Genomic DNA, 45,028 nt, shown 5'->3' with positions numbered 1-45,028 from the left:
ATTTAAAATACAAAAATGGTTCGAATCAAAGGTTAGATTCTAATTCCAAAACAGAAATCTCAGAGGGAGCACCCAAACGGAATGGAGGACCCCAATAGCCGGTTCCTCGGCTTACATAAATTTGTGTATCCTTGTATCGATGGAGTCCAGCCACAAATTTTTGTGCAAAGTATATGAGTATGTTCCCAGGGAAAAATTGCCCACCATGAGTATGGCCTGAAATTTGTAAATGAAAGCCAACTTTGTTTGCTTCATATACACTATTTGGTTGGTGAGCCAAAAGGATTTTGTAATCAGAATTTTCCCCACCAGCCATGGCTCGTTTAGGATTTGTTTGGTGGGATTTAATCATAGATCCAGCGGTTAAATCAGTCACACCTGCCATTAATAATTTTGCATTCCCTACTGGGATCGTTTCGTTCTCATTGAGTAAAACTCGAATTCCTAAAGCTTCAATCTCAGGTAACCAAGATAAAACTCCGGAATAATATTCATGATTTCCCGTTACATAAAAGGTTCCGTATTTTGATTGGATATCAGCCAAAGGTTTTAAGTGGTGTTTGAGTGTCACCGCTGGTCCATCGACTAAATCTCCAGTGATGACAACAACATCGGGAGATTGTGCGTTGATTTTTCCAACCACTCTTCGTAGGAATTTTTCCTTGATTGTGGGACCTATATGAACATCTGAAATTTGTACGATTTTAAATTGATGGAGGTCAGGATGTAAATTCTTAACTGGAATTTTGACATGTTTGGTGGTTAGTCGAACATGTGCATTGTAAAACCCAAGAGAACTCAGTGCAGTGGCAACAACAATGGTAGAAAACGCCAAACTAAAGTTTTTTACCTCTGTCACACCATCAATTGGAAACCCAAAATGTAGTAAGGTCGAAAACAAAAGTCTGGAATAATCTGAAACTATCCCAATATCAAGAAGTCGTAGTAGATCCATTAACAAAACCAAAGTGAACAGGATCGAAAAAAATCCAAAATTGGTGAAAGTGACATAGGCAAAAAACGTCTGGGTTTTTTCCCGTTTTGACATACGACTAAAGGCATAAGTTAAGGGGACAAGGAGAACCAGGGCTCCAATTCCGACAAGAATCATGGTGACGATAGGACCATTCAGTGAAAGTCCTGAGATTAATCGAAAGGTAGAATAATAATAGATAAATCCAAGTATGGATGTTAATACTGACAAAAATACAAAGAAAGCTTTCAATGAGAATACCCTACATATTGGACAGTTTTTTGATAGAGAAAGTGACCTTTATTCATACAAGAAGGATAGGATGAAAGAAAAAGATACAATTCGAACTAAGTCAGATGTGATTCTCATCGGAGCGGGAATCATGAGTGCCACTTTGGGAGTTTTATTAAAAGAATTAAACCCCCACCTAACGATCACAGTTTTAGAGAGACTCGATGCTGCGGCAAGAGAAAGTTCCAACGCCTGGAACAATGCAGGAACAGGACACTCTGCTTTTTGTGAATTAAATTATACGGTTGAGAATGAAGATGGATCCATTCAGACAAAAAAAGCCCTTCAAATTGCTGAGTCGTATGAAATTTCTAAGGAATTTTGGGCCTACCTTGCGGGCATCAAACAAATCATCGATCCCGAGGATTTTATCCATTCTGTTCCTCATTTTAGTTTTGTTTGGGGAGATGAAAATGTTCGTTTTTTAGAGAAACGATTTGCCGCTTTAAAACAATATGAACTATTTAATGGACTGATCTACACAGAAGACACAAAAACAATTTCAGAGTGGCTCCCCCTAGTCATGAAGGGTCGTGATCCAAATCAAAAAGTGGCTGCAACTCGAATGGATTTAGGAACTGATGTCAATTTTGGAACCTTAACACGTGCTATGTTTCGTTATTTAGAAACGTTCTCCGATGTTCATGTCCATTATTTTGAAGATGTAAAAGATTTAGAAAGAAGTGAAAATGGTAACTGGCACCTAACTTCTCATAATTTACAAACTCATGAAAAAGAACACCATGAAGCAAAATTTGTTTTTATTGGTGCTGGTGGCGGAAGTTTACCTCTTTTAGAAAAATCTGATATACCTGAGGCATCAGGATTTGGAGGATTTCCTGTCAGTGGCCAATGGTTACGTTGTAAAAATAAAAAAATCATCAAAGAACATTTTGCAAAGGTTTATGGTAAGGCAAATGTTGGTTCCCCTCCTATGTCTGTTCCTCATTTGGATACACGTATCATTGAGGGGAAAAAAGAATTATTATTTGGACCTTATGCTGGTTTTACGACAAAATTTCTCAAAAAAGGTTCTTATTTGGATTTAGTAAAATCTTTGGAATTTGATAATATTTTCCCAATGTTATCTGCAGGGATGCACAACCTTCCTTTGACAAAGTATCTGATTAGCCAAGCATTACAATCTCACGAAGACCGAATCGAAGCATTAAGGGAATATTTCCCTGAAGTGAATTCGGAAGACTGGGAACTTGTTGTTGCTGGGCAAAGGGTTCAAGTCATCAAAAAAGATGAGGACGAAGGTGGTGTATTAGAATTTGGAACAGAAGTTGTGTCAGCAAAAGATGGATCCCTTGCGGCTTTACTCGGTGCAAGCCCAGGCGCATCAACTTCTGTATCCATCATGTTGGAAGTATTATCAGACTGTTTTCCAAATGAAATGAAATCCAAAGAATGGAGTGATAAGTTAAAAACCATGATTCCAAGTTTTGGTGAATCAATGAAAGATCAGCCAGAACTCTGCTCCTTGAGTCGAAAAAGAACAGAGGAATTATTGGGATTAAGAACCTTGGTTACTTAACTTTTTTCCGAAGTTCGATAACAACTTTTTCCTTCGACTCCACAGTGTACAAGGCCGATCCTTGTGTGGAGTCGATGATCCTACGCGGGCTCACACCTTTTTCTCTCAGTACACGAGAGATAGCTTGTGCTCTTTCGAAACCCAAATCATAATTTTCAAAGTTACCTGGTAAGTCCTCTTTATAAGGAGACGTATAAGTAATGATGAGAATATCATATTCTTTAAATTCATTCTCTAAACTTCTTGCAATCGCATCTAACCTTGCGCGTCCTTCTAAATGGATTCGACTGGATGGTAAATCAAATATCTCACTTGCAAAGAATACAAAACGTTCGAGTTTTGATTCATTTGGAATACTTGCTGTTTTCAATTGGTCATCATTAGGGATGGAATCAATCACTCGTTTTGGAGTTTCTTCTGATGGATATGGATCCTTTTTTGATAATGAAAAATTAATTCCAAATCCAAACTTTCCAGCTGTCTCTTCATAATTACCTTTGTTTCGATAACCAGAATTTGGTGCCTTATAATTGACTATGTATGTATTTGCGTGTTCTACTTCGGCGCTAAGAAAAAATCGATCCGTGATATGATAGCGGATGCCAAGACCTCCAAAAACTCGATTCACAGTACCACCATATAAATTTTCAGATCCATAACCTGCCCCAATCTTTAGATAAGGATCAAACGCACTATTTGGGTTTATATGAAAAAATAAATTTACATCTGCAGTTAACGCATTATAGAAATCTCGTTTTTTTTGTAACATAAATTGAAACAAATCACCTGCGTTTAGTAAAGCTAGTTGGTTAGAAACTGATCCAGCAAACAATGCAGATCCAGTGACAGCTCTCGGATCAACAGTTCTGAAATTAGTGGAAGAAATTACTTGGTTGGTTGCGGAAAGTCCAATCCCAAAATATTTAAAAATTCCATATTCAAATCCGAGTTCACCCCCTTTACTAGAAAGCTTTGTTCTGTCTTCAGTCAATCCTGTGTAATACGTATAACTTAAATAGGCCGCAGTAATGTTGTTTGGTGGAACTGAACTGACTGCAATATAACCAGGGAAATTATAATTAAAAACTCCTTTTTGAATGGTACCTGAATTGTTACCAAACCCTCCAATTCCCATTCCATAAAAGATCAAATTTCCTTTATCAAAACCTTGGCCCCTTAGGAAAGCACCTGGGAATAAGGATAAAATCAAAATTGTCCAAAAAACAAGGTTTAGTTTCCATTTCTGCATGGGTGATCTTGTTCCAATATCGTTTGTTAATGCAAGTTTATTTTTTGCCTAAAAATGTCACAAAGCCACCCCTTCATTCGTCTTGTTAGGGAGGTTTCCGATGAAAACAAAGGTTTTAATTGTAGGTGCAGGTTATGCGGGCATTCTCTGCGCCAATCGTTTGCAAAAACAAAATAAGGATATAGAGGTAGTGCTCATTTCCAATTCTGAGTTCTTCCAGGAAAGGATTCGATTCCATGAATTGGCTTCAGGGAGAAACGATAAAAAAATAGAGGTACGAGAACTCATTAGAAAAAAGATTCAGTTTACCATTGGCCAAGTATCAAAGATTTCACCCAATTCCAATGCAGTGGAAGTAAAAACAGATCAAGGCACAATTGTATACAATTACGATTATTTGGTTGTCTCCATTGGAAGCCAAAATACGAAAACCAAAATGGAAAAAGAGAATTCAATCCAATCTAAAGAGTCCTTGGACTTATTTCTAAAATCAAAACACCCACAAGATATAGTTGATTTATGTATATTGGGTGGTGGTCTAACAGGAATTGAATTTGCTACCGAATGGAAAGAAAAACATCCAAACACAAATGTTACCATTGTGGATCAAAATCATTTTGGAAGATCCTTTTCCAATGTTGGCAAGGAATATATCAAAAATAAGTTTGAATCTTTAGGAATCAGAGTGATCGAATCGAAGGTAATCAATAAGATTGAGAAAAACAAAATTCAGTTCCATGACCAAACCGAAGTAAATTACGACACGCTTATAAACTGTACAGGCTTTCATGTTAATGATCTGCTTACAAAATCTGGCTTTATCACAAATGAATCCAACCAAGTCTTTGTTGATCCATTTTTACGATCCATAAAATACGAGAATGTATATGTTGCTGGAGATGCGGCTAAGCTAGAACCTTCTCATTTGCGAATGGGTTGTGTAACTGCCCTACCAATGGGAGCTTATGTTGCCGACACGATCTCAGATGTATTACACAACCGAAACATTTCTCCATTTCGATTCCATTTTTTTGGACGTTGTGTCTCGCTGGGAAGAAACGATGGCCTCATCCAATGGACAAACTTTGATGATTCTCCAAAAGAAAAAATAATCAACGGAAAATTAGGCGCATTGATCAAAGAAGGCGTAAATCGTTTTACACTGATTGTCTTACGGATGGAGAAGTTTCTACCATTTCGATTTTATTTTTGGCCCAAAGGGAAAGAACAAAGAAACTCAAATGAGTTTAAAGAAACAATGATCCAACAGGGAGAAACATAAATTGGAAAATTTACAATCTTTTTTAGAATGGAAACCATATTTGTTTTCCATTGCCTATCGAATCACTGGTAGTTATGCAGACGCAGAAGACATTTTACAAGAGAGTTACCTTAGGTGGCTCTCAGTGAATCATACGAAGGTAGAAAATCCTAAATCCTACTTAGGAAGTATCGTGGCAAGGCTTGCCTTTGATTTATTAAAAAAAGCATCACGCAAAAGGGAAACCTACATTGGACCCTATTTGCCAGAACCAATTCCTGAATTCACTTCCAGTATTGATGATGAAAAAATAAATTTTGCATTTTTAGTATTACTGGAAACATTAAATCCATTTGAACGTGCAGTTTTTTTATTACGTGAATCGTTTGATTTTGATTTTGAATTAATCTCAAAAATTATTGGAAAAACCCCGGGATACACAAGGAAAATTCTAAGTAGAGCCAAACAGGCATTAAAAGAAAGAAGAAAAAAATTTGATCCAGACCCCAAACACCAAGAGAAACTTCTAATGGAATTCAGTTTGGCTTGCATCAAACAAGATACAAACGCACTTTCCCAATTACTCAAAGAGGATGTGATTGCTTATTCTGATGGTGGTGGGAAAGTCCATGCAGCAAGGATTCCGATTCCTGGAATCATTCGAGTCATAACATTCTTAAAACAAACAACAAAAAAGGCAACTAATTCATCATCGGTTTACTTTGGTTATGCGAATGGGAGTCCCGTCACCATCGGTTATGGGAAAGACGGATTTCCTAATTTTGTACAATTCATCATGATTGAAGAAAACAAAATCAGTGAAATATTAACAATTGCCAATCCGGACAAACTGAAAGGGTTTCAAAACAAGGACCAATTAAGAAAATTAGGATATATACGAAAACCAAACTATTTCCACATGATCTACCTTTGGATCAAAAATAAAATCCTGAATTTTGTTAAATAGACTGAAGGATAGGTTTATATCATATCGTCATATAAGATACAAATGTTCCTTCGATTCGTACTGAAAGTCGCGATACCATTTTTAATCTTAACTTTAGCAGGATGTTTTTCTTACGACAAACCAAACCCACCCACAGCGGAAAAAGGAGTATTGGATCTAAGAAATTGGAATTTTGATCTAAATGGAAATGTTCCCTTAAATGGGGATTGGAAGATTGTGTGGAAACAATTGGTAATTACGCAAAATGATAATTCCAATTTCACAAAAATTCCTGGCAATTGGACAAACATGGGAGTTCCTTACAAAGAAGGATATGCCACCCTCCAATTAAAAATTTTAGTAAATCCAAATGCGAAAACATTTTACTTACAAAACGGAGTCACAAGGAATGCATTCAGAATCTTAGTTGGAGAAGAGAAAATTTATGAATCTGGGAAGTTAGGTCTCGATAGTGAGTCAGAGATTTCGAGTATCAACATACAAACCATAGCACTTCCTTCACGAAATGATAATGAAATCAATTTAAACATCCAAGTGTCTTGTTTTCACTATCATGTTTGCGGAATTGCGACACCATATCTGATCGGAACACACGAAGGAATCACAAAATCATTTTTTGAAGCAACTAGTCGTGATATTTTAGTGATGGCTTCTCTTGGCACACTTGCCTTTTTTCACTTTGTATTATTTCTTTTCTGGAAAGACGAAAAAACCCATCTCTATTTTTCCTTTGTATGTTTTCTTGCATCAGTTAGGTTACTAAGTATTGGAGAGACTAGGCTAATTTACAATTACTTTCCCATGGGTATTTATGAAATCATGGTTAGACTCAATGGATTTTCATTTACATTATTATACCTTTCCTTTGTAAGATATGTAAAAGAAGTTTATCCTGATAAAAAATATTCATTCATCTATTCGTCGAATTATTTTTGTGCAATACTTTTGTTGTTTGGAATTCCTTTCCCAATTCCCATTTATTCACAAATACAATCGCTTCATTTAATTTTATCGTTACTTGGATTATTCTCTCTAATGTATCCAATTGTTCACGGAGTATTGATCAAAAAACCGGGTGCAAAATTTTTTCTATTTTCCCTCGTTTCAACGATGTTACTCTTTTCTTTAGATATCTTAACTGAATTTGCTAAAAAAGGAACAGCTTATCTCGCACAATATGGGTTTTTAGTATTTGGGCTATCACAAGCATTGTTCATAGCAGATCGTATGATCCAAAATTTTAAAAATCGAGAGAAACTCAAACAAGAGAAAGAGTTAGCTCTTGCAGAAGTAAAATTTAAATCCGCTTTTTTATCCACTATGAGCCACGAAATCCGAACACCAATGAATGGAATTTTGGGCATGACTCAAATGTTTGGGCAAACTAACCTAACTGAAGAACAAAAAGAATACTTAAGCTTAATCCAATTTAGTGGAGAGAATCTTTTATTATTAATCAACGATATTTTAGATTTAACAAAATTAGAGTCAGGTAAATTTGAATTAAGATTAGAACCTATCGTTTTAAAAAAATTATTAAATGATATGGTTCAATTATTCAAATCCAAATTGAACACTGAATCAGTGAAGATAGACTTAGTCATCGATGGTGAGATTCCTGATACCATCATCACAGACCAAAGGCGATTCACTCAAATCCTATCTAATCTTTTGGGAAATGCAGTTAAGTTTACCGAGAATGGATCGATCTCAATCATAGTTTCCTCTCTTCCAATGGAAGATAAAAAAAGTCAATTGGTCCTACAAGTGAAGGACACTGGAATTGGAATCCCAAATGAAAAAATAGATGAACTTTTCCAACCTTTTATGCAAATCCATTCACACTTGTCTGGAAAAACCAATGGAACGGGATTAGGTCTTACGATTACAAAAAAAATTGTAGAAGAATTATCAGGTACGATCACTGTACAATCACAATTAGGCAAAGGATCCGTCTTTCAAGTTGAAATCCCGGTCGAATGCACACATGATACTATCAAAACAAACAAAGTAACAACAAACCAAAGTATTCTAAAAGTTGTTGAATGGGAAAAACATTTAGCCGAACAATTCCCTGCAAAAATTTTGGTCGCTGACGATGATTCGATCAATCTCAAAGTATCAAAAATGTTTTTAAAAAAACTAGGCTATACAGCAATAGTTGCAGAAAATGGAAACGATACACTCTTATTAGTGGAAAAAGAAAAACCAGATTTTATATTTTTAGATGTTCAAATGCCAGATTTAGATGGAATCCAAGTTGCCAAACAAATTAGGCAAAATCAAATTTTGACAAAACAACCAATCATCATTGCATTAACTGCAAATGTGATGGAAGAAGAAAAGGAAAAATGCCTTGCAGCAGGAATGAATGATTTTATGACAAAACCTCTGTTAATACAAGAACTTGTATTTATGATCAAAAAATGGTCAAAGGAATAGTGAGTATGGAACATTCTTTGGTGATTGGAGGCACTTCTGATATTGGCGTTTGGGTAGTTGAGTCTTTAGCAAAACGAGGACATTCAATCTCCATCACAGGGAGAGACAAACAGAAATTATCCGAATTACAAAACAAAATCCTTTCAAAATACAATATATCAATTAAAACCCATGAATTAGACATCACAAACATGGAATCTTTTGATTCCTTCTATTCTGGATTAAGTGTAGAGCCAAATCATGTTTATATCCTCGTTGGTTATTATGAAAACCAAACATTTGCCAGAGAAAATTGGAGGGAATTAGAAAAAACCATCCAAATCAATTTTACTGGAGTTGTTGCACTTGTGAGTGCCATTTCGATCAGCATGGAAAAAAGAAAATCGGGAAACATTACAGTCGTTAGTTCTGTTGCAGGGATCAGAGGCAGAAAATTAAACTACATTTATGGTAGTGCAAAGGCTGGTTTAACAACTTATCTTTCTGGTCTGCGTGCACTTGTTTTTCCAAATGGTGTGCACATCGCTACTATATTACTTGGACCAGTCTATACGAAGATGTCAATGGGACACAATTTAATTCCTTGGTTAACGTTAACACCAGAAGAAGCAGGCGAAAAAATAGTCATTGCTGGATTAAACAAAAAAAATGAAGTTTATATTCGTTGGCCTTGGCGTTTCATTATGTTCATCATCCAAGTCATTCCTGAATGGATATTCAAACGTCTTCCAGCATTTTAGAAAGTAAGATTCCCTACTTTCTAAAAGATTAAGGGTAACTTACATAATTCCAAACATTTTGGAATCCATTGAACATAGGGCATGAGTGCATTGCAAGTGATCCCATTCCATTACAAGACGTTGTCACCAAACGTTTGCTATTTCCAAAGGGACTCCCAACATTCACATTTGTCAATGCTCCCACCATTCCTAATGGGCTTAACCAAACATCAGTAACCTGATTCATATTCCCACTGAGGTTGGCAATTGAATCGTTTTCATGGATCAATCCATAATAAGAACCTGCAGGTGCTTGTTGTGAGAGCCCAAACCATGATGGATTGGAAGCAGTTTGCAAACTATAATCGGAAACTCCACTGTAGATGGAAACTCTGCCTACAGTTCGAATTTTTCCTTGGTAAGCAGCATGACCACTGCCTTGGGAATGTCCACCGACATAAACACTCGACCAGAGAATCGAACCACCTGATACATATTGGTCCCAACCTTGCCCTGGATAATTTTGATTTAAGTAAAGTAATAAGGATAAAAGTCTGCCTTCGATTGCATTGGCAGAATCCACTGCCACATAAGGAGAGACAGATTCACCTGTTACGATTTCACGCCTTACTAATTCAAAACAACTGGCATCATTCCTTGCAATACCTTGGTTACAAATCGTATTCACAGCCTCACCATTTGGATAACTAAGCCCAATGACATGGTATCCTCTTGTAGCACCGTGTTGTAATATCGCATTAATTTCACAAGGAGTAGAATCAGTACCAGGATAAAAAACTGATAATCTATTTTTTTGGGAAACACCTGTTTGTGGTGGAAATACTTGGTGAGGAGCATTAAACGTTGTGATTTGAGAATTGGTAAGGGATGGCGCAATTTGATAACGAACAAGAGAACCAACAGCTCCATTGGAAGGAAAGGCATTTTGGCCTGCGCAGGAACGCACATACAAGTTTAAGGAAAGAATTTTTAACAAATCTTCATTTGTATCCGACTCTTTTTTACAAAAGAGAAACGACTGAGAAAAAGAAAATATGACAATGAAACAAAGTAAAATACGCAATCTTTTTTGTAAGGATAGAATTTTCAAGTCGGTTACGCTTCTCTCGATTCAGATCAAAATAAAAACTTTTGCAAGTTTGGCAATCCAATTCTCAAACACACAACACCAATCGAACACATGGATTGGTGTTGTATCATACCTCACTTCAGTTCTTTAAACTTAAGAATCATCGTGTCGACATTGGATCCAATCCCTTCGATTCTTGTTACATTCAAACCTTCCCGGTCAAATAAACTGATCACTGCGGAATGATTGAATTCTCCATTTGCCATTTTTTTATAATTGATGCCAAGAACCACTGACAACATCCGAACGTCTTTTTCCTTTCCCGTGAGAAGTGTCCAATTTTGACCAAGGCCCATCTTCTTTTTATAATCTTTTAACACTTGGGGTTTATCATTTTCTGAATCAAAACTCACAAGGATGACATTTGGTACTTTGCCTGATTCTGATTCGATTTTTTTTGCCACTTGTTCCAAATCAGAAACTAACCGTGGGCAAATGGAAATACAAGAAGCATAAAACATACTGATGAGAAACGGTTTTCCTTTCCAATCAACAAAACTTACCGATTTATTCTCTTCATTTTGCCATTGGCTTTTTAGTTCTAACAAACTCCCTTGTGCTGGTTCATTTGCAGCTAGTATTGGTTCATGTTCATGGTGATGATTTGCATTATGTTCGTCACACTGCAAAAATGAAATTCCTATAATTAAAAACATAAGATAAAAAAAATATTTTGAAATCGTTTGATTCATTTTGAACCTTCCTTTCTATTTTGGTCCGCCACACATCGAAATCCTAAATACTTTGCCGTATACCAACCTTTTAAGCCAGCGCGGTATCCAAATCGCATATAGGATGCATAATTCGAAAAATCATTAGCTTTCAGTGATCCTCCTCCGCAAAAGAGACTACTTTCAATATCAGAATCTTGTCTAGAATCACCCGTCACAGAAGAATTATTAAAATCATACACCCATTCCCAAATCATTCCATGTTGGTCATATACTCCGAGTTTGTTTTTGTACAAACCAACTTTTGGTAGTACTTCTGGTCTTGGTTCCCCATACCACTTAAGAATCACTGCTTCAATCGCCTTTTGGTTTTTGCCTTGTGGAGGAATACTACCTACATACTCCCATTCAGTTTCCGTGGGCAATCGTTTCCCTTTTGATTCACAATAAGCCTGGGCTGAAAACCAAGAAACATTCGTAACAGGCGCTAAATGATCTGATTCCTTTGGTTTACCGTTTTTCCAATCAGCCAGGTAACCAGCATCCACAAATAAAGAAGATGGTTTTCCTTTTTTCCACTCGGGATGATGTATCGTAAATTCGTAAAACTCTTGCTTGGTGACAGGATACTCGTCCATATAAAAACTGTCCACTTTCACTTGGGCATTCGGTTGAGTAGAACCATCTTTCAGAAAGGGTTTCCATTTCCCCGAAGGAATCTTTACCATTTCTGATTGTAGGGAACCATAGGAAACAATCGAAACTAAGACCATTACAAGAATCGTTTGGTGATTCAATTTTGTTCGATGCTTCATTTTTTCCATATGATCCCTTCCCTTCTTAAGTAAGGCTACTTCACTTCTTGCTCAGTGACCATATAACCTTTATTGTTCCAATTATGGTAAACATAACTCAATACACTTGCAATTTCTTCATTGGAAAGTTCGAGGTGAGGCATTACGTTATTGTATTTTTGACCATTCACTGTGATTTGCCCACTTAAACCTTTTTTTAACACTTGGATGGCTCTTTGTTTATCAGCGTTTAAAAAATCTGATTTTGCTAGTGGTGGGAAAACTCCCGCAACACCTTGGCCTTCTTTCATATGACATGCGGAACATACCGACTTATAAACTCTTTCCCCATTGGCTAAAATTTCTTCTTTGGTTTTGGCAGAAACTTTTGGTTTTACCTCAGTTACCATCCTTTGGATGGCCGGTCCTTCCGGTAAATAAACAGTATCTTCTTGTTTTCCAGAATATACATTTGGATTAGGTTCACCTTCTACTTTTAACATTCCAAGCGAACCTTTGTTAAATGTTCTAAAGATGGAATGGTCTACGAGTATCAATGTCCCTGGCACATCAACCGTAAAATCAACAATAGCGGATCCTCCAGCCGGGATGAGAGTGGTTTGCACATTGTTTTGGTTTGGTAATATTCCACCTTCTGTATAGACATGATCAAAAATTTCTCCAATCACATGAAAGGAAGAAACTAAATTAGGACCACCATTTCCAACAAACAATCTAACCTTTTCACCTACTTTTGCTGTAATTGCACGATCTTCCACCAATGATCCAACAGAACCATTAAACACTACGTAGTCTGGAATTTCAGTAATCGCCTTCTCCATGCTAAATGATTGAAGGCCTGGTTCCCCATTTTTCCCTTTTGTATAAAACTCACTTTGGACAACGTAGTATTCCTTGTCCACTTTTGGTAGATCATCTTTTGGTTGCACAAAGATAAGACCATACATTCCATTTGCAATGTGCATTCCCACTGGTGAAGTAGCACAATGATAAATAAAAAGTCCAGGATTGAGAGCTTTGAATGAAAATTTAGAAGCATGTCCAGGGATTGTGAGAGAAGCTGCAGCTCCACCTCCTTGCCCAGTAACAGCATGCAAATCGATGTTATGTGGCATCTTACTGGATGGATGGTTTTTTAAATGGAACTCCACTTGGTCCCCTTCCCTAACCCGGATCATAGGTCCAGGCACTGATCCGCCAAATGTCCAGAATGTATATTCCACTCCATCTGCAAGGCGACCTACAACTTCCACAGTTTCTATATTGACTACGACTTTTGCTTCATAGGTGCGATCAATGTGGGGAGGCACTTGTGGCGCATATGTTAGTTTTGCTTCCACTGTTGTTTCTTTTCCACATTGGAAAAGAAAGGTAGATAAGTATAAAAGGAACAAATAAAAGATGGTTTGTCTTGATTTTATGAAATTCATATGATTTACGATTCCCTATGTTTTTAAGTGTAAGCAGTTTTTTGTATTCTAACATTGATGTAAGTCAAGAAGATTGATTCAAAGAAACAAAAAACACAAAGAAGGTGATTTTTTGGATGTTTCCCTTTTCCCTCATGCAAAAAGAAAACACATAAAATTCTAAATCGACGGATCGGAATCGATTGGAAAAATTGGTATGTTGCCTCTATGACAGACCCACAAACTAGCCTGAGCAAATTCAGAAGTCTTCTTCATATTTCTTCCATTCTCAATGCAAACCTGGATTTGCACCAATTACTTCCTCTCATCATGTTATACTCCAAGGATTTATTGGAAGCAGAAGCAAGTTCCCTTTTCCTCTTGGAAAACGATGAATTTTTATACTGTGAGGTTGCACTGGGAGAAAAAGGAGAGATCATCCAAGAATATGCTAGGTTGGAACTCGGAGAAGGCATCGTGGGGATGGTGGCAAAAGAAAAAAAACCGATCGCGTTAGTAGATGCCTACAAAGATCCAAGATTCAATCCAAGTATGGACAAACGAACTGGTTTTAAAACAAAATCCCTTATCTGTGTCCCACTCTTTGTAGAAGAAAGGTTGATTGGAACACTGGAAGTGATCAATAAAACAAATGATCGTATTTTTAATGATTCTGATTTAGAATATTTGATTTCTCTATCAGAGGTTGCAGCCACTGCCATACAAAATGCAAATGTCAAAGATAGTTTAGACAAACGAATCTTAGAACTTTCTCTTTTGTATGAATTTGAAAAACTTTCTGTTTCGGAAAAAAGCCTAAACGAACTTGGGAAATGGATGTTAAACCGAGTTTTAGAATACTTAGGTGCAAGTTCTGGAACCATTTACATAGCAAATAACACCAAACAAGAATTAGGGATCCTAGCTGCCAAAGGAATTCCTGAAGAAGCTTATGACCAAATCAAAGTTCCCTATGGGAAAGGTGTTTCAGGTTGGGTCGCGGAGAAAAAAGAAAGCCTACTCATTCATAATTTGGACATGGACCCTCGTTATAATAAACTTTCACCTTATAGGTTTGAATCCAAATCCTTGATTTCGGCACCATTAATTTACCAAAACGAACTATTGGGTGTGATTAGCATCAATAACAAACTTTCAGGATATGCTTTCCAACATTCCGATTTAGACCTACTTACAAACATTGCGGCAAGACTCAGTAATACGATTAAAAATGCGCAACTTTTCCACCAAATCGTAGATACAGGAAAAGAACTCAGTCGTGCTAAAAACATCATGCAAAAAATCATGCCATCTGTTTTACCAGAGACAAAAGAATTGAGTTATGGAGTTTCGCATATCCCACTCGAACAAGTTGGCGGTGATTTTTATGATGTAACACAAATTGATGAGAACCAATATTCGATTTTGATTGCGGATATTTCTGGGCATGGACTTTCCGCAGCGGTTCTAGCTGCCATGTCCCATATGGTATTAAAAAACTTTGAACCAGAAATCAAACAAAGCCCTTCTTTATTTTTAACCACACTCAACCATATGTTGTTTGGCAAATTGGCTGGAAATTTTCTCACAGCATTCTATGGAATCATCAATATCAAAGAAAATTCCATTCTCTGTGCGAATGCAGGCCATCATGCACCTTTCCTCCTCAAAACGGGAGAATCAAAGGCAAAACCATTAGATGTAAAAGGGAAAATCCTTGGGCTCATTCCAGATCTTTATTATGAAGAAAAAACATTCTCTTTTGGTAAAGGGGATAGGCTTGTACTCTATACTGATGGAATTACGGAACATATGTCAAAAGACCATAACAAACGTTATGATGACGAATTATTCCAAATGGCTATCACGAAAGGAAAATCGAACGTAGCACAAGAATGTGCAAACCTACTCATCCAAGAAGCCAAGGATTATGTAGGTTCGGTTGAATTTGCAGATGATGTGACAATTCTCATCGTCGATCGAAAGTAAATCTTAAAAGATCAAAATCTACAGTAACGTTAGTCTTATTGGTTATAGACACATTCCGTTAAACTAAAACAGTCTGACCAAAGAACAAAGGATTTCAAAGATCGATGGATTCGTTTCCTTTGTTTCGTAAGGTTTCGAGTAACTCTGGATTTTCCAAACAGTCTTTTGCCAAATCAGATTCAAATTTTTCCACTAACATCCGTAAGGATACATTAGAAGTTTCAAAATTTGAACCCCCATCCACAGAATCCGAGAAAATGGGAAGGACAATATAAAACGGAATCGTTAACCAAGAAACAATCCTACGACCTTGGATTGGGTATGTGTAATCACGTATGATTTTTTTGTCTTCGCGATCCATCAGTGTGAAGGTCACATTGGAATGGGTTTCCACAAACGAAGGGAAAATACCAAGGGTGAGTAAAAACAAAACCGCAGAAATACCTGCTGAATCCGTGCCTGTTTGGGTTGTATAGGTAAGGTTTAATTTGGAAGTCCGACTGAGTTTGAAAAGTTTTGATTTTGCCAGTTCAAATTCCAGTCCAGGTGAATTGTACAAATTGGCTTTCGAAGTTTCTTCAACACGGATGAGATGGAATCTGATTTTATCACCAGTGATTTTATCTAGGTCAACAGCCGTTTGATTCGATTCATTTGCCAACGCAAAATAATGAAAATTGCAGGAAATAAAACTAAGGAAAACAAAAGAGAAAAAACACCGAATCACGAATTGCATACGTCTCGTAATTCTGGCATACAACCATCTCATCTGCAAGCTGATTTCCGCGCAAGGGGGAGTAGCGGAAATCCTTTCGCGTAAGCGAAAGATTGAAGCGGATCACCCGGTCCCTTTCCGTTAGGAAAGGGATGTGCCCCCAATCCCTTCGTTGCGATAGTTTTCTTTGTACTTGGTATAATTGTTTGCCGTACGGGTGATGATCTCGCGGTCTTTGTCTGTGATGTCTCGGATGATTTTGGCGGGGCTACCCATCACGAGAACTCCTGGTGGGATTTTTTTCCCAGGCGGGACAAGGGACCCGGCCCCCACAAAAGACCACTCCCCGATTTCCACATCGTCCATGAGCATGGCTCCCATCCCCACAAAACTATAGTCTTTCAATACACAACCGTGGATGGTCGCATGGTGGCCGATCGATACATAATCCCCAATCGTGACAGGATACAAATCTCTTGCCACATGTACGAGGGTCATGTCTTGGATATTCACATGTTTGCCAATCGTGATGGTATTTACGTCTCCTCGTAACACACATTGGAACCAAATCGAGGACTCTTCCCCGATGCTAACCTTGCCTAAAATATCGGCAGAAGGAGCCACCCAAGCCGTAGGATGGATGGAAGGAGTATGGCCTTGGAAAGAACGGATCATACTTGCTACAGAATGTCGGCTAAACTGAAACTCAAGGTCTTTTCGTTTTTTCCGCTTGCGTTTTTACCTTCCGACAAGTTACCGTAGTCTTAGATTCAAATGGGATCTCACTCCTCAACAACGCTATTTTTCTCTAAAAACCTGCTAAGGAATATTTCATGGCAATAGACATCAAAGTCCCCGAGATGGGGGAATCCGTAACCGAAGCGACTATCAGTGCTTGGACCAAAAAAGAAGGCGATGCTGTCAAAGTAGACGAAGTACTCGCCATTTTAGAAACAGACAAAGTCTCATTAGAAATTCCTGCTCCTACCTCAGGGGTATTAAAATCCATCTCTAAAAAGGTGGGGGATGTGGTGCACGTGAGAGACATCATTGGTGCCATCGAAGAAGGTGCCGTGGCTTCTGCGCAAGCAAGTTCCAATACCCCAGCTCCAAAAGCAGAAACACCAAGCGCACAACCTAACACAGGCAAAGTGAATGAGGAACTTCCTCCTGCTGCTCGTAAACTCATTGAAGAAAATAAATTAGATGCCTCAAAAATTACTGGCACCGGTCGTAACGGACAAATCACAAAAGAAGATGTAATCCTTTATATGGAAAAAGGTGGTTCCAGTTCCGCTGCTCCTTCTAAGGCCGCGTCACCAAGCCCAGAGATTCCAAAAGCAGTAGTGGTATCGGCAAACGCTGGCCCAAGAGAAACCGTTGTGCCAATGACAAAACTCCGCCAAACGATTGCAAGCAGGCTTGTGAGCGCACAACACACGGCAGCGATTCTCACTACGTTTAACGAAGTGGATATGGCGCCGATCATGGAACTTCGCAATAAATACAAAGACAAGTTCAAAGAAACTCACGGTGTGGGTCTTGGTTTCATGTCACTCTTTACCAAAGCTGCAGTGGCAGCATTAAAAGCATATCCTGCCATTAACGCAGAGATCCGTGGAACAGACATTGTCTACAAAAACTACTATGACATCGGAGTCGCAGTGGGTGGGCCAAAAGGACTTGTGGTTCCGATTGTTCGTAATGCTGACCTTCTCAGTTTTGCACAAATCGAACAAGAGATCGCAAGGCTTGCCGGAAAAGTCAAAGACGGAAAAATTTCTCTCGAAGACATGGAAGGCGGAACGTTCTCCATTTCCAACGGTGGTGTGTATGGTTCGATGATGTCGACACCAATCCTCAACCCTCCACAATCAGGAATTCTTGGAATGCATAACATCGTCAAACGTGCGGTAGTTGTGAATGACCAAATTGTCATTCGTCCGATGATGTATCTTGCTCTTTCTTATGACCACAGAATTGTGGATGGAAAGGAAGCGGTGCAGTTCCTAGTGAAGATCAAAGAAATGGTAGAGGATCCAACAAGACTCCTCTTTGAGGTATAGTTACCAATATGGAACAATATGATATCGTTGTCATTGGTGCAGGTCCTGGTGGGTATGTGGCTGCGGTTCGCGCAGCCCAACTCGGGAAAAAAGTAGCCATTATCGAAAAAAGAAAAACTCTCGGAGGGACTTGTCTCAACGTAGGTTGTATTCCTTCCAAAGCCCTTCTCGATTCTTCAGAAGAGTATCACAAAACCAAACACAAATTAAGTGACCATGGAATCTCAGTGAAAGATGTCAAAATCGACATCGCGAAGATGATGGCTCGTAAAGACAAAGTGGTAAGTGAAGTGACATCGGGTGTTGACTACCTGATGAAAAAAAATAAAATCACTCGTTATTTGGGTCATGCTAGTTTCATTTCCAAAAACGAAATTTCGATCACTGCAGAAGATGGGAAAAAAGAATCCATTTCTGGAACGAACATCATCATTGCCTCCGGATCTTCTCCGATTGAAATCCCACCACTCCCTGTGGATGGAAAAAACATTGTTACCTCAGACCACGCCATTGCTCTCGATGCAGTTCCCGAACACCTCATCATTGTAGGTGCAGGGGTCATTGGTCTTGAGCTTGGATCTGTTTGGTTACGACTTGGTGCAAAAGTCACTGTGGTGGAACTCATGCCACGCCTCTTTGGAACGGCAGACCAAGCGATGGCAAGTCTTGCGGAAAGACTTCTTACTGGGCAAGGAATCAATTTTCTCTTTGAAACCAAAGTGCATGGTGCTAAGGTAAAAGGGAAAAAAGTAGAAGTCGAAATCGAAGGCAAAGATGGGAAAAAAACCATCCTCGAAGGAGACAAGGTGCTTGTTTCGATTGGCCGTCGTCCGAATACAGATGGACTTGGTGCCAAAGAAATTGGTGTCGAGATGACTGACCGTGGTCGCATCAAAGTAGAACCTAACAAATTCCAAACGAACATTCCTAATATTTATGCCATTGGGGACGTGATTGATGGTCCGATGCTTGCACACAAAGCAGAAGACGAAGGGATTGCTGTTGCGGAACTCATTTGTGGAAAGTATGGTCATGTGAATTACAAAGCCATCCCATGGATCGTTTACACTTGGCCAGAAGTGGCTTGGGTAGGACTTGGGGAAGAAGAACTAAAAGCCAAAGGCATTGAATACAAAGTGGGTAAATACATGTTCAAACCCAATGCACGTGCTAAGGCCATGAACGAAACCGATGGACAAGTAAAAGTCCTTGCTGACAAAAAAACGGACAAACTCCTTGGGGTTTACATCGTAGGACCGAGAGCATCTGACATGATTGCAGAAGCCGCAGTTGCGTTTGAGTTTGGTGCCAGTGCAGAAGACATAGCTCGTTCTACACATGCTCACCCCACTCTTTCTGAAGTCCTCAGAGAAGCGGCGATGGATGCTGATGCGAAATGGTCCATCCATTCGTAACATAACAGTTGTTTTGTTGTTTTAGGGAGATTATATGACAACCGATCAGATGATGAGTTTATACGGCGATAACGTTGTATTATTGGAAGAGTATTACAAACAGTTTAAGGAAGATCCATCTTCTTTAACAAAGGATTGGATCGATTTTTTTGGGGAATTAGAAAGGTCCTCAGTTTCGAACAATGGTTCGAATGGAAGTGGGTTCAATGGAAATGGATATGTAAACTACACGTCTACCGAACACCGTAAAGACTCATCTCTCAGTGATTTTGGTATCATCAACCTTCTCAATGCATACAGAAGGCAAGGTCACTTAGCAGCAAATCTCGATCCGCTTGGCATCAACAAACCCAATCGTGAATTCATTGATCTTAAAATTAAAGCCCTGAAACAAACTGACTTAGACACGGAAGTGGATTCTGGAATTTCCAATCTTGGAAAAACCAAATTACAGAATGTCATAAATTGGTTTGAAAAAACGTATTGTGGTTCGATTGGCTGTGAACACTACTACCTTGTCAATGATGAGGAACGGGAGTGGTTACAAAACCGAATGGAACCACTTGCCAACAACGAACCGATCAGCAAAAAGACCGCCTTACGTTTGTTTGAAAAATTATACCAAGCAGATAGTTTTGAAAACTTCCTCGCGAAAAAGTTCGTAGGGAAAAAACGTTTTTCTCTCGAAGGTGGAGAAACCATGATCCCAATGCTTGACACCCTTGTGGAAGAAGCGGGTGGTCATAAAATGGATGCCCTTGTTATTGGTATGGCTCACAGGGGACGACTCAATGTTCTTGTGAACATTATCCGTAAACCTGCAGGTCTTATCTTTGCTGAGTTTGAAGAAAAACTAAACCCAGGCCAATTAGGATACGCGGACGTAAAATACCATCTCGGTTATTCTAACCATGTGATGACCCATTATGGAAAAGAAGTCAAACTTTCCCTTGCCTTTAACCCTTCTCACTTAGAAGCCGTAGACCCAGTGATTTTTGGATCGGTTCGTGCACGCCAAGAAATGGCAAAGGACATGGACCGTTCGAAATTTATGCCAGTTGCCATCCATGGGGATGCCGCGTTTGCGGGCCAAGGTGTTGTCGCAGAAACACTCAACATGATGAACCTAGAAGGGTATACGGTAGGCGGAACTTTTCACATTGTGATCAATAACCAAATTGGATTCACCACTCTCCCAAGTGAATCTAGATCCACATTGTATGCAACAGACCTTGCAAAAGGTTTCCAAGTTCCTATTTTCCATGTGAATGGAGACGACCCAGAAGCAGCATACCGTGTCACAAAACTTGCGTTAGAATACCGTCAAAAATTCAAAAAAGATGTAATCATCGATTTGATATGTTACAGAAGGCTTGGTCACAACGAAACTGACGAACCAACGTTCACTCAACCTCAGATGTATGACATCATCAAAAAACACCCCAAAACTATTTCTCTTTACGAAGAGACTTTATTGCAACGTGGGGACATTACAAAAGAAGAAATCCAATTCATCAAAGACGGAATCCAACAAGGACTTGAAACTTCCTTCCAACAAGCAAAGGAAAAAGACACTCGCATTACAGTGGATACGCTAGGCGGGGTTTGGTCGAGATACACCAAAGAGCCACTCGATTCTGATGTCCATACGGAACTCCTCCAACAACAATTAGGTGGCATTGTGAAAGCAGTGACTACCCTACCAGAAGGATTTACAGCCAATCCAAAACACATCAAAGTGTTGGAAGACCGTAAAAAAATGGGGGCTGGTGAACTTCCGATTGATTGGGGATTTGCGGAATCACTTTCCTTTGGTTCCATTTTGGAAAATGGATTTCCAATCCGACTTGGGGGCCAAGATGCGCAACGGGGAACATTCTCTCATAGGCACGCAACACTCTCGGATATTGTGAATGGGAAAAAACTTACCCTTCTCAACCATATCAGCGACAAACAAGCAAAGATCGAAATTGTAAACTCATCCCTTTCGGAATACTCTTGTTTAGGTTTTGAGTATGGTTATTCCCTTGCGGATCCAAGTAGCCTTGTGATGTGGGAAGCACAATTTGGCGACTTTGCTAACAACGCGCAGGTGATCTTTGACCAGTTCATTTCCAGTTCTGAAATCAAATGGCAAAGGATGTCGGGTCTTGTTTGTTTATTACCACATGGTTACGAAGGCCAAGGTCCAGAACACTCATCCGCAAGGCTTGAGAGGTTCTTACAACTATGTGCACTCGACAACATCCAAGTGGCAAACCTCACCACTCCAGCACAATACTTCCATATCCTTCGACGCCAAATCCTACAAAGTTTTAGAAAACCACTCATCATCATGACACCGAAGTCACTCCTTCGGTTGAAAGATGCAGCTTCTAGTTTAGAAGATATCACAACGGGTGCGTTTAAAAAGATCCTTCCGGATCCAGTGGCAAAACCAGAAAAAGTAGAAAAGTTACTCTTCTGCTCTGGCAAGGTTTACTATGACTTACGTAAGGCGATTGATGCCCAAAAATTAGAAAATGTAGCAGTCGTTCGTATCGAACAACTCTACCCTTTCCCTGAAAACCATATCAAACAAATGATCACCAGTTACGGAAAACTGAAAAAATTTGTATGGGTTCAGGAAGAGCCAAAAAACCAAGGTGCTTGGTTCTTTGTGAGAGATCGAATCGAAGCAGTGATGCCAGAAAACAAACGTCTGCATTACGCAGGTCGTTCAGAATTCCCAAGCCCTGCATGTGGACATGTGGTCACTCACTTAAAGGAACAAGATGATTTGGTAAAGGATGCTTTGTCCTAAACAAAAACCGAACGATCAGGCAACTTGAGTTATAACTCTGCAGGTTTAACCACTTCCCTTGATTTGTTTCTAAACTAAAAAGAAAACCCCAATGTAAATTGAGGTTTTTTATTTTGAATTAGTAGGAAACTTAAATGATGTTTGTGCGCGAAGCTTTACGAGAGAATGATTTATTTAATGAATTTGTTCAGAAGTTGTCAGCGACTCTAATGAACCACTCAAGATCCCTTTGGTCGTGATAACATCATAATCATATACATGAAGTTTGATGTTTGGTTCGGGGAGTTTTTTCCTAACATTTTTTTGTTGAGGTTCAGGATTTTTTCCCAAAATCAAAGTTAGGTGATTTCTCAAAGAATTAAATAAAAGTTTTCTAAAATGATACCCTTGTGGTAAAACAGAATCTAATTTATTTGTTTCTGGATCAAAAAGATACACAAATTTGTGGTCTTTGTAATTGAGGACTCCATCCAAATTGCTATCTTCTGTCACAGCGAAGATCAAAAGTTTTTTCTCAATTTGTAGGACATCTTCCTTTGGATCATCAATGGTGTTGGCCACTGATTTTTTAGAAAACTCACCCACAAAAAAATCCCAAATGTAAACATCATGAGGGAATAGTTTTTGGATTTTTCCATCCTTTAAACTAATTGAATATAAATTACGCGCATGTGTTAATATGCCATCAGGTCCAAATCCACCTGATTCGGTCACAAGTCCATGTGGGTAGATAAAGTATTGTTTCCAATAAATTTTACCATTCCCATCTTCTAAATCTAAACTGTCAGTCGGTTCAGGTGAGGTGTCTTTTTCCTTTGACTCTGGGTTTTCCACAGTCACTTCATAACCACCATCATAGAGGCGCCAACTTTTAGACAAACTAAAGGTTAACACCGCAAGGATGAGTAAAAAGAATAAAAAGACTCCTACCCGAAGTTTTTCCATTATTTACTAGCGTTATACGCCTTAATTGCACTCAACACTTCATCCATTTCCGAACTTGTCATATAAGCAAAGAGTGGAAAGTTGAGAACTGATTTTGAAATCCGGCGGGCATTTCCTTCGTTTCCAAATCGTTCGATGAGGTATGGTTTAGCCCCTGGTTGGTCTGACATCGCACCTGGATAGATGTTTCCAAAACCAATTCCTTTTTCTTTTAAGACAGATTCAATTTTGGGACGAACTTCTGGATCCACCAATGTAACATTACAATATCCATTTTCATCATACCCTTTTGGAGGTTGGATCACTCCAATCCCAAGCCCTGGTAATTCCTTATAATAGATGTTTTGTGAAGACTTTCGTGATTCGATTCTCTTTTGTAAGTGTTTTAGTGAGAGATTGAGAAATGCTGCTTGTAACGAATCAAGTCTTGAGTTCCAACCCACAAGTCCGTGTTCGTAATGCGAAGTTCTTCCGTGGTTTACAAGGCGTCTTGTGACAACAGATAATTCTTCATCATTCGTGAAGACAGCACCACCATCACCTGCAGCACCTAACACCTTCGCAGGGTAAAAGGAAGTTGTTGAGATCAGTGCCTCTTTGTAGAGAGATTTTCCATTGTGTTTAACACCAAAACACTGTGCTCCGTCTTCAATGAGGGCTACATTTTTTTCTTTGCAGAACTTACGGAGTTCTTCAATCTTTGCAGTTCCCCATCCATATAAATGAACAACAAGAGCTGCCTTTGGTTTTACTTTTTCGACCGCTTCTTGGAACACTTGGAAATCCATTTGTAAATCCACTGGGTTTGTATCCACTGTGTAAGGATCCCCTCCCACATTTACAACCGCTTCGAAGGTTGCCCAAAAAGTAGAATCTGGTAATAATACTTTATCACCACGACCCACACCAACAGCGCGTAACGCGAGTTGTAAGGCATCTGTTCCATTCGCACAACCAATCGCATATTTGGTTTCAGCCCAAGTGGCAAGGTTTGTTTCTAAGTCAGTCACTTCATTTCCACCAATGAACTGAGCGTTTTCTGACATGGACTTTACTTTTTCATTCCAGGTGTCCAAAAATCCTGGTTCAAATCGTTTGATATCTATAAATGGAACTGCCATTTTTCGCCCTTTTCTTTACTTATTTGCAAATATTTGATGAAGCCATTCATTGAACTCTTTTGAATACAAGGTCCAAAGAAAAAATAATGCCCAATACAGAACCGTCCCATAGGCAAGTGTTGGGATCAAGGTTTTACTTAAATTATTGGATGCGGAATAATAAATTCGTATGAGAACAAGGGGCCATAAAAAAAACAAAAACACATAAATGGAATTCCCCATGGCAGAAATCCACTGGAGCACTTCCCCTTTGGGGTTTTCCTTCCATCTAGTGACCCCAAACCAAAACTCAGGGAAAAATTGAACTAGGTAAAAACAAAATACAAGAAAGAAAAAGAACTTCCAATGTGGTTCAAGGTCCCTTCGGAAAAAAGTGAGAAGCAGTCCCACAAACCAAATGAATAAAACGGGAAAAGCTAAGGTTTCCAAAAGAGTCATATTGGTTTTATTTTGTCTCCACAAGTCGTTCTAAACAGGAGATGAGTCCCGTGGGATCAGCACATCTTTTTCCGGCAATGCCAAAGGCAGTTCCATGGTCAGGGGACACTCGTGTGAAATCCAGACCTAAGGTTATGTTCACACCCTTCTTTCCTTCAAGCAATTTAAATGGGATGAGACCTTGGTCATGGTAACCTGCCAAATACAAATCGTACGCCTTCGCTCCCGGTAAAAATGCAGAATCAGCAGAAAGTGGACCTTCCACTGTCAATTTTGCTTTTCTGAGCACACCAACTCCCGTTTTTAGAATGGTGAGTTCTTCTGTTCCAATTTTTCCACCTTCTCCTGCATGAGGGTTTAAGCCAAGGTAACCGATGGTAGGTTGGTTTAAGTAGGGAGAACGAAGGATGGCATTCTTTAGTTCTTTCCAATCGAATGTTTTTAGTTCTTTCACAACATCCTTCAAAGGGACATGGGTGGTTAAGGGAATCACATTCAGCTTTTCCCCAGACATCATCATAAAAGTTGGTCGTTTGTAAGTCTCTGCCAAAGTTTCCGTATGGCCACGAAATCCCCTCACCCCAGCTTTTTGTACCCACTCTTTGGAAAGAGGGAGAGTGATAAGATCTCCTCCAAATTGTTTTTGGAAGTCGATGGTCGCAAGGAGTGAGTCATATGCCATTTTCCCTGAGGTTTTGGATGGTTTCCCAAGGACAAAAGATTTGGGTTTTCCCGTCCCCCAGGCAATCGAATAAAATCCAGGTTCGTCTACGGGTTTTGTGAGCTGTTTGGCCTTGGAAAGGGTTTGGTTGTGAGGCCCTCGGATGAGGTAAATGCGGTGGTGTTTTCCTAAAGATGTTAAGAGTGGGAAGGAAGAACCCAGAAGTTCGTAATTGATACTTGTCGGGTCCCCTTCCGAAATGAAGATGGTTTTCAATTATTCTTTGGCGTTTGGTTGTTTCCCAAAAATCTTTTCTACACTGAGTGAATCTTTGGAGTATTCCAATTCGATGAGGTCTTTTGCACTGTGTTTGAGGTCATTCGAAATCATACAACGACCTTCTAAGATCACCCCATTTTGGATGATGAGTTCGGGAGTTTTGATGTCCCCAAGGATTTTGGAGGTAGGAAGGAGCATCACACGGTTTCTTGCCGTAACGTTCCCTACCACAATCCCTTCTACGATCACACTCGCAGCTGTGATATTGGTTTTGACCTTTCCTGTTACCCCGATGTAGAGGTGTTCGGCTTGGAGGGATTTTCCCTCGAATTTACCGTCAATTTTGAGAGATCCATTGATGAAGAATTTTCCGTTGAAGTAAGAATTCTCACCAATAGTTGAATTGGTAACTTCGGTCTGATTTTTGACTAATGCCATGCGTTTGCGAGTCCGTGTATGTGATTTTTCACAGTGTCCTCGTTCCCCCTAGGAATGAAAAGGTTTTTTTACTTTCGAAACGACGGGAGACGAATCAAATCACATGCTTCTTCGGCAAATTCCTCAAATTCGCGGAGTCCTTCCATGATCGAACGACCTTCTAAAACCGTTGCCTTTTCAAAACGTGGATTGAATTTGATAGGCTCTTCCATGTTCATGATGACATTGTTTCCATCTTTTATGTCATTGTTTACAGCAACAAGGAAGTCACGGAACTTACCCAAGGTCTCAAAAGACTCAGCAATGAAAATCCTAGATTGTTTGTTTTTCATCCGAGAGAGCTGTTCGCGAAACTCTTGTTTGTCTGCTGCCGCATACTCCTCAATTGTTTCCACAAGGATCTTCATATTCCTACGAAGGTTCTCCATGTATTTTAATACAGAGTCACGTTCTGTGGCATGGGAATAATCAAATTTGATATGAGCATCCCCAAGGATAGGAATATATTCCAAATCCATAATATTGATGAGGGTTCCAATTTGGTTGATCTCACTATCATTGGAATTGGGAGTGATTTTCATCACAGGGTATTGTGAAATAATTTTGTGTTTGAGGTTTTCTGGATTTTCTTCTCTTGTTTTCGCATTCCGCATGGTTTGTTCCAAGTTATCTGGAATTCCATCCGGTGAAACTTCTTGCATACGACGTCTATAACGTTCGATGTCAAAGGCTACACGTTCTTTTTGAAGATCGTTTTTTGCATTACGTTCAATTTTCTCCAAATTCCTTAGCATTTTCTGCAATTTGGAGAGTTCCATGATCTGTTCTTGCGTAAGAGGCATTTATTCCCAACCTTCCGGTAATGTAATGGACTCATGACCATTCTCTAATGAACGTTTGATGGCAGAACTTAAACCATTATCCCCTTTTTCTAATAAAACTCTCCAATACAGATTGAGAGCCAGTGGCAGGTGTTTGAGCCTACCTGATTTTTGATAGAGTTTTAAAAACTGATCATATTCTTTTTTCACAAACTGGATACAAGCAAGTTGTAATGGGATCAGATAAGAATAAGGTTTTAAATTATATTCAGATATTAATTCCCTTTCAAACTCTTCCCCTTCATTCTTAAACCTCACGACAGTATCAATACAAGGGTTCATTGTATGTGAGAGTTCATACCCAAACTCATTACCACTCATCCAATCCCCACGTAGTTCCGTTTCTAAGTCCGTTTGGTATTTCAAAAAAACAGGTTGAGGCAAATAACGTTTTGCATACCGAAGTGCAGAAAAAGGTGGAATTTTACCATAGGAAACCAATTGGAACTTTTCCTTTTCCCAAGATTCCCATTCTTCATAAAATCCAATCATAAACTTCCAAACACGGAAGGATTCCTTTTCAGGTAACAATCCAAGTTCAATGGCATGGAACAAAACACCTACAAGTTGCCAATGGGATTCTAGTAAGGCTGCATCCACTAAAGTTGGAAAATGGATTTTTTCAAACTGGCCTTTTGCATATTCAACTAACATATGCAAGACGGAGTTCTCAAATGGAACCTCAGAATATTCCCAACCGAGAAGGGTTAAAAAACGACGGTTGTCATCGGTTTGCCCAAAAAACTCTTTTGTAGTAAGAACCCATTTCCGAAATTCAGGAACATTTCCTTCATACAAAAGCCCATAACCAATGAGTTCCCAATCCTCTCGTTCCATTTCCTCAAATTCACGGTTTTGGCAGAGTTTCCAAATCCGATCCAAACTTGTTTTTGGGAAAGCCGTAGGTGATTGTAAAACAGGATCGTGGAAACGAAAGCTCGCATCATTTTCGGAAAGAACCGAACAAAGGCTGAACCCCCCAGAGAAATCGGTCGATAAATAGAAGAGATAGTTTGCAAAACGAGACTGGTTGCCTGAAAAAAAGGCACGTAGGTCTGGCCATAACTCCTGAAGAGAACCTTTTTTAGGGATTTCTTCTGTTGGATGGAATTCAATTCTGTATTCTGGCCAGCGCAGTTTGTATTCTGTTTGTAAGCTCATAAGGAGGGGAACCTTCCCTCTCTAAATTCGTAATCATAGGAAGTATGCATGAGGCATTTTTGGTTAGCAAGTAGAATTCTTCTCTTTTTCACAACATCATTACTTGCCGAAACAGACCTTCAGTATCTAATCAAGTCCCACCAATGGGGGGAAATTGAATCTCATTTCAGAAATACATCTCCATCCAGGGAAAGTGAAGTATACACTCTCATTGAATTCCATGAAAAATCACCTAACGGAGACAAGGAGAAACGGTTTCGGTATTTGTTATCTCTCATCCGAGGTGTTTTTGTCACCGATGCAAATGAAGAAGAAGTAAGGAAGATTCTCACTCAATCCATGCCTTTCCAAACCACTCTTTTCAAATTGAGTTATTGGAAATTGTACAATGAGATCACAGCAAAAAACTTTTTAACTCCAATGGAACGGATTCAGTTTTTGAATCGGCTCAATATGGAAGAAGATCCGATTTGTCGAAAAGTATTGGATGAACAAATCCGATTACTTGCATCGAACAACCAATGGAAAGAAATCACAGAAAAAGTCCAATCCATCCAAGATTCCCAAAAACGTTACCTTCTAACGGGTGATAGTTTGTATCGATACGGAAAAGCAAAACTGATTTTAGGAGATGAAAAAGGTGCTACAGAAGAATGGCTTGGTTGTTTACAAAAAGAAGGACTCCAAGACCAAACCGTGCAAATGATCGCATCCGATTGGAGTAAATACAAAGGGAGTGGTAGTATTTTACAATTGAGTCCATCAGAGCTCACTTTATTTTTACCTGCTATCAATTCAAATGACAAAGAAGCTTTGTTTCGTTCCAGGCCTGAACTTTTTTCAAGCCGACTGAATTATTACGAAGGGTTCAAACACCTAACATCTGTCCTGACCAAGGTAGGAAAAACAAATGAACTATTTCGAGTTTTACGCGCCAATAAATCCTTTGTGGATATGGATTCGTCTTGGATAGTCGCACTTGCCGACACTTTCTACCAACAAAACAAATTCCAACAAGCCATCGAACTTTTAAAAACCTTTCCAGGAAAAGATGCTGGGTATTACCGTGTGCTCGCTGCTTCCTACGACAGATTAGGTGACAAGGAACTCTATTTTGAAAACCTGATTTTATACTTAGGAAAATACCCTTTTAATTTATTTTACCAAGACCGACTCATCGAATACTTAGTGGATCGTAAGGGTGAAAAATCACAATATGCACCTCTTGCCAAATTTGAAAGGGCTCTCGCTGAGATTCCAAACTTACCTGTCAAAGGAAGGCTTGTGTATTGGTATTTACGTTCCTTAAAGGAAAATGGGGAAACGGAACGATTCAAAAAAGAATTAAAACGATACTATGCACTTTGCCCAGGTTCTTATTACACTCGGGTCATCCGAGAAGAGTTTTTATCTACCATCAAAGAATCAAATAAACCAGAAAATCCAACTTACAATAAAGAGTATTTGTTTGAATATCTATCTTACACAGCTGGTATTCCTGAAGAATCGAGTGCTCTCATTGGCCGTAATTTAGGTTTTGTGTATCCGAAAGACTCTTATGAACTCGGAAACAAACTTGGGGGCATGAGTTCAAGGATCCAAGGCCACAAACTTTTGAACTTAGCCAAAGAATACTTTCGTGTGGGAGAAGATAGTTTGGGTCTACATTTAGTCAACTTCCATGTGAAAAGGGAAAATTTATCGGAAGATGAAAAAGATGAAATTTTAGTGGGGATCGGAGACCTTACGCGTAACACTTATTATTCGGCATTTCATACACGGTCTTTACTCAAACGTTACCTCATCCCCGACGATCCGATTTTACTTCCCACTTCCCTTTCCGTTCGGATGTACCCAAGGCCTCACCAAAATTTAGTTTCGAAGTACGCGAATGAAAACGGAATCTCGGAAGACAATGTTTACGCTCTTATGCGCCAAGAATCATTTTTCAAAGAGACTGCAACATCTAGGTCAAATGCTCGTGGTCTCATGCAAATCATGCCAGCCACAGGACGAGAATTGGCACATAGGATGGGAATTTCGTCTTACTCGCTCTACGAACCAGAAACTTCCATTCGGTTGGGAACAAAATTTTTAGCTTATTTACTCAAATCGAATGGGAATGAATTAAAATGGGCATCCATTGCTTACAACGGTGGTCCAGGGAATTTACGAAAATGGAAAAAATCTGTCTACTCTGGCGATTTTAATCACTTTCTGGAAGACTTACCTTACAAAGAATCAAGGGACTATTGTCGCATTGTGGTCTCGAATTACTACGCATACGATATCATGAAAAAATACCACAAGTTGTAAAAAATGGCTTTTCCCCTCCCTTTCCCCTGTCTATTCTTTGAAATAGACAGAGATATACAGGAGAAGATATGTCCGAAAAGGCTATTCTGAAAGTGGATGGAAAAGAGTACGAACTTCCGATTGTTGCGGGAAGTGAAGACGAGAAGGCAATTGATATTACAAAACTCCGCCAATTGTCCGGTTATGTTACGATTGATTCCGGTTATTTAAATACAGGTGCATGTACAAGTGAAATCACCTTTCTGGATGGGGAAAAAGGAATTTTAAGATACCGTGGAATTCCCATCGAAGATTTAGCAGCAAAGTCAACATTTACAGAAGTTGCTCACTTACTCATCTATGGAAAACTTCCAAATGATGCAAGACTCAAAGAATGGAATAGTTCAATTACCAAACACACAATGATCCATGAAGATCTGAAACGTCTCTTCAATGGGTTTCCAAAAGATGGACACCCGATGGCGATCATGTCTTGTATGATGGGTTGTTTGTCTACTTACTACCAAGATAGTTATGATCCAATGAATGAGGAACACAGAGAAATTTCCATCATTCGCCTACTTGCAAAATTCCCAACCATCGCGGCGTATGCGTATAAAAAGTCGATTGGCCAACCTATCATCCATCCATTAAACGAATTGGATTATGCGTCTAACTTTCTCAATATGATGTTTGCTGTTCCTGCAGAAGACTATCACATCGATCCAGAGATTGTTTCCGCACTCAACTTACTCCTCATCCTTCATGCAGACCACGAACAAAACTGTTCTACTTCTACTGTGCGTCTTGTAGGGTCATCACTTGCTAACTTGTATGGTGCCATTTCTGCAGGGATCCTTGCACTGTGGGGGCCTCGCCATGGTGGAGCCAACCAAGAAGTTTTGGAGATGTTAGAAGGGATTAAAAAAAGTGGTTTGTCTGTGAAAAAAATCGTAGAACAAGCCAAGGACAAAAACTCAAGTTTCCGATTGAATGGATTTGGACACCGTGTTTACAAAAACTTTGACCCACGTGCCAAAATCATCAAAGTTGCTTGTGACAAAGTGTTAAACAAACTCGGAATCAAAGACCCACTCCTTGACATCGCAAAAGAATTAGAAGAAGCAGCTCTCAATGATCCATACTTTGTAGAAAGAAAACTATATCCAAACGTAGACTTCTACTCTGGTATCATTTACCGAGCGCTCGGAATTCCAACTAACATGTTCACTGTGATGTTTGCTATGGGAAGATTACCTGGTTGGATTGCACAATGGAAAGAGATGATTGAAGACCCGAACTTAAAAATTGGTCGTCCAAGACAAATTTATACTGGTCCAAAAGAAATTTCTTACGAAGCAGCAAAAAAACAAGCGTAAGACGATACAAACAAAAATGGACAAGGGAGTTTTCCCTTGTCCCTACCTACCATTGAAGCCATTCTTTTTCAAAATTACTTTCCTATTCCAAGTTTTTTTCTTTCTCAGCGTTCCTGTTTATTCCACGGATAAGGATGATATTGGAGAAAGATACATTGCAACAAAGGAATTTAGTTATTGGGTCGATACCAAATCGAATACGGGAGTCGACTCCGTATTAAAAGAGGGAAAGTTCAAACAAGTCCAAGATGAATTTGTCAATTTTGGATTTTTAAAAGGGACTTTATGGTTACGACTTGATCCAGAAAAATTTCCCGATCCAACAAAATTTCCTCTTCTATTAATCCAGGCACATAATATTGATTTGGTGGAATTGTATCATAAACATGACGGAGACAGTTTCATTGTTTCTAAATCTGGGCATATACAACCTATGTTCCAAAGAGAAATCCCACATAGGAATTTTGTGTTTCGTTTGGGACACCAAAAAGAAACAATACTGATAGAGATTAAATCCGATATTTCCTTACAATTTTCGATTGTTTTCACAAACCAAAGGAACCTTCAAAGAGAAGATTATTTTACCCAATGGGTATATGGATTATTTTTTGGAAGTTTAGGGATCATCATTTTATACAATTTAGCGATCGCATTTTTTGTCAGAGACAAAAGTTATTTTTTTTATATAGGATATGTTTTCTTTTTTGGACTCGGTCAATTATCCCTCCTTGGATTTTGGGGTTACTTTTTTGTACCAAATTCTTATTATTGGAAACGAGTTGGAATCCCTGTATTTTTTAGTATTTGCCTTTTTTTCTTCGTATTATTCACAGCTAATTTTTTAAAAATCAAAGCACGATTACCTAGGACAACAAGGTTGTATCAACTTTTAGGTGCCTTCTCCTTATTTAATGTTTGCATCGCATTGTTTGGCGGAATCGCGGAAGCATCAATTGGTGTGAGTTGGTTATCAGTTAGTATTTGTATTACTTTATTTGGTATGTTGGTTTGGGGATTAAAAAAACGAATCAGGTCTTTTTATTATATCTCGATCGCATTTTTTTTATTACTCTTAACATGTATTGTATATGGTTTACTCAAGTTTGGAATTTTACCAAGTAATTCATTTTTAGAAGAGATGTTATTTCCCATTGCATCCCTTGCTGATATCACCTTATTTGCGTTTGCTTTGGCAGATCGAATCCAATTACTCCGCCAAGAAAAAGATTTGGCACTTGCACAAGTCACAAGCCTTAGAAGGGAAAGGAAAATTTCTCGTGACATTCTCATGCAATCCCTACCCAAAACAAATCCAGATGTCAAAGGATTACAAATCCAAATTTACATCCAACCGATGAAAGATGTTGGTGGGGATTTTTATGAATACCACTCTCCCAATCCATATGAACTAGGAATAGTTTTATGTGATGTATCTGGTCATGGAATTCCTGCTTCTCTCATTTCAGCAATGGGTAAAGTTGCATTTACAACACAAAAAGATTCAATTTCATCCCCAAAACAAGTGTTAGAAGGAATGAATCGAGTTTTATACGGAAACTGTTCTCCTCAATATGTCACTGCTTCCTATTTGTATTTAAATAGTTCTACAAATGTGTGGAGGTTTGGACGTGCTGGCCACCCGAGTGCTTTTTTACAAAGGGCAAGTGGAGAAATCATCAAAGTCCATCCCAAAGGGAAAATTATCGGTGTGTTCCCTGAAATCCAAATTGATGAAATCACATATCCCGTTTTCCCGAAAGACCGCATTTTACTTTTGAGTGATGGGGTTTTAGAATGTTTTGATGCCAAAGGTAACATGTTCGGTGATGCAGGCCTTATCGATTTTTTAAAAACCAACCGTGAACTTCCAAACCATTTGTTTAAGGGAAAACTCATCCAAGAGTTGGAGTCATTTTCAAATCGAGAAATAAAAGACTGGGAGGACGACCTAACCTTTATTTTTCTGGAATTGGTATGACAAAAAGTTACGAATTATTGGATTCTGGTGACCTATCCAAATTAGAAATTGTGGGTGGTTACAAACTGCAACGTTCCTCCCCTACTTCCGCCTATGGCAAAGAAACTCCTGGGATCTGGAAAGACTTACATGCTACTTATATCAAAAATGATTCTGGCTCTGGGCATTGGAATTTCCAAAAAAAAGTTCCCGAAAGTTTCACCATTGAATTTTCGAATTTAACGTTCAAAATCAAACTCACTCCCTTTGGTCATATTGGTCTCTTCCCAGAGCAGGAAACCAATTGGAACCGAATCCGTGAGATTGGCAAAAAAAAGCAAGGCCTCGAAGTATTAAATTTATTCGCCTATTCTGGTGGATCCACACTGGCTTGCCTTGATGCAGGTATGAGTGTTTGCCATGTGGATGCATCGAAAGGAATGGTGGACTGGGCAAGGGAAAATGCAAAACTTTCCGGGCTCGATTCCAAACCAGTACGTTGGATCGTAGATGATGTGATGAAGTTCATCCGCCGTGAAATCAAACGTGGGAAAAAATACCAAGGCCTCATCCTTGACCCACCAAGTTTTGGTCGTGGTTCGAAAGGTGAAGTTTGGAAAATTGAAGAAAATTTATCAGAGCTAATGGATGCGCTGATGGAACTCTCTGACTCCAAACCAGAATTTGTCATCCTGAGTTGCCATAGCCAAGGTTTTAGTCCACTTACCTTGGAACGAATTCTTTCTTCTCGGATCAAAACCAAAGGGAATTACGAAACAACTGAACTTTATATCCCCGAAACTTCAGGGAAAAAATACCCTGCTGGTTTTTGCACATTTTTTAAAAAATCATAAGTGCCACTTTGCCTTCTATGAAACAACAACGATCCTCCATCACAAGTTTCTCAAACCCAAAAGTCAAATGGGTCAGTGGTCTAAAAGAAAAAAGAAACCGAGATGAAGAGAAAAAATTTTTCATCGAAGGTTACAGAGAAATCAAAAAAGCCATCACAGGGAATCAAAAATCACCTATCCCTTGTTTAACGGCAAAGATTACGAGTGTATTCGTTTCTCCCGAATGTTTTTTAGGAGAAAATGAGGAAGAACTCATTTCTTCGCTTCGATGTCCGATTTACGAATTACCTAGAAAAATTTTTGAAAAGATATCCTATCGGGATCGGCCTGATGGTCTCATTGCCGTTGCAGACACGCCAAATGCAAATGTTCCATGGGAACAAATCAAAACCATCCAAACCAATCCCATCCTCATCATCGAAGGTGTTGAAAAACCAGGGAATCTTGGCACCATTCTTCGGACTGCAGAAGGTGCGGGTGTAGGGCTTGTGATTGTCACAGACCCAAGGATTGATCTATTTAATCCCAATGTAGTCCGAGCAAGTACTGGAACTATTTTCACACTCCCCGTATACATTGGAGACATACAGGAAGTATTGTCTGAATTTCATAACAAAGGATACAAACGGTATGCGGTCACACCAGAAGGGAAAACCTTGTACAGTTCTGTGGATATGAAGGAGAAATCTGTTTTTTTATTTGGGAGTGAACAGTATGGACTGAGTCCGATTGCCAAGGAACTCGCAGATAAAACATTATATCTTCCAATGCTCGGTGAAGCGGATTCCCTCAATTTAGCTATGTCTTGTGGAATTGTTTTATACGAATCCATCCGCCAAAGATCCAAATGAAACTGTATTATTATATTTCAGGCCATGGGTTCGGACATATCAGTCGTTCGGGAAACATCATTAAACGTTTATTAAACGAAGTTTTCATTGAAGAAATCCATTTAATAAGCACCCGTATCGGTTTTATCGACTATGAACATCCCAAATTAAAACTACGCTCTCTCAAATTAGATGTAGGTATCTCACAAAAAGATTCACTTTCCATAGACATTGAAACTACAAAAGAGGAACTGATCCAATTTGAAAAATCCAAATCGATTTTATTAAAGGAAGAGACCAAATACTGTAAAGATCAAAAAATCTCTCTGATCCTAACCGATAGTTCATCCTTCCCAATTACAATCGCATTGGAAACAGGGATTCCCAGTATCTTCATTGGAAATTTTACTTGGGATTTTATTTACCGTAATTATGCAAAATCCGATTCTTACTTCGGAAATTTGAGCGACCATCTGGAAGTGGAATATGGGTTTGTGACAGAAGCTCTGGTTTTACCTTTCCAATGCCCTATGCCTAATTTTTTAGAACGAACGAATATCGGCCTTGTTGGGAGAAAACCAACCCTACCAAAGGAGATAGCTCGTAAACAATTTGGGTTCCGAGATGAAATCACTTATATCCTCCTTTCCTTTGGAGCTTATGGATTAGAAGGACATAGGTTACATACCGATTTTTTGCCTAAACATATCCAACTTGTTGCATTTGGAGTTCCTGGCATTCAATCTGATGGAATTTTGGTACCAGAAGTCTCACATTACCCGGATTTGGTGGCAGCTTCTGATTTTGTTTGTACAAAACCTGGGTATGGAATTTTAGCAGAATGTTATTATGCAAAAACGCCAATTCTTTATACAGATCGTGGAGACTTCAGCGAATACCTTTATCTCGTTGGTGCACTTGATTTGTATTTTCAATCTGCCTATTTGCCTTTAGAAAAAATTATTTCTTGTGAATTTGAAGAAACCCTGGCATACATGAGAACAGTGGATGGAATGACTCCCAAATCGGAACTAAAAACAAATGGTGAAGAAGATGTGGTTCGTCATTTGTTAGAATATACATAAATGCCAGGCCCTGACTCTTATACCGATCGAATCTTACAAGATTTGGAAGCATCCGAAAATGGTTATTTTCAAATCGAAAATTCCAATGGAAAAGCCATTTTAAAAATCACCAAACCTGGTGCAAAAGGCAAAAAAGTAGAATACAAAGATGTCCTTGCTCGTGTTCAACTTTTTGGAGTTGAAGGTTACCAAACCGAACAATTAAAAAAAATCGTAGTACTTGCCGATGGAAAACCTGTGGAAATTGGAACATGGTCCAAAGGGGATCCAGTTCCCTCCTATGCAGACATCAGTGTTTCCGATGATGGTATGGAAGCAAAAATGGTCCTCCACCCTCCAAAACATGGTGGGCCACTCCTCACCGAATACCAATTGAGGGAACAAATCGCAGCCGTCGGAATTTCAGTTGGGATCATCGATTCTGTCATCCAAAACCAAATCAAAAATCCTGAATTTTTTATACCTTATGTCATTGCAAAGGGTGTACAACCTATCCCTGGAAAAGATGGTGAGATCAAAATTTACTTCCGATCTGACAACAAACCACAGTTAGAAGAAGATGAACATGGAAGGATCAATTATAAAAATATTGGTGTCATCCAATCAGTAAAACCGGGTGACTTAATTGCTGAAAAAATCCCACCTAAAAAAGGTGAGTTTGGTAAAACGGTTACAGGCACTATCCTCCCTTACCAAGAAGAAAAAATTGTCGAATGGATCCTTGGACCGAATGTAGAGCTAAAAGAGGACAAACTGTACGCTAAAATTGCAGGTCGTCCCGTTCTTTCTGCGGCATGGGAAATCAAAGTAGATGAAGTGATCCAATTAGAAGCCGTGGATTACTCAACTGGGAATATTGATTTTCCTGGTACCATCATTGTGGAAGAAAAAATTGGAGATGGATTTAGCCTCACAACCAGTGGCAGTATCATCATTCGTAACTCTGTTGGAAAAGCTTTTCTCAAAGCCAAAGGTGACATTGTCCTTTCTGGTGGTTTTATGGGCCGAGGAGAAGGTTACATCGAATCGGAAGGGAATATTTACGCTAAATTTGTAGAACAAGGAAAACTCACAGCCCAAGGTTCAATCTTTGTCGAAGAAGCAGTGATGCACTCGGAAATTTCAGCAAAGGATTTTATCCGTGTGATCGGTGGTCGTGGGGAAGTGATTGGAGGAACCATCATTGCCGGAAATTCACTCACATGTGCGAAACTCGGTGCCGTAGTAGAAACAAAAACTAAGGTTGCTATCGGAACACCACCAGAACTCTTAGATGAGCTCAACCGAATGAAGAAAGAAATTTCGGAAAAAGAAATCACCCTTCATAAAGTCCAACTCACACTCACAAAACTTGTGGAAAAAAGCCAAAAAAAAGAACTGATCCAAGAAGAAAAAGACACCATCACCAAATTAAAAGATGCCAATGACAAATTTACAAAAGTTTTAGAAACCCAAATCAAACAGTTTGAAACTGCACTTGGATCCTACGAACCAAATCCAGATGCCTTTGTGGAAGTCGAAAGGGAAGTTTACCCGGGTGTGGATTTAAGCTTTGGTGCTGGGAAAAATTATAGGATGGGAATGAGTTCTCTTGTCGGAAAAACGAAATTTTATTTAGGAACCGATGGTTCCATCCAAACAGAACGAAATGTGATCCGAAAAGAAGAAGATTTACTCTTCTAATAATACGCCATCTTCTTCATCGCGAGATATTTTTTTCTCTGCTTTCATATCAGCATCCACTGAGTTTGAAATTTCATTTGAATTTTTTTTTCGTTTTTCAAATTTCAATTTTGCTAAGTCAGTTTTATCAAACACAAGCCAGTGGCGGTTACGAAATCCACCTACCTTTTTGAAACTAAAACCCTGACCTTGTAAAACATAAGTGGATTGTGGGAAATGATCGAAAGGGATATCAGGGATGTTTGACCAATCAAAATAATTCCCTTGTTCATCATAAGAGATTTCTTTTTGTAATTCGCCAAATAAAATCTCAATCGATGTGTCAGTTGACCAAATATAAAAAGCAGTTCGAGAGTAATGAGAGACCACAGATTTCACTGCGTTGTATTTTGAGATAACAAGTAATAGTTGGTCTGGTTTTAATTTTTGTAATCCATCCACTAAATCGAGAGCAAATTCTTTGATTTCTTTTTCTTCAAAGATGTATTGGTTCACATCGCCATACGAACTCTCTTCTCGGAATCGAATATTGCCAAGTAGGTCCAAAATTTTATCTTCCGTAAGTTCAACTGGATGAGCAAAGCTTTTGGCAACTGAAGTTTCTTGTTTTAAATTGATTTTGTCCCTGGCGACTGCATAAATCGCAAACTCATTACTTCGGAAGAGTAAGGACCTCGATTTAACACCAGAGGCGCATGATTGTAAAAAAACGATCAAAAGAAAAAACGGCAGAAGGAGTCGGAAGGATTTCATATAGGTTTAAGCCTCTAGAGTTTGTTGGAACTCTGGGAATTTGGAAAGGTATTCATCCAAAGTCAAAATCGAAAGGATATGGTTGAGCCCAGACAAACGAAAAACAGAATTTAGATTTTTATTGAGATTGGTCACAAAAATTTCCACACCACGGTTGTGGAGTGCAGAGGATGCTTTGATCACCGCTCCGATCCCACTCGAGTCCAAAAATTTCACCAAATGAAAGTCCATTGTGAGTTTCCCAAAATTGGAACCTTCAATTGCTTTCTCAAATTCTTGGTAAAACTCGCGTGAATTTTCCATCAGGACATCCCTTTGGATAGAGAGTAACAGGTGGTTTTCCTGACGGTGGCTTTGAATCAACATACTTGGATTAACAATACGTTACGATTCTCTTCTTTTGTGTCAAGAAAATCGGACTTAGGAAACTGGCGCCAAATCAGCTAGATTCATCTCTAAATCGTGAGGGTATCCTTCTTTGTCGTTATAAACGACGATCGCCTTCTCATTTTGGATCTCTTTGATTTCGACAGTGGAACCAGTAAAAATAAAAATCCCTTTATGGAGGAAGGTTTGTTTTGTGAGTTTAGCCTTATCGCCGGGTTTCATTCCCCTTCCCCAGTTTTTAAATAGAGATCTTTCCCAGCTTTTTTCATCACATCAAAAATATACATTTGGCTATGGTCCACACGGGTTCCAATATCATAAATGGCATCCGTAAAATCAGCTCCGTCTATTTTGGCCGAGGCTAATTTTGCAAACCTTAGGTCAGCACCACGAAAATTGGCATTACGCAAATCAGCTCCGTTAAAAAAAGAAGCCTTGAGGTTCGCACCTTGGAAGTTCGCTCCCACAAAACTAGAGTTTTGTAAAAAAGCATTGTGTAAGTCAGCACCTGAAAAATCGACACCGTCCAATTTTTCTTTTTCTAACATCACACTGGATAACTTAGCTTCCCTTAGGTGGCCTTGTTTGTGGAGGAGTTCCATGGTTTGTGCTTTAGTGATTCGATTTTCTTTCGGAACACCTTGCCCTGATTCATAATCTTCTACCGCTTTTTTGAGAGCAGCTACAGCTGATTCTGGGTAGTTTTTCCTACGTTCTGGGAACTCAAATAATGTTTCGAGTGTTTCTTGAGTTAGGGATTTTAATTCAGAAATGGATTTGCCTTTGGCATATTCTGTTGCCATGGCAAGTGCCACAATCCCAAACCCACAGCCTGTTGTGGTATAACTTGCGTCTTCCACAACTTGGTTATCGTTTAACTTAAGATAGATGCGATAACCGTCTCCGCAACCTGTGTTGCGGTAATAGGAGACGACAGTTGCGTCTTCCATCTCACGGTAATTCATCCTTTGGTCGTTGATTTCTTTGTAGCGAGCAAAGTCCATTACTGCCATGAGTTGTTCCCCCGTTATTATTTAGACGGTAGTGAGGCAAATGCCTCTTACTTCATTTTGTATTTTTTCTTGAATTTGTCTACGCGGCCTGTTGTATCCACAAGTTTTGATTTTCCTGTGAAGAACGGGTGGCAGTTGGAACAAATTTCCACACTGATGTCCCCTGCAGTGGAACGTGTTTCAATCACATTACCACAAGCACATTTAATTTTGGCAGCAACGTATTTTGGATGGATGTCAGTTTTCATGGTGGCCCTTTTAGTTCGTATTCATGCTGGCGAGGAATTGGTCGTTTGTCTTCGCACCACGCATTTTTTCAATCAATAGTTCCATACTTTCGGTGATACTCATAGGAGAAAGTACTTTTCGGAGGATAAAGACACGAGTAAGGGTGTCTTGCGGTAGGAGGAGTTCTTCCTTCCTCGTTCCTGAGCGGTTGATATCGATGGCAGGGAAAATTCGTTTGTCAGCGAGTTTTCGGTCCAAATGGATTTCCATATTTCCCGTTCCCTTAAATTCCTCAAAAATCACTTCGTCCATTCGAGAACCCGTGTCAATGAGGGCGGTTGCGATAATGGTGAGTGACCCACCTTCTTCAATATTCCTTGCTGCACCAAAAAAACGTTTTGGTTTGTGTAGGGCGTTTGAGTCCACACCACCGGAAAGGATTTTTCCCGATGTAGGCACCACTTGGTTGTAAGCACGAGCAAGTCTTGTGATCGAGTCAAGAAGGATAACCACATCCTTTCCATGTTCCACAAGTCGTTTCGCTTTTTCGATGACCATCTCGGCCACTTGGACGTGGCGTTGTGCTGGTTCGTCAAAAGTAGAACTCACAACTTCACCTTTCACATGGCGAGCCATGTCAGTTACTTCTTCTGGACGTTCATCAATGAGTAAAACGATTAGAAAAATTTCTGGGTGGTTACGAGTAATCGCATTGGCAATGGATTGCATGAGAACTGTTTTACCCGTTCTTGGAGGAGCCACGATAAGAGCTCTTTGTCCCTTTCCGATTGGACACATAAGATCGATCACACGTGTATCCAAATGACTAGGGTCAAATTCCATATTGATCCTTTCGTCAGGGTAAAGCGGTGTTAAGTTATCAAATAAATTTCGTTTTTGTGCAACTTCAACAGGGAAACCATTGATTGATTCCACTCGTAACATCGCAAAAAATCTTTCCGCTTCTTTTGGTGGACGAATAAGGCCTGTTACAGTATCTCCCGTTCGAAGACCAAATAATTTAATTTGAGAAGGAGACACATAAATATCATCCGGACCTGGCACATAATTGTAGTCAGGTGAACGTAAGAAACCATACCCATCAGGTAATCTTTCCATTACTCCTGCTGCATGCACTTGTCCATCTTTTTCGGTTTGTGCTTGGAGGAGAGCAAACATCAAGTTTTGTTTTTTTAAACCATGAGTGTTTTCTACTCCCAAACCTTTTGCAAGGTCAGCAAGTTCATTGATATTTTTTTTCTTAAGTTCAACTAGATCAAGAGGAGGAGGAATTGGTCCTTCATACCGGCTCTTTTTTTTCTTAAATTGTTTCGGTGGTTCAGAAGCATCGTCTTGGTCCATGATGCCATTCGTATATTCAGTTGGTTCTTCGGGGGGATTAACTTGGATTTCTTCTTGTTTGCGTGATGCCATAGATTGTTCTACATTGATTTGTTAGAGTATTTGATAAAATTCGGGAAACCATTTGTGCAAGTTATGTATGCAAGTGAAACAGCGAAGTGCGGAGGTGTTTTCTCAAACGGTAATGAAAAAATCGTTTCTGCACCATTTTCGTCAACGTCTTTTTTTTGCCTTTTGTGTTGGTTTTGCCTTCGTTTTGGTCCTTTGTTTCCCATTTCCTTGTTTTTTCGGAAGAGAAGTGGTTCGTTTCTCTGATTTTCCTTTTTTGGTTGAGTTTGGATTTTGTTTTTTCTTAGGGAGACTTTGTTTTTTTTGCGAAACTTTGGGTTGGGAAGAGGACTGTTTTTCCGAATCCAGTTGTTTTTCGGATCGTTTTCTCGGAATGACCACTCGTTCCTTTTTATTGTTTTGGAAACGTTCCGATAAATTTAAAAATCGAATTCTATTTTGCAAGGTTGTACGCGGAATACCGAGTTCACTTGCAGCATGGGATATATTTTGCGAATTCCTTTGTAAGGATTTGTGGATGTAGTGGGCTTCCATTTCCGCAAGGACAGTTTCCAGAGGGAGTTTCGAAAAAAAAGCCATGTCCAAATCAGGGAATTCCGATTTTGTTTTTCCAGCCCCAAAACCAACACTACTTGAAACAAAATGGTATAAAAACCCCACTAACTTTTTCTCTTTTTTTAAAGTGATGATCCTTACTTGGGATTGTAAGTCTGGTAACATGGTTGTTAGGACATTTGTATCTGCTTCTTTCCCCATACTCAAATCATGTTCTTTTAGGTAAGATGCGAGGACTTCTCTATTTAAATTATGTAAATACTTCTCGGCAGTTTCTATCGAGTCATCAAACAATGATTTTGTGAGAATATCCCTTTCGAAACTTTCATTATAAAAAATAGTTCCACCTGTTACGTCAGTTGCAAAAAGGCCATCAGGAAAATGGGAAAGGATGAGTTCCATAAACCACTGGACGGAATCCACGTTTTCTTTTTTTTTCTCGAGTTTGGATTCGATACCATCCAGTTTTGGATCTCGGACTTGTTTGGATTCTAGTTTGGTGAAAGCTGCAAGGAACCTTGGTTTGTCCCAATTGTCTTTTTTATCACCATCTATGCCAATCACGGGAATGAGAGAAGTTTCTTTAAAATATAATAGAATGGATTCGTTCAGTTCTGTTTCCAAGATCTCTAAAGGAATTTTGTCCAGATCTTCTCTTTCTTTCCCGAGGTCAGACAACTCACGATGGACTCTCTCTTTGGAAAGTAATCCAACAAGTTCCCCCTTCTCGTTTACAACGGGAATGTGAGTGGCTCTTGTGAGCAAAAAATGACGATAGAGTGATTCAAACTTCACTAAGCAGTCATTCTTTGAAAATTAGTGTGAATGAAAATGAAAATTTTTTAGTTTTCTTGGATGGAGTTTTGCTTTTGTTTGTGGAGGTTCATCCAAATGGGTTGCACCCATGCGGTATCTGCACTTTGGTAGGTTTCTGGAATTTCTGATTTTTGGGTACGTAACGTAAGTAAACTATACACTAGCGATCGTTTGTAGGTATGTAGGGAAAGTTGGTAATTTCCAGACAAAAAGTATTCTTTTGCATGGTCTTTTTCACTTTTTGCCATCACTAAATAACGTTGGATTTTATCTTTTGTATCCCACTCCAATCGACTCGACCCAGACTTTTCGTCATTTTCCATTTGGATCCAATGCCCCATGGCTTTTTGGTAGAGCCCAGTTGTGACTTCTTCCATGGGGATACAAAGTTTTCGTTGTGTGATGAGGATCTCACCTTCCGCAAGGGTTAAAACTTTTTCGATTTCCGCACGTTTTCCTACGCGGTAGGTTTCTTCTACTTGGTCACGAATGGATTCAACAGAAGATTTTCCTACTTCAGGTTCAAGTTTAAGGTGTTCTTTCAGCTCTAATACAAGTGCAATTTTACCATCCAATTGTTTTTTCCTTTCCCGGTAAGACATCGTACTTTTGGCAACGAGTCCTAACGAAAAAGAAAGTAAAATCACACTTGTAAAAAACTTCATTTTATTTCTTCTTTTCTTCCGGATAAATCGCTTTGCCGTTTTCATCAAATTTTGGAGTTGGAGGAACTGATTCACGTCTTGCCCCTTCCGTCTCTTTGATTTGTGCATTAGCTTCAAGCAGTAGATCTAATTTTTTAGAAGTGATGAAACCGTAGTTATCATCATGTTGTTCTAGTAAATCCAATGGTTTTGCATCTGGGTTTCCTGGAGGGACAACAGTTCTTTCCATACGTTTGTTTTCAATGAAGTTGATGAGGGTATCTCTCACCTTTTCGTAGTTACGTTGTTTTTCTTCGTTACGAGCTTCTTTTAGGTCTTCATTGGAACGGTATTGGTATTCAGGTTTATCCTCATCTGGAGTTTTGCTATAAATCATCGCAAGGATTGCAAAACGTTTTGCACGACGAAGTGTTAAAATCCCTTCTTTGTAGAGCGTAAGTTTATAACGGTATTGGTGAGGGCTTGAATTGAGACCAGTTGTGTAAAGATCTTCTGAGGAACGAAGGTCACGAAAACCTAAACGTAACAAAGCTTTTGCGTTGCTATCATTTGATCTGATGATGGCAGGTGCTGCTGCTTCCAAAAGTGCTCTTGCATCTTCGATGTATTTTTGTAATACGATTTCAAAGATATTTTTGAGTTCCCCTTGGGCTTGTCTGAGTTGGCGGAATCCATACACATAATTACTTTGTAAGTAC

The 45,028-nt window shown here is 39.1% G+C and carries 40 protein-coding genes (1 of these 40 running past the window's edge); 16 read left to right on the top strand and 24 right to left on the bottom strand.

All coding sequences use genetic code 11. From position 1 onward, the window contains the following. Positions 1 to 25: 25 nt before the first annotated feature. Entirely contained in the window at positions 26 to 1,225 is a 1,200-nt protein-coding gene (locus ND812_RS07925; protein ID WP_265375002.1) for a metallophosphoesterase, read from the bottom strand. A gap of 70 nt (positions 1,226 to 1,295) precedes the next feature. Here ND812_RS07925 and ND812_RS07920 point away from each other — a divergent pair, with 70 nt between their 5' ends. Then, a complete protein-coding gene (locus ND812_RS07920) occupies positions 1,296 to 2,804 on the top strand; it encodes a malate:quinone oxidoreductase (RefSeq protein ID WP_265375001.1) in 1,509 nt (502 codons plus the stop codon). On the opposite strand, the gene ND812_RS07915 is transcribed toward ND812_RS07920, so the two are convergent. Beyond that, a complete protein-coding gene (locus tag ND812_RS07915) occupies positions 2,797 to 4,053 on the bottom strand; it encodes an OmpA family protein (RefSeq protein ID WP_265375000.1) in 1,257 nt (418 codons plus the stop codon). The two genes, ND812_RS07920 and ND812_RS07915, sit on opposite strands and share 8 nt — an antisense overlap. A 100-nt stretch (positions 4,054 to 4,153) precedes the next feature. Here ND812_RS07915 and ND812_RS07910 point away from each other — a divergent pair, with 100 nt between their 5' ends. The 4 genes from ND812_RS07910 to ND812_RS07895 are packed head-to-tail and all read left to right on the top strand — an operon-like array spanning position 4,154 to position 9,463. Beyond that, positions 4,154 to 5,335, top strand: a complete 1,182-nt coding sequence (locus ND812_RS07910) for an NAD(P)/FAD-dependent oxidoreductase (RefSeq protein ID WP_265374999.1) — start codon at positions 4,154 to 4,156, stop codon at positions 5,333 to 5,335. Between the two features lies 1 nt (position 5,336). Then, positions 5,337 to 6,281: a sigma-70 family RNA polymerase sigma factor gene (locus ND812_RS07905; protein WP_265374998.1), complete on the top strand. Its 945-nt coding sequence runs from the start codon at positions 5,337 to 5,339 to the stop codon at positions 6,279 to 6,281. 42 nt (positions 6,282 to 6,323) lie between these two features. Continuing rightward, positions 6,324 to 8,723: an ATP-binding protein gene (locus ND812_RS07900; protein ID WP_265374997.1), complete on the top strand. Its 2,400-nt coding sequence runs from the start codon at positions 6,324 to 6,326 to the stop codon at positions 8,721 to 8,723. Positions 8,724 to 8,728: 5 nt separating this feature from the next. Next, on the top strand, positions 8,729 to 9,463 hold the full coding sequence (locus ND812_RS07895) for an SDR family NAD(P)-dependent oxidoreductase (protein WP_265374996.1): 735 nt from the start codon (positions 8,729 to 8,731) through the stop codon (positions 9,461 to 9,463). A 28-nt stretch (positions 9,464 to 9,491) separates the two neighbouring features. On the opposite strand, the gene ND812_RS07890 is transcribed toward ND812_RS07895, so the two are convergent. The 4 genes from ND812_RS07890 to nirK form a co-directional block, all read right to left on the bottom strand. Next, positions 9,492 to 10,553: a BPSS1187 family protein gene (locus ND812_RS07890; protein ID WP_265374995.1), complete on the bottom strand. Its 1,062-nt coding sequence runs from the start codon at positions 10,551 to 10,553 to the stop codon at positions 9,492 to 9,494. Between the two features lie 113 nt (positions 10,554 to 10,666). Then, positions 10,667 to 11,284, bottom strand: a complete 618-nt coding sequence (locus ND812_RS07885; protein WP_265374994.1) for an SCO family protein — start codon at positions 11,282 to 11,284, stop codon at positions 10,667 to 10,669. After that, complete coding sequence (locus ND812_RS07880; RefSeq protein WP_265375927.1) at positions 11,281 to 12,036, bottom strand: formylglycine-generating enzyme family protein; 756 nt, start codon at positions 12,034 to 12,036, stop codon at positions 11,281 to 11,283. The genes ND812_RS07885 and ND812_RS07880 overlap by 4 nt, the downstream gene beginning before the upstream one ends. A 77-nt stretch (positions 12,037 to 12,113) precedes the next feature. Next, a complete protein-coding gene (gene nirK, locus ND812_RS07875) occupies positions 12,114 to 13,508 on the bottom strand; it encodes a copper-containing nitrite reductase (protein ID WP_265374993.1) in 1,395 nt (464 codons plus the stop codon). 207 nt (positions 13,509 to 13,715) lie between these two features. Here nirK and ND812_RS07870 point away from each other — a divergent pair, with 207 nt between their 5' ends. Continuing rightward, positions 13,716 to 15,476, top strand: a complete 1,761-nt coding sequence (locus ND812_RS07870) for a GAF domain-containing SpoIIE family protein phosphatase (protein ID WP_265374992.1) — start codon at positions 13,716 to 13,718, stop codon at positions 15,474 to 15,476. A gap of 94 nt (positions 15,477 to 15,570) precedes the next feature. Here ND812_RS07870 and ND812_RS07865 read toward each other — a convergent pair whose 3' ends face one another. Together ND812_RS07865 and ND812_RS07860 are read right to left on the bottom strand one after the other, a co-directional pair. Continuing rightward, a complete protein-coding gene (locus ND812_RS07865; protein ID WP_265374991.1) occupies positions 15,571 to 16,212 on the bottom strand; it encodes a hypothetical protein in 642 nt (213 codons plus the stop codon). Positions 16,213 to 16,332: 120 nt separating this feature from the next. Further along, entirely contained in the window at positions 16,333 to 16,866 is a 534-nt protein-coding gene (locus tag ND812_RS07860; protein WP_265374990.1) for a gamma carbonic anhydrase family protein, read from the bottom strand. 158 nt (positions 16,867 to 17,024) lie between these two features. Between ND812_RS07860 and odhB the strand changes: the two genes are divergently transcribed. The 3 genes from odhB to ND812_RS07845 are packed head-to-tail and all read left to right on the top strand — an operon-like array spanning position 17,025 to position 22,475. Next, the gene (gene odhB / locus ND812_RS07855) at positions 17,025 to 18,257 is read left to right on the top strand and encodes a 2-oxoglutarate dehydrogenase complex dihydrolipoyllysine-residue succinyltransferase (RefSeq protein ID WP_265374989.1); all 1,233 of its coding nucleotides are present in this window, start codon (positions 17,025 to 17,027) and stop codon (positions 18,255 to 18,257) included. Between the two features lie 8 nt (positions 18,258 to 18,265). Continuing rightward, on the top strand, positions 18,266 to 19,672 hold the full coding sequence (gene lpdA / locus ND812_RS07850) for a dihydrolipoyl dehydrogenase (protein ID WP_265374988.1): 1,407 nt from the start codon (positions 18,266 to 18,268) through the stop codon (positions 19,670 to 19,672). A gap of 34 nt (positions 19,673 to 19,706) precedes the next feature. Beyond that, positions 19,707 to 22,475, top strand: coding sequence for a 2-oxoglutarate dehydrogenase E1 component (locus tag ND812_RS07845; RefSeq protein ID WP_265374987.1), 2,769 nt, complete (start codon positions 19,707 to 19,709; stop codon positions 22,473 to 22,475). Between the two features lie 174 nt (positions 22,476 to 22,649). On the opposite strand, the gene ND812_RS07840 is transcribed toward ND812_RS07845, so the two are convergent. From ND812_RS07840 to ND812_RS07810, 7 genes are all read right to left on the bottom strand, one after another. Beyond that, entirely contained in the window at positions 22,650 to 23,420 is a 771-nt protein-coding gene (locus ND812_RS07840) for a hypothetical protein (protein WP_265374986.1), read from the bottom strand. After that, entirely contained in the window at positions 23,420 to 24,541 is a 1,122-nt protein-coding gene (locus tag ND812_RS07835) for a DegT/DnrJ/EryC1/StrS aminotransferase family protein (protein ID WP_265374985.1), read from the bottom strand. Before ND812_RS07835 ends, ND812_RS07840 begins: the two co-directional genes overlap by 1 nt. A 15-nt stretch (positions 24,542 to 24,556) precedes the next feature. Further along, a complete protein-coding gene (locus tag ND812_RS07830; protein WP_265374984.1) occupies positions 24,557 to 24,979 on the bottom strand; it encodes a hypothetical protein in 423 nt (140 codons plus the stop codon). 7 nt (positions 24,980 to 24,986) lie between these two features. Then, positions 24,987 to 25,916: a PdxA family dehydrogenase gene (locus ND812_RS07825; protein ID WP_265374983.1), complete on the bottom strand. Its 930-nt coding sequence runs from the start codon at positions 25,914 to 25,916 to the stop codon at positions 24,987 to 24,989. Beyond that, positions 25,917 to 26,357: a bactofilin family protein gene (locus ND812_RS07820; protein ID WP_002973191.1), complete on the bottom strand. Its 441-nt coding sequence runs from the start codon at positions 26,355 to 26,357 to the stop codon at positions 25,917 to 25,919. A gap of 68 nt (positions 26,358 to 26,425) precedes the next feature. Further along, positions 26,426 to 27,199: a hypothetical protein gene (locus tag ND812_RS07815; RefSeq protein WP_108959555.1), complete on the bottom strand. Its 774-nt coding sequence runs from the start codon at positions 27,197 to 27,199 to the stop codon at positions 26,426 to 26,428. Then, a complete protein-coding gene (locus tag ND812_RS07810; RefSeq protein ID WP_265374982.1) occupies positions 27,200 to 28,399 on the bottom strand; it encodes an LBF_1011 family protein in 1,200 nt (399 codons plus the stop codon). 48 nt (positions 28,400 to 28,447) lie between these two features. Between ND812_RS07810 and ND812_RS07805 the strand changes: the two genes are divergently transcribed. From ND812_RS07805 to ND812_RS07775, 7 genes are all read left to right on the top strand, one after another. Continuing rightward, positions 28,448 to 30,715: a lytic transglycosylase domain-containing protein gene (locus ND812_RS07805; protein WP_265374981.1), complete on the top strand. Its 2,268-nt coding sequence runs from the start codon at positions 28,448 to 28,450 to the stop codon at positions 30,713 to 30,715. A 68-nt stretch (positions 30,716 to 30,783) separates the two neighbouring features. Further along, on the top strand, positions 30,784 to 32,073 hold the full coding sequence (locus tag ND812_RS07800) for a citrate synthase (protein ID WP_265374980.1): 1,290 nt from the start codon (positions 30,784 to 30,786) through the stop codon (positions 32,071 to 32,073). 16 nt (positions 32,074 to 32,089) lie between these two features. Then, complete coding sequence (locus ND812_RS07795; RefSeq protein WP_265374979.1) at positions 32,090 to 34,051, top strand: SpoIIE family protein phosphatase; 1,962 nt, start codon at positions 32,090 to 32,092, stop codon at positions 34,049 to 34,051. Continuing rightward, positions 34,048 to 34,884, top strand: coding sequence for a class I SAM-dependent methyltransferase (locus ND812_RS07790; RefSeq protein ID WP_135591292.1), 837 nt, complete (start codon positions 34,048 to 34,050; stop codon positions 34,882 to 34,884). Before ND812_RS07795 ends, ND812_RS07790 begins: the two co-directional genes overlap by 4 nt. Positions 34,885 to 34,901: 17 nt before the next feature. Next, positions 34,902 to 35,735, top strand: a complete 834-nt coding sequence (locus tag ND812_RS07785) for a TrmH family RNA methyltransferase (RefSeq protein WP_265374978.1) — start codon at positions 34,902 to 34,904, stop codon at positions 35,733 to 35,735. Then, positions 35,732 to 36,799, top strand: coding sequence for a glycosyl transferase (locus ND812_RS07780; RefSeq protein ID WP_265374977.1), 1,068 nt, complete (start codon positions 35,732 to 35,734; stop codon positions 36,797 to 36,799). The genes ND812_RS07785 and ND812_RS07780 overlap by 4 nt, the downstream gene beginning before the upstream one ends. Next, complete coding sequence (locus tag ND812_RS07775) at positions 36,800 to 38,482, top strand: DUF342 domain-containing protein (RefSeq protein WP_265374976.1); 1,683 nt, start codon at positions 36,800 to 36,802, stop codon at positions 38,480 to 38,482. On the opposite strand, the gene ND812_RS07770 is transcribed toward ND812_RS07775, so the two are convergent. The 9 genes from ND812_RS07770 to ND812_RS07730 all read right to left on the bottom strand — a co-directional run. Further along, positions 38,471 to 39,235: an LA_1326/LA_4305 family lipoprotein gene (locus ND812_RS07770; protein WP_265374975.1), complete on the bottom strand. Its 765-nt coding sequence runs from the start codon at positions 39,233 to 39,235 to the stop codon at positions 38,471 to 38,473. The genes ND812_RS07775 and ND812_RS07770 overlap by 12 nt on opposite strands. A gap of 6 nt (positions 39,236 to 39,241) precedes the next feature. After that, the gene (locus tag ND812_RS07765; RefSeq protein ID WP_100718918.1) at positions 39,242 to 39,601 is read right to left on the bottom strand and encodes an STAS domain-containing protein; all 360 of its coding nucleotides are present in this window, start codon (positions 39,599 to 39,601) and stop codon (positions 39,242 to 39,244) included. Between the two features lie 54 nt (positions 39,602 to 39,655). Next, positions 39,656 to 39,844, bottom strand: coding sequence for a hypothetical protein (locus ND812_RS07760; protein WP_108959564.1), 189 nt, complete (start codon positions 39,842 to 39,844; stop codon positions 39,656 to 39,658). After that, complete coding sequence (locus tag ND812_RS07755) at positions 39,841 to 40,635, bottom strand: iron-sulfur cluster assembly scaffold protein (protein WP_265374974.1); 795 nt, start codon at positions 40,633 to 40,635, stop codon at positions 39,841 to 39,843. Before ND812_RS07755 ends, ND812_RS07760 begins: the two co-directional genes overlap by 4 nt. A gap of 47 nt (positions 40,636 to 40,682) precedes the next feature. Beyond that, entirely contained in the window at positions 40,683 to 40,883 is a 201-nt protein-coding gene (gene rpmE / locus ND812_RS07750) for a 50S ribosomal protein L31 (protein WP_265374973.1), read from the bottom strand. A gap of 10 nt (positions 40,884 to 40,893) precedes the next feature. Further along, positions 40,894 to 42,297, bottom strand: a complete 1,404-nt coding sequence (gene rho / locus ND812_RS07745; protein ID WP_265374972.1) for a transcription termination factor Rho — start codon at positions 42,295 to 42,297, stop codon at positions 40,894 to 40,896. Between the two features lie 141 nt (positions 42,298 to 42,438). Next, positions 42,439 to 43,644, bottom strand: coding sequence for a helix-turn-helix domain-containing protein (locus ND812_RS07740; RefSeq protein ID WP_265374971.1), 1,206 nt, complete (start codon positions 43,642 to 43,644; stop codon positions 42,439 to 42,441). 47 nt (positions 43,645 to 43,691) lie between these two features. Beyond that, the gene (locus ND812_RS07735) at positions 43,692 to 44,330 is read right to left on the bottom strand and encodes a hypothetical protein (protein WP_135604808.1); all 639 of its coding nucleotides are present in this window, start codon (positions 44,328 to 44,330) and stop codon (positions 43,692 to 43,694) included. 1 nt (position 44,331) lies between these two features. Beyond that, positions 44,332 to 45,028, bottom strand: the 3' portion of a protein-coding gene (locus ND812_RS07730) for an adhesin OmpL37 family surface protein (RefSeq protein ID WP_265358459.1). 293 nt of this gene lie beyond the right edge of the window; 697 of the gene's 990 nt are visible here — the last part of the coding sequence; its start codon lies beyond the right edge, outside the window; its stop codon occupies positions 44,332 to 44,334.

The sequence above is a fragment of the Leptospira limi genome, assembly GCF_026151395.1.
Lineage (GTDB): Bacteria > Spirochaetota > Leptospiria > Leptospirales > Leptospiraceae > Leptospira_A > Leptospira_A limi.
This window is presented reverse-complemented; position numbering and strand designations above follow the sequence as displayed.

Coding starts and splice junctions, on each gene's coding strand:
- ND812_RS07920 (WP_265375001.1), top strand. CDS start 1,296: ATGAAAGAAAAAGATACAATTCGAACTAAGTCAGATGTGATTCTCATC.
- ND812_RS07915 (WP_265375000.1), bottom strand. CDS start 4,053: ATGCAGAAATGGAAACTAAACCTTGTTTTTTGGACAATTTTGATTTTA.
- ND812_RS07910 (WP_265374999.1), top strand. CDS start 4,154: ATGAAAACAAAGGTTTTAATTGTAGGTGCAGGTTATGCGGGCATTCTC.
- ND812_RS07900 (WP_265374997.1), top strand. CDS start 6,324: ATGTTCCTTCGATTCGTACTGAAAGTCGCGATACCATTTTTAATCTTA.
- ND812_RS07895 (WP_265374996.1), top strand. CDS start 8,729: ATGGAACATTCTTTGGTGATTGGAGGCACTTCTGATATTGGCGTTTGG.
- ND812_RS07885 (WP_265374994.1), bottom strand. CDS start 11,284: ATGAATCAAACGATTTCAAAATATTTTTTTTATCTTATGTTTTTAATT.
- ND812_RS07880 (WP_265375927.1), bottom strand. CDS start 12,036: ATGGTCTTAGTTTCGATTGTTTCCTATGGTTCCCTACAATCAGAAATG.
- nirK (WP_265374993.1), bottom strand. CDS start 13,508: ATGAATTTCATAAAATCAAGACAAACCATCTTTTATTTGTTCCTTTTA.
- ND812_RS07870 (WP_265374992.1), top strand. CDS start 13,716: ATGACAGACCCACAAACTAGCCTGAGCAAATTCAGAAGTCTTCTTCAT.
- ND812_RS07865 (WP_265374991.1), bottom strand. CDS start 16,212: ATGCAATTCGTGATTCGGTGTTTTTTCTCTTTTGTTTTCCTTAGTTTT.
- ND812_RS07860 (WP_265374990.1), bottom strand. CDS start 16,866: ATGATCCGTTCTTTCCAAGGCCATACTCCTTCCATCCATCCTACGGCT.
- odhB (WP_265374989.1), top strand. CDS start 17,025: ATGGCAATAGACATCAAAGTCCCCGAGATGGGGGAATCCGTAACCGAA.
- lpdA (WP_265374988.1), top strand. CDS start 18,266: ATGGAACAATATGATATCGTTGTCATTGGTGCAGGTCCTGGTGGGTAT.
- ND812_RS07845 (WP_265374987.1), top strand. CDS start 19,707: ATGACAACCGATCAGATGATGAGTTTATACGGCGATAACGTTGTATTA.
- ND812_RS07840 (WP_265374986.1), bottom strand. CDS start 23,420: ATGGAAAAACTTCGGGTAGGAGTCTTTTTATTCTTTTTACTCATCCTT.
- ND812_RS07835 (WP_265374985.1), bottom strand. CDS start 24,541: ATGGCAGTTCCATTTATAGATATCAAACGATTTGAACCAGGATTTTTG.
- ND812_RS07830 (WP_265374984.1), bottom strand. CDS start 24,979: ATGACTCTTTTGGAAACCTTAGCTTTTCCCGTTTTATTCATTTGGTTT.
- ND812_RS07820 (WP_002973191.1), bottom strand. CDS start 26,357: ATGGCATTAGTCAAAAATCAGACCGAAGTTACCAATTCAACTATTGGT.
- ND812_RS07815 (WP_108959555.1), bottom strand. CDS start 27,199: ATGCCTCTTACGCAAGAACAGATCATGGAACTCTCCAAATTGCAGAAA.
- ND812_RS07810 (WP_265374982.1), bottom strand. CDS start 28,399: ATGAGCTTACAAACAGAATACAAACTGCGCTGGCCAGAATACAGAATT.
- ND812_RS07805 (WP_265374981.1), top strand. CDS start 28,448: ATGAGGCATTTTTGGTTAGCAAGTAGAATTCTTCTCTTTTTCACAACA.
- ND812_RS07800 (WP_265374980.1), top strand. CDS start 30,784: ATGTCCGAAAAGGCTATTCTGAAAGTGGATGGAAAAGAGTACGAACTT.
- ND812_RS07795 (WP_265374979.1), top strand. CDS start 32,090: ATGGACAAGGGAGTTTTCCCTTGTCCCTACCTACCATTGAAGCCATTC.
- ND812_RS07790 (WP_135591292.1), top strand. CDS start 34,048: ATGACAAAAAGTTACGAATTATTGGATTCTGGTGACCTATCCAAATTA.
- ND812_RS07785 (WP_265374978.1), top strand. CDS start 34,902: ATGAAACAACAACGATCCTCCATCACAAGTTTCTCAAACCCAAAAGTC.
- ND812_RS07780 (WP_265374977.1), top strand. CDS start 35,732: ATGAAACTGTATTATTATATTTCAGGCCATGGGTTCGGACATATCAGT.
- ND812_RS07775 (WP_265374976.1), top strand. CDS start 36,800: ATGCCAGGCCCTGACTCTTATACCGATCGAATCTTACAAGATTTGGAA.
- ND812_RS07770 (WP_265374975.1), bottom strand. CDS start 39,235: ATGAAATCCTTCCGACTCCTTCTGCCGTTTTTTCTTTTGATCGTTTTT.
- ND812_RS07765 (WP_100718918.1), bottom strand. CDS start 39,601: ATGTTGATTCAAAGCCACCGTCAGGAAAACCACCTGTTACTCTCTATC.
- ND812_RS07760 (WP_108959564.1), bottom strand. CDS start 39,844: ATGAAACCCGGCGATAAGGCTAAACTCACAAAACAAACCTTCCTCCAT.
- ND812_RS07755 (WP_265374974.1), bottom strand. CDS start 40,635: ATGGCAGTAATGGACTTTGCTCGCTACAAAGAAATCAACGACCAAAGG.
- rpmE (WP_265374973.1), bottom strand. CDS start 40,883: ATGAAAACTGACATCCATCCAAAATACGTTGCTGCCAAAATTAAATGT.
- rho (WP_265374972.1), bottom strand. CDS start 42,297: ATGGCATCACGCAAACAAGAAGAAATCCAAGTTAATCCCCCCGAAGAA.
- ND812_RS07735 (WP_135604808.1), bottom strand. CDS start 44,330: ATGAAGTTTTTTACAAGTGTGATTTTACTTTCTTTTTCGTTAGGACTC.